A 43,455-nucleotide genomic window follows, 5' to 3' on the forward strand; every position below is an offset into this window, starting at 1 on the left:
CTTCTGGCTGTCTATCGGACCAGCATCCAGAGCATGCAGAATGGTACTGCTCCCTTTGCCGCCTGTATGATAGAGCTCGTCATGCGTCTGGCCGCCACCATCGGCCTTACGGAAGCTATCGGCTATATGGGCGTCTGTCTGGCCAGTCCTCTGGCCTGGGCCGGAGCCTGCGGACTGCTGATTCCGGTGTATTACCGCATGATCCGAAATCTGAATTTCAACAAGACATAGCGTGGATATCCTCCCCTATGTCTCCCAGATGTCTTCTGTCTCCCGGCTGTCCCGCTCCTGCTCCACACGCTCAGCCGTCTTGCGGATAGCTGCCTCATGACCGGTCAGGGCGGCAAAGGGAGAAAACTGAGCTGCCCGATCCCCCCGGGACATTCTTGGATGTACCGTAGACTGATGGTGCGGCAGATTTATAATATCTTCATAAGAATCCTTTTTCTGGCTCATTCCGTTCTCCTGTTCTGACCTCGCTATGCCCTATGGCCGCCGATCTGGCTGTTCCGTCCCCGGGCTGTAGCTCCCTCCTGCAGATTGGAACCCTTCAGAATCGCGTTCTTCCCATACTTTTTCTTAATTTTCAGCATAGCCTTCTGCAGGCGCTTTTCTTTTTCCAATGCTTCTTCCTGCTGTTCTTTTTCTTTCTTTATGGCTTCATAATCTGTAAACAAATTCAGCTGCTCATAGGTTTCCTTTTTCTTCACCAGTTCTTCCCGAACCAGATGATTGGCCGTCACTGTAATCCGGCGCACCAGAAGCTTCGGATCTACAATCCGAGCATACAATTCCGACACTGCCCTCACCAGAAGCTCTGCGGAAGCTGTCTGGCGCTCCAGACGGCTCGATCCGTGAGCATGCTTAGGAACCCGGCGTCCATATCGGTCCACGGTAATTTCCCCATGATAATTCTTTCTGCGCTCCGGATCCGTCAGATTCTCTATGTCGTATCCCACCGTCAGCACCAGCTGATCGGTTACCAGTCCTTTATCCACCAGATCCAGCGCCAGCAAATCGGTCATCTCCCGGACCACCATCCGGGCTTTTTCATATTCATAAGGATACTGCAGCACCTGACCGGAGACTATACTGTTGTTCTCCGGCTTATACGCCTTGATCTCCGGGATCGTACAGGGCTCCCAGCCCCAGGCGTGATCGATCAGAAGCTCTGCATTGACGCCGAACATTTTATAAAGAAGCTCTTCGTTGTAGTAATCTTCTGGCTTACCTATAGAACAGCGGGCGACATCGCCCATAGTATACATCCCCTGCTCCTGAAGCTTTCTGGCATAGCCGGGACCCACCCGCCAGAAATCCGTCAGCGGCCGGTGTGTCCAGAGCTTCTGCCGATAGGACATTTCATCCAACTCCGCAATCCGGATTCCGTCTGCATCCGGTATGGCATGCTTAGCCAGGATATCCATGGCTATCTTGCACAGATACAGATTCGTTCCGATCCCGGCTGTAGCTGTAATACCTGTCTCCCGGTAAACGGAACGAATCATCTCTGTGGCCAGCTCCCGGGGCGTCTTCCGGTAGGTATGCAGATAAGTGCTCACATCCATAAATACCTCGTCGATGGAATAGACATGCATATCCTCCGGCGCAATATAGTTCAGATATATCTCGTATATCTGCGAGCTGTATTCCAGATAATACGCCATACGTGGCGTCGCTACAATGTAATCCAGCGCGTATTCCGGATGTGCCGCCAGCTCTGCCGCATCGGAGGACGATCCTGTAAACCTTCTTCCCGGCGCCCGCCGAAGCCGTTCCGCATTGACCGCACGCACTCTCTCTACTACCTCAAAAAGCCTGGCCCGTCCGGAGATCCCATATGCCTTCAGCGCAGGCGTCACTGCCAGACAGATGGTTTTTTCCGTCCGCTCCGGATCTGCCACCACCAGATTCGTCATCAGCGGATCCAGTCCCCGTTCCCGACATTCCACAGAGGCATAGAAGGATTTTAAATCAATCGCCACATAGCAATGTTCTTTTTCCATTTTTCCAAACACCTCCAACCGCTTCCGGTGTCGCTCTTCTTATTATGCTTATTATTCTTGTCCTTATTATAAAACAACCGCATTTTATTTTCAAGAACAAATGTTCGATTTTCTTATCTGTTTTTTTGTCCCACCTGCCAGAACGCCACCGCGCTGGCCGCCGCCACATTCAGGGAATCTACTCCGTGGGACATGGGAATTTTTACCGTATAATCGCAGTCCGCAATGGTAGAAGCAGCCAGGCCGTCCCCCTCGGTTCCCAGAATCAGCGCCAGCTTTTCCTCACTCATAAGATCCGGATCATCGATACTGACCGAATCGTCCTTCAAAGCCAGGGCTGCGGTTTTAAAGCCAAGCTCCCGCAACATTCCAATTCCTTTTTCCGGCCACTCCTCTTTGTCGAAAAAGGTCCAGGGAATCTGAAACACCGTTCCCATACTGACCCGTACCGCCCGGCGGTAAAGGGGATTGCTGCAATCGAAGGTCAGGAGCACCGCATCCATATGAAGGGCAGCCGCGGAACGGAAAATAGCGCCCACATTCGTAGGGTTTACCACATTTTCCAGAATGGCAATACGCCGGGCGTTCCCGCACACCTCCCGCACAGACGGAAGGGCTTTCCGATACATGGCACAGAGCATTCCCCTGGTCAGCTTAAAGCCCGTAAGCCGCGCCAGAACCTCCATTTCCGCCGTGTATACAGGAATGTCGCCCAACCGCTTAAGGATTTCTTTTGCTTCGCCCTCAAGCTGGCGCTTTTCCACCAGACAGGACACCGGCTCATACCCTGTATCCAGTGCCCGTTCGATGACTCTGGGGCTTTCCGCGATAAACATCCCTTCCTTCGGGTTTGCCCGGTTGACTAACTGATTTTCGCTGGTACGCGCGTAGATATCCAGCTCCGCCGCGTCAAAATTACTGATTTCTATGATATGAGACATATTCATTTCCTTTTCTTATCCATAAAACCTGAAAAATTCGATAAAAACGGACTGAATTTTATTACCCATTCAGTCCGTTTTACTTTTATGCTATCTCTCGTTTTCTGTTAATTGTGGTAGGTCACATCGCCCTGCATCCACACCACGCCTTTAAAGCGACGGCCAACTGCCGGTTCTCCCAGCAGATCCTTTTTATTGATACATACCTCAAAGATCAAATCGTGGCTCTCCAGCGTCAGTACGTAGATCCATTCCCGGGTCAGACTGTTCTGTACCAGATTACAGTCCAGAATCTCTCCCAGCACATTGTAATGATCACACTCCACACCATAGGGCATAAAATATGTGGACACAATGGAAAATACGTCCTCATGAGCAATACGTCGGGAAATCATGGAATACGTATCCATATCCTCGATGCTCAGATTTTCGATGGCTTCCTCGTCGCCCTCCCGGGCAGCCTTGATTAACTTGGTTCTCTGCAGAACCGCCTCCGTGTTCTCTTCCGGCGTCAGACTCTGGGCCACAGGAAGAAGTATCTTTCCCTCTGTGGACAACCCTGCGAACTTCAGTGTCACAGTGCTGGATGAGAAATGACTTCTCTGCCTCTCGCTCAGATAATCCGCCACATTCTGTACATAGAAAATAATAGTTACGCCCACGGTCAGGTCATCGCAGACGCCGGCATAGGACTCCTTCTCCGCATGACGCTCTATGGTAATATGCTCATAAAATTTTTCCTGTCTGCCTTGAAAATAGGGAAAATAATAATCCCACTGGTAATCGCCATGCTCATCATACTCGCCTCTGAGCATAATCCCCATTCCCGGCGCAAATTCCTTTCGCCGCTCGGAAAAATCATGACCGCCGTAATCTCCGGAGGTTCTCTCATACTGATAACTCTCCTGGGACATTCGCAGCAGATAATTCAGTTCTTCTTTGGTTTTCAGCTGGCTGAATCCGATTGCTCTCAGATATTCATGCACTGTAATCACCTCCTTCGGGATCAATTATCCACAATTCCACTGAATTATCCACTTTTGTGGATAACCTGTGGGATATGTGGATAGTTTATTTTTATCGAATCTCTTTCATACCGCCCATGTACGGCTGCAGTGCCTCCGGGATACGAACGCTTCCGTCTGCCTGTAGGTTGTTCTCCAGGAACGCGATCAGCATACGCGGCGGAGCAACTACGGTATTATTTAAGGTATGGGCAAAATACTTGCCCTTTTCCCCGTTGATACGGATTTTCAAACGGCGTGCCTGTGCGTCGCCCAGATTGGAGCAGCTTCCTACCTCGAAGTACTTCTTCTGACGCGGGGACCATGCCTCTACGTCCACAGATTTCACCTTCAGGTCAGCCAGATCGCCGGAGCAGCACTCCAGAGTACGTACCGGGATGTCCATGGAACGGAACAGGTCTACGGTATTCTGCCACAGACGATCAAACCACATCTTGCTGTCTTCCGGCTCGCAGACTACGATCATTTCCTGCTTTTCAAACTGATGGATGCGGTATACGCCTCTCTCCTCCAGGCCGTGAGCACCCTTCTCCTTACGGAAGCAGGGAGAATAGCTGGTCAGAGTCTTCGGAAGCTCATCTTTCTGAAGAATGCTGTCGATAAATTTGCCGATCATGGAATGCTCGCTGGTACCGATCAGATACAGATCCTCGCCCTCAATCTTATACATCATGGCGTCCATCTCTGCGAAGCTCATAACGCCGGTTACCACGTTGCTGCGGATCATGAAGGGCGGTACGCAGTAAGTAAAGCCTCTGTTAATCATAAAATCGCGGGCATAAGCCAGCACTGCGGAATGCAGTCTCGCGATATCGCCCATCAGATAATAGAATCCGTTTCCGGCTACCTTTCTTGCGCTGTCCAGGTCGATGCCGTTGAAACGCTCCATAATTTCTGTATGATACGGAATCTCAAAATCCGGAACCACCGGCTCGCCGTAACGCTGAACCTCAACGTTCTCGCTGTCGTCCTTACCGATCGGTACGCTCGGATCAATAATATTCGGAATGGTCATCATATCCTTCAGGATCTTCTCATCCAGCTCTTTCTCCTTCTCTGAAAGCTCTGCCAGACGATCAGCCTCCGCTGCAACCTGCTTCTTTACCTCTTCTGCTTCTTCCTTTTTGCCCTGGCCCATCAGCGCGCCGATCTGCTTGGAAAGCTTGTTACGCTCTGCGCGAAGATTATCTGCTTCCTGCTGAGCTGCCCGCTTCTGCGCGTCCAGTTCGATAACCTCGTCTACCAGTCCCAGCTTCTGATCCTGGAATTTATTACGGATGTTCTGTTTTACGATTTCCGGGTTTTCTCTTAAAAATTTTATATCCAGCATGATTTTTCTCCTTTACTGCTTTTTTTATGGATTATTTCATTTACATTCACTTTATCATATAATACTCCCGGCTTTTTTTCAAGCCTGGCTTTTGGCTTTCTCCAGCGCCTTCTGCTCATCCTCAGACAGAAGAATCTCAGATTCTCCGTTTTTGATTTCCTTAATATAAGAGTAGCCGCCTTCATTTCCGTAAACGGAGTTGATCAGGAAACCATTGTTCTCCTGATCCAGCAGTGCCAGCGCGTAACTTAAGTCGCCGCTCATTTCACGGAAGGCATTATACTTTACCATACCCATTTTCTGAAAGGTGATCTTCTGATTTTTCCGAAGGCCAATGATGTCCTCTCGCAGAATCTGGTTCATCTGGTCTACCTTATCTGCCTTTTCAATACAGGATAAAATCGTATCCTCCAGACTTTCCGCATCCTTTCCCCTCATATAGAGATCCAGCTTGCGACGAAGCTTTTTTAGTTTACATAATGCTGTTATCACTAGGATAAGCAATACCACCAGCAACAGCAGCATCCCGGCCAGAATATATGCCGTATCGATTCCAGTTACCTGATATACATATTCTAAAATTGGGCTCATGATATCTCCTTCTCCTTAGTTTTTAGTAATGGCTTCAAAGATTCTCTCCAGATCCTCCCGGGAATAATATTCAATCTCGATTTTTCCTTTTCCCCTGGCCTTCTGTTTGATCGATACCTTGGTTCCCATGGCTGCTTTCATTTTTTCTTCCAGATCTGTGTAAATGAAATCGTCCACCGGATCTGATTTTGGCTGTTCCGGTTTTTTCTCCTGGATTTTTCTTACAAGCTTTTCCACTTCCCGGACACTGAGCTTTTCATCAAACACCCGGGTAGCCACATTTACCTGCAGCTCCGGATCCTCGATTCCCAGAAGAGCTCTGGCGTGACCGGTAGTCAGCATATCGTCAATTATCATCTGCTGTACTCTCTCGTCCAGCTTCAGCAGACGCATGGAGTTCGTCACGGCGGCACGGCTCTTGGATACCCGCTCTGCCAGCTCATCCTGCTTTAAATGAAATTCGTTCAGCAGTCTTTTGTATGCCAACGCTTCTTCGATGGGATTCAGGTTTTCTCTCTGAATATTCTCAATCAGAGAAATTTCCATAATCTCCAGATCCGAATATTTTTTTACGATAACAGGTACCTCCTTGAGTCCCGCTATCTTAGCGGCACGCCAGCGGCGTTCGCCTGCGATAATTTCATAAAATCCATTTTTTTCCTGTACCACCAAAGGCTGGATAATTCCAACCTGCTTGATGGATTCTGCCAGCTCCGCAAGAGCGTCCTCGTCAAACTGCTTTCTTGGTTGATCCTCCCGCGGCCCTATCTTGGAAAGCTTCACCTTCATTTCGATCGGCTTTTCCACTATCTTCTCAACTACTTTTTCTACTACCTTCGTCTTTTCCTGGGGCGTCGGTTTGATCGTCTCCGGAATCAGACTGTCCAGACCCTTTCCGAGTCCTCCTCTTCTTGCAGCCATACTTGCTCCTCTCTATCTATGTTACTCCTCCGGCCGATTGATGACCTCTTCTGCCAGAGCGCGATAACTCTCTGCGCCGGTGGATTTGGGATCGTATACCGTAATCGGATATCCATGACTGGGCGCTTCGGCCAGGCGCACATTTCTCGGTATGATTGTGCTGTATACCTTCTGCTTTACATTCGCCCGGACATTTTCCACCACCTGCAGGGACAGATTTGTTCTGGCGTCAAACATGGTAAATACAATACCTTCGATATCCAGATACGGATTCAGACGCTCTCTTACCAGATTGATCGTGTGGATCAGCTGACTTAAACCCTCCAGCGCATAATACTCACACTGGATCGGCACCAGTACGGTATCTGCCGTAGTCATGGCATTGATCGTCAGCAGATTCAAAGACGGCGGACAATCAATGATGATAAAATCATATCTATCACGGATCGTTTCTACCGCCTTCTTAATAATGAATTCTTTTTCATTAATTCCAATCAGTTCAATCTCAGCGGCTGCCAGATCCACATTCGACGGAATCAAATGAAGATTTTCAAATTCCGTATATTCGATACAGTCCTGGATTTCTTTTTCTCCCAGAATCAGGTCATAGATGGTCGTTTCAACCTGATTTTTGTCAACTCCCACTCCACTGGTGGCATTTCCCTGGGGATCACTGTCTATCAAAAGTACTTTTTTTCCTTTTTCGGCCAGAGCCGCAGCCAGGTTAATCGATGTTGTAGTTTTGCCAACGCCACCTTTCTGATTGGCAACTGCTATGATTCTTCCCATTTTTTTCTCCTTCGATCAAAGGTAGGGCGCAGATTGCCTTGCCTTCGAGAGATGTTTCACGTGAAACATTTAAGCTATATTTTCGTTTTGTCGCGTTAAAATTTATTATAACACAGGATATTTTAGATTGCTATACAGAAACAAATTTTCCCTTATAATGCCTTCCGGGGACAAGCTTTGACACATTCCATGCAAAGAATACATTCTGTGCCGTTTTTTCTTTTTCTGGAATTGTCTGTAATATCCACATCCATCGGACATACTCTTATACACTTTCCACAGGAAATACATTTTTCCACATTACATTTGACACGAGCCAGAGAGAAATAACTTGCAGGCTTCAAAAATACTGTGATCGGACAGAGATACTTACAAAAGGCCCGGTTATCTTTGAAAAGAAAGGCAAGCGTAATTCCTATTACGTAATAAAAAACATTTCCAATCACAAAACTCCAAAACATGATGCGCTCCAACTGTCCTACCTGAAGCAAAAATAGGGAAGCTACAAAAATCAATGATATTCCAAACGTGACATAACGTAACTTTTCCCGTTTTTTATTACGGGAGGTCTGGGGAATTTTATAGGGAAGAAAATCCAGAACCATGGCAGTCCAACAAGCATATCCGCACCAGCCTCTTCCAAAAACAAGCGGCCCAAATATTTTTGCGACGGCATAATGTATCGTTGCCGCTTCAAATACACCGGTAAACAGATAATACCAAAATCCCTCGATCTGCATATTTTCTCCGCAAATCAAGCCCAAATACACAAGCATATAGAGACCAACCAATAGTTGTACCATATGTCTGGCATATCGATAGTTCATTTGAAAAAGTAGCAATCCAACTGTCAGCACGGTACCTATGTAAGAAAAATTAAACAAGTAAAATACCTGTTCCTTTGTCAGCCACAAAACCACCGCTATACTTTCAAATATCAGCCAAAATCCAACCGGAATATACCATCTTTGACGTTTCACCTTTGTTCCTTCTCTCTATTTATCTGATAAATGTGCCAATCAATGTTCCTCACTATTTTTGTAATCTGCATGTGTATGTCCATGTTTTTTTCCGATGTGATATGATGATGTTCATGGGCATGAGTAATGACATGGGTATGAACTCTTCCGTTATGAACATGGACAATAGTATGGGAATACTCATGTAAATGATATCTCACCATGGTGTCATACACAACCATAATGCTGCCGATCAGCATAAAGATAAGTCCTACAAAATAAGCGGTTGTGAGCTTTTCTCCATTTATAAGAAAGGCTAAAAACGTACCTACAAAGGGAGCTACCGCATAATATGCGCTTGTTTTTGCCGCTCCCAAATCCTTCTGAGCCCTGATATACATAAAGATACTCAGTCCATACGCTACAAATCCAAGCAACATGGCAAGCATCATATACTTCCATTCCGGAATGTGCTCTCTTAAAATTAAGGAAATCATCAGAGAACCACCGCCTGAGAAGATTCCCTTTAAAAACACGATTTCATAAGTACTCTTATCTGAAATCTTTCTGGTACAATTATTTTCAAGTCCCCAACAGCAGGTCGCCAGAATAACAAACAGAGAACCGAGAGAAAATTGAAAACTACCGCTTCCCTCAAAAGAAAGCACAATGCTGGATACCGTAATAAAGCCAATCGCTGCCCAGAGCCTGGCCGTTACCTTCTCCTTAAATACCAGCAGCGCAATCAGCGTTGTTGTTACAATTTCAAAATTTCCCAATAGCGAAGCATTTGACGCAGATCCAATACGGATTCCAATCATCAGAAATATTGGCGCTGCGATATCCAGCGCAATCATTCCTATGGTATACGGAAAGTCTTTTCTGGTCAGCCTTTCTGACTTATCCTCCCCTTTTACATGAAACAAATACAGAAATCCAACTCCGATTCCGGCACCAAGATATAAAAACGCAGCCATCAACGTAGGCGGTATCTGATTCAGAAGAATTTTGGAAAACGGGGTATTGATCGCATAGAAAATAGCTGCAAGTAACGCCAACACCACTGCCATTGCCTGTCTCTTTTTATTCATACTACCACCTTAACTTTTTTTCTTAAACCCTGAAACAAACATTGCTGTAATTCCCAGCAGGGAATAAATCAGAGCATATAAATTCATACCGGTCAATCCCACGTCATTCAACCCTTCTCATGCTTTTCAAAATATGCTTTTAAAATCACAAGACTTTCCTCGCGCAACACACCTGCCGTAACCTGTGGCTGCCAGAAAGAATTGTCAAATACCATTTTAGAACAATTACATCCTTCATTTCCAAGGATTTTTTCCAGTTCCATATTACTTGCAGCATAAACCAGACGCCCCAGCTTTACCCACACCATTGCGCCGCTGCACATAAAGCAAGGTTCACAGCTGGAATACATGGTATACTCCTGTAAATCCGTAATACCAGTCTGAGCGCAGAATTCACGAATCAGACCAGCTTCCCCATGGAACGTAGGATCGTGTCTGGTATAAATTTGATTTTCATTGGTAAAAACCATCTCATTGTTCTTAACTAGTACAGCGCCGAAAGGCTCATTGCCATGCTCTACCGCCAACCTGGAAAGCTCAATCGCTTTTTTCATAAAAACTTCATCTTGCATATCTCATTTGCTCCCCTCATCATTCATTTCTAATTCTATTCTAACACCGGAATATTCAAAAAGCCACCTGCATCTTTGCAATAGGAATTTGAATTTTCTTTTTCTATCCACACCATCTAACGTTTCACGTGAAACATTCCCACACATCATATAAATTGAAATAGGATCCCCCTATCCTACAAAAGCACCCCGATTGGTCATTTTCACCTTTTGTCCTCACAATCCAGAAATAAAAATCTCCTCCTCACCGGAAAATCGCACACTCCCGGTGGGGAGGAGATTTCTATTTCGTCCATTGTTTGTATATAGATCACATGTTTCACGTGAAACATCTCACACTCTTAATGCAGCGGCTCCTTGGTTGGCATTCCTGCCTTTCTCGGATATTTTTTTGCCGTCGCCTTCACTTTTTCAATATACAGTAGACAGCGATACATATCTGAACCCGGCAGCATGAATTCCTTCCGCTGTCCAATCCGTCCACCCAGGATCTCCACGGCCTTCCCGGCAGCTTCCATTTCCTCCTGTATCTTTCCGGATTTATAGGGTACGAATGCTCCACCCACCTTCACAAAGGGCAGGCAGTATTCCGAAAGCGACGCCAGGTTCGCCACAGCCCGGGATACACAACATTCAAACTGTTCCCGATACTCTGCCTTTTTTGCGTATTCCTCAGCTCTGCCATGCAATGTCTCGACCTGTTCCAGCTTCAGGGCATCCACAACCTCCTGCAAGAACTTTACTCTTTTATTCAGAGAATCCAGCAGTGTCATTCGAAGCTGCGGATAGACAATCTTCAACGGAATTCCTGGAAATCCTGCTCCGGTTCCCACATCAATCCATTTTTCTCCTTCGCCCGGCTCCTGCAATTCTTTGATCATCACACTGTCAATAAAATGCTTTTGCACCACTTCTTCAAACTCCGTGATGGCTGTCAGGTTCATCACCTCATTTTTTGCAATCAGCATTTCATAATACTGCTCAAACTGCTCTGCCTGTCGCTCTGTCAATTCCACCTGAATTTTGGAGAATTCCTGTTTTATATATGCTTTGCGATCCATCTTGCTTATTTTTCTCCCTTTTCGTTATCTCTGTCGCTGGTGCTCCAGCCATATCAGCAATACAGAGATATCTGCCGGCGACACACCGGAGATTCTCGACGCTTGTCCGATAGACAATGGATGTATAGCCGTCAGCTTCTGTCTCGCCTCTGTGCGAAGACTGGGCACCTCATTGTAATCCAGATTTTCCGGCAGCCTCTTATTCTCCAGTTTTTGGAATTGTTCAACCTGCCGCAGCTGTCTCTGGATATAACCGTCATATTTCATATGGATATTTACCTGCTCGGCTACGCCACGCATCAGCTGAGGACGCTTCGGGTCCAACGGAGCTACAATATCGTAGCTGAGCTCCGGACGTCGAATCAGTTCTGCCAGAGAAATACCGGAATTCAAAGGTGTGCTTCCATATTCTTCCAGTAACTTTTGTACCTGCTCCGAGGTTCCTACAAACACCTTCTCCACACGCTGGATTTCTTCCGCAATCTGACGTTCCTTCTCCAACAGGTTCTGATAGCGCTCTTCTGAAATCAGACCCATCTCATAACCGATTTTTGTCAGACGCAGATCCGCGTTATCCTGACGGAGAAGCAGACGGTATTCTGCCCGGGAGGTCATCATACGATAGGGCTCCCTGTTTTCCTTTGTAACCAGATCGTCAATGAGAACTCCGATATAAGCCTGGGATCGATCCAGAATTAAAGGTTCTTTTCCCAGTAATTTACGTCCCGCATTGATTCCCGCAATCAGTCCCTGGGCCGCAGCTTCCTCGTAACCGGAGCTTCCGTTAAACTGGCCGCCGCTGAAAAGTCCCGAAAGCTTCTTAAATTCCAGGGTCGGGTAAAGCTGCCGCGCGTCAATACAGTCATACTCAATGGCATAGGCGTTTCTCACGATCCGCACATGCTCCAGTCCGGCCACAGAGGAATACATGGCGTGCTGTACGTCCTCCGGAAGAGAACTGGACATACCGCCCACATACATTTCATTGGTGTACAGCCCCTCCGGCTCCAGAAATACCTGATGTCGGTTCTTATCCGCAAAACGGACCACCTTGTCTTCAATAGACGGACAATATCGGGGACCGGTTCCCTCGATCATTCCCGAATACAGCGGAGAACGATCCAGATTTTCCCGGATAATTTTGTGGGTTTCTTCGTTAGTATAGGTCAGCCAGCAGGATATCTGCGGCTTCTGGATTTCGTCCGGATCTGTAGTAAAGGAGAAGGGTACGATTCTCTCATCTCCCAGCTGCTCCTGCATTTTACTGAAATCAATAGACCGTTTATCCACTCTGGCCGGCGTTCCGGTCTTAAACCGATACATTTCAATTCCGAGATTTTTCAGGGAATCTGTCAAATGGGTAGCCGCCTGCAGTCCGTTTGGTCCTGTATAATTACTGATGTCGCCGTAAATACATCTGGCCCTCAGATAGGTTCCGGTACAGAGCACCACTGCTTCTGCCTCATAGACAGCTCCAGATGTGGTCTTTACTCCTTTTATAACGCCATTTTCTGCCAGAATTTCAGCCACCTCTGCCTGTACAATGGACAGGTGATCGGTATTTTCCAGTACCCGGCGCATGCTGCGGCTGTATTCAGCCTTGTCAGCCTGGGCCCGCAGCGAATGAACAGCCGGTCCTTTGGATACGTTCAGCATTTTAGACTGGATAAAGGTCCGATCAATATTTTTTCCCATTTCTCCACCCAGTGCGTCAATTTCGCGCACCAGATGTCCCTTGGAGCTGCCTCCGATATTCGGATTACAAGGCATTAGCGCGATACTGTCTACACTGACCGTAAAAATGACCGTTTCCAGTCCCATTCTCGCACAGGCAAGCGCTGCCTCACAGCCTGCATGACCTGCTCCTACCACCACTACCTGACAGGTTTCCTGATATATATTCTTCATCTTATCTATTTCCCCATACAGAATTTTCCAAATATTTCATTTGCCAAATCATCGCCGATTTCTTCACCGATAATAAAACCAAGCGACGTATAGGCATCCTTCAAATCAATCGTATAAAAATCCTCCGGCATGCCATCTTCGATACTCTGAATCACCATAGCCAGACTTCCGGCCGCTTCCTGCAAAGCCTGCTTCTGCCGCAGATTGGTAATCAGGACTTCATCGTTAAAGTCCACCTTGCCCTGGAAGAACAGTCCCCGGATCGTATCCTCCAGTTCCCGGATGCCTTCCCGTTCTCTGGCTGAAATAACAAGAATCGGATGCCGGGTCTTTGTTTTCATAAGCTCCGGTGTAATCACCGGCTCCAGATCGGATTTATTGAGCAGCACCAGCGCCTTCTTATCCTCCAGAAGCTTCAGTATCTCTTCGTCGCTTTCGTCCAGCGCCCGGGAGCTGTCCGCCACGTACAAGATCAGATCCGCATCCTCTGCCTGCTTTCTGGCCCGCTCTACGCCTATCTGCTCTACCACATCTTCGGTGGAACGGATCCCCGCCGTATCCAAAAGTTGCAGGGATACCTCGCCCAGCTGCAGCTGCTCCTCCAGTACGTCCCGGGTAGTTCCGGCTATTTCTGTTACAATGGCCCGCTCCTCTCCCAACAAAACATTCAAAAGAGAGGATTTTCCCGCATTGGGCTTACCCAGAATAACGGTTTTAATTCCTTCTTTCAGCATCCGCCCGTTTTCCGATCCCTTCAGGAGCTTTTCCACCTCATTCCGGATGTCTTTTACCTTCCCAAGAAGCTCTTCACTGTAGCCCTCCAGGCTGATATGCTCCGGATCGTCCAGCGCCGCCTCCACGTAGGCCATCTCATAAAGAATTGCCGCCCGCAGTTTTTCTATCTCCTGGCGCACCGTTCCCTTTAACTGAGCCAGAGATGATTTCAGCGCCATCTCATTTTTTGACTGGATCAGATCCATGACAGCCTCTGCCTGAGACAGATCCAGCCGTCCGTTCAGAAACGCCCGCTTGGTAAATTCCCCTGGCTCCGCAGCTCTGGCGCCATTTTTCAGAACAGTCTCCAGAATTTTCCGCATAACCAGACGGCCTCCGTGACAGTTTATTTCCACCGTATCCTCTGCCGTATAGCTGTGGGGCCCCCGCATCAGCATAACCAGTACCTCGTCCAGTACCTGTTCCCCGTCCACAGCCATACCGTAATGTACGGTGTAACCGGGCTGCTCACTCATGATCTTTGTTTCTTTTTTCGGTCGGAATACTTTTTTAAGCACCTGGAAGGCGTCCGGACCACTGATCCGGATAATCCCGATTCCTGCGCTTCCCATAGCTGTCGCTGTCGCTGCAATGGTATCTGTATGCTTCATACTTCTTAACTCCGTTTAGAGAAAAAGGAACGCCTTAGCGTTCCTTTTTCTTATTATAATTTCGATTATAACGTCCCTTGTTCCGGTTACCATAGTTGTTGTCCAGCTTTACGCCTTCCTTCAGGGTAACTACCACCCGGCGGTAAGGCTCCTCGCCCTCGCTGTGGGTGCATACAAACTTATCATTCTGAAGAGCGGAATGAATCACTCTTCTCTCATACGGATTCATCGGCTCCAGAGATACCGGTTTTCTGGTTCTCTTAACCTTCTGGGCAATATTCTTTGCCAGGTTTTCCAGGGTCGCTTTTCTGCGCTCCCGGTAATTCTCCGTATCAACCTTTACCCGGATATAATCCTCGGTATTCTTATTCACTACCAGACTGGAGAGATACTGCAGAGAATCCAGAGTCTGTCCTCTCTTACCGATCAGAACGCCCATATCTGCGCCGTCCAGAGTGATATTCATCTCTCTGTCCTGCGGATTCTGTGTGATACCGATCACAACCTCCATATCCATTGCCGCAAATACATCCTTCAGGAATTTCTCCACCGGCGCGGTATCTACCGGAACTGCCGGTTTTTCCGCCTTCGGCGCAGGAGCAGCCTCTTCCTTCTTCTCTGCCTTTATCTCCGGCTTTGCCTTCGGCGCTTCCGCCTTGGGTGCTGCCGGCTTCTCAGCCTTTTCTGTCTTAACGGCAGGCTTTTCCTGCTTCTTCGGAGCTTCTTCTTTCTTCTCCATTTCAACAGGCTTCTTTTCCTTAACCCGCTCCAGGAGCTTTTCCATCTCCTTGTCAGCCTTCAGCTCTGCTTCCATCTCCTCATCTGATTTCTGATGAGCGCGAATCACAGCCTTCTTTCCACCGATTCCGAGAAAACCGGATGTGGGCTGTGTAATTACTTCATAAGCAACCTTGTCTCTGGTGGTTCCAAGCTTAATTGCAGCTTCCAGAACCGCGTCCTCGACTGTTTTTGCGGAAACCTCAATACTTTCCATATCAGACACCCCCGTCTCTTACTTCTTCCTGTTGCCCTTCTCGTCAAACTTTTCTACCATTCTCGCCTTCGCCGCAATGCTTCCAGGCTTGGCTTCTGTATTCTTATAGAAATCAGTAGAATCCTGAATCTGCTTTGCGCGCTCTGCAGCGGACATCTCCGGCTTCTTATTGTCTACTGTCTTGGCGCTGGATCTTGCTACGTTATTCAGCTTCTCAGGCGGAAGACCGTCTTTTTCACGCTTACGGTTATATTTTTCAATGTTCTTCTTGATTTCTTCGTCAATATCCATCTTGGACAGATACTTGTTAATCACGAGCTGCTGAACCATACGAACCACGCCGCTCATAACCCAGTACAGACCCACACCTACGGGAAGTACTGCACAGAAGTATACAGACATCAGCGGCATGAAGTTGTTCATCATCTTCATGGACTGCATCATCTCGTTATTCGCGTCGTCGCCATTTCCGTTTGCAGCTGCCTGAGGCAGCAGACGGACGCTCACCCACTGGGTCAGACCGGCCAGTACCGGAATCGCAATAGCTACGAGCAGGAACAGATAATTATGCTCACCCAGATACTGCTTTGCGCTGTACCAGGGAGAGTTGGCAATATTCAGACCAAAGAAATTGTTGAAGCCATCCAGTGTGGTACGCGCTGTTTCAACGACAGAACCCAGATCCGGAAATGCGGATGCCACGCTGTCCCACTCTGCGGTAGAAGCCTTATTCAGTACGTCGATGATCGTGTTCTCCGTAAAGCCCTGCTTCTTAAACTGTGCCGCACTCTTCAGACCCATGATCATTTCCTGGGCTCCCTTGCTGTTCATCAGCTCTGTAACCAGCGGATAATATGCGGCTCTTACCTTATCTACGTAAGCCGGAATTGCGTATACCACCCGGTATACAGCCAGCAGTACCGGAAGCTGAATCAGAAGCGGCAGGCAGCTGCCTGTCTGGGAAGTACCGTACTTTGCGTAAACAGCCTTCATCTCATCCTGCATCTTGATCATAGAAACCTGATCCTGCTTGCCCTTATACTTTTTCTGAATCGCCTGAATCTCCGGATTCATGCGTACGGACATTCTGGCAAACTTCTGCTGCTTATAAGTCAGCGGAATCATCAGAGTATATACTACAATCGTAAATAAAATAATTGCCAGTCCTACGCTGGGTCTTCCCATGGAATACAGCAGATCAAAAATACGCTCAATCAACCATCCCAGAATCGCAGCGAACTGACTTAAAATCGGCGTAGTATTCCGGGTCAAAAATAAACCTGTCAATGAATAAATCCTCCTTAACTATGGTACGGGATCATATCCACCACTGGAAAACGGGTTGCATCTTAAAATTCTCCAGGCGGCAAGCATGCTTCCTTTGACAGCTCCGTATTTCTGAATGGCTTCCAAACCATACTGAGAGCAGCTGGGATAATAAGGACACTTTGTACGTTTCATCGGCGATAGATATTTCTGATAAAATTGAATCAATCTGATCAATACAATTTTCATTATTCTTTTATAACTCCCTGAAGCTTTCCCAAGTGAAGCAGCGCGCTCTCGATCTCCTTCATACTGCGATCCTTCGCGCTGACCCTTGCGATGACTACCATGTCCAAACCACTATTGAACATGTCTTCCTGTAGTCTGTAGCTTTCCCGAATCAATCTGGTGATTCTGTGCCGCACGATGCTGTTTCCAACCTTTTTGCTGACAGAAACACCTATTCGATTCGTTTCCAAGCCGTTCTCCTTCACATACATGACCAGATAACGGTTGGCTCGGGATTTTCCTTCCTTATATACAAGCTGAAAATCCCGGTTCTTTTTCAAAGATTCTGAATGCGGATATTTCATACACTCTCCAAAAGTCTCAAAAACTTAAAAGAGAAAAAAAGGCCACATATATGCGGCCTATGCGGATAATTTCTTTCTTCCCTTTAATCTTCTGGCAGCTAATACCTTTCTTCCGCCAGGAGTGCTCATTCTAGCTCTAAATCCGTGAACCTTTGCTCTGGATCTTTTCTTCGGTTGAAATGTCATTTTCATGGTGCCTACACCTCCTATCTACAAAATATCATTTCAATTATATTCGCTGATGCCCGTAAAGTCAAGCAATTTGGCACTAAAATTCATATTTCAAAAAATTTTTTTCTCTGTTTTATATATCTTGTGCCGCTCAAAAAGTTATCCACAAGATGTGGATAAAATGTGGATAATAAGTGGATAACCTATTTTTTTTGCTTGATCGCCGCCGGAATTTGGTATATTATTGATTATAGGATAAATTGCTCATTTTGCGTAATTATGCGAAAAACAGTTACCATTTGGGCACTGAGGAGATAAATGATGAATCTGATAAAAGAAAAATGGAGCGAAATCCTTGAACATGTCCGGAAGGAACACGAACTTTCGGATATTTCTTTTGAGACCTGGCTGCTCCCCCTGAAGGTCTCAAGCACCGATAATCACGTGGTTAAAATCATCGTCCCCATGGGGGAGCAGATGATTACCTATCTGAATTCCAAATTCAAGACGCCGATTTTCGTGGCTATCGCCGAGTTTACCGGTGAAAAATACGAGGTTGAATTCATTACGGAAAAAGAGGCGCTTGCGCAGAAATCCGCAGAACCTGCGGCTTCTTTGGCTGCGTCTGAAGACCGCCCGGTGGTCAGCCCGGATTTTGAAAAATCCAACATCAACCCGAAGTTTACCTTCGACACCTTCGTAGTCGGCAGCAACAATAAGTTTGCCCATGCCGCATCCCTGGCAGTAGCTGAGACGCCCGGTAAGGTGTACAACCCACTTTTCCTGCATGGAGGCGTAGGACTGGGAAAAACCCATCTGATGCACGCCATTGCCAACCATATTTTAAAAGAAAATCCCAGTATGAAGGTACTCTACGTAACCAGTGAGTACTTTACCAACGAACTGATTGAGACCCTGCGAATGGGTGATCCCTCCGGTATGACCCGCTTCCGCGAGAAATACCGCAACATCGACGTGCTTCTCATCGATGACGTTCAGTTTATCATCGGAAAAGAGAGTACCCAGGAAGAATTCTTCCATACCTTCAACGCCCTTCATACGGCTAATAAGCAGATTATTATCTCCAGTGATCGTCCGCCCAAGGATATCGAGACACTGGAGGAGCGTCTCCGCACCCGTTTTGAATGCGGCCTGATTGCCGACGTATCCTCTCCGGATTTTGAGACACGAATGGCGATCCTGCGTAAAAAAGAGGAACTGGAAGGATACCATATTGACGACGATATCATTACCTATATCGCCACCAATATCAAGTCCAACATCCGTGAGCTGGAGGGCGCCTTCAACCGGCTGATTGCCCTTTCCACCCTGGAAAAACGGCCCATCGATATGCTTCTTGCGGAAGAAGCGATTAAGGATATCATTTCTCCGGGAGAAAGCCGCAAGGTAACTCCGGAGCTGATTATCGAGATCGTAGCGGAGCATTTCCATATTACGCCCGCCGATATCTACAGCAACAAACGCACCGCCAATATCGCTTATCCCCGTCAGATTGCCATGTACCTCTGCAAGGAAAATGATACCACTCTGAAAAAGATCGGCGACATTATGGGCGGCCGGGACCATACCACCATCATGCACGGCGTGGAGAAGATCGAAAAAGAGCTGCAAAGCAACGATTCCACAATCCGCACCATCGGAACCATCCGCAAGAAAATCAATCCGAACTAGCTCCAAGGACTTATCAACATTCTCATGTGGACAACCATGTTGATATTGTGGGGAAAATTTTTTCCGGATTTAGGCCATGTGTATAACCTTCCTGGTTTCCGGTGGGTTATACCGTACTTTTTCACATAGTTATCCCTCGCGAAGATCCTGTATTTTCAGGGCTTCAGACCACTTATCAACATATTCACAGTCCCTACTACGAATACGACGGATTATTTTATATATTTATCTATATCCCCCTGCCGGGATTTTTCGAAAGGAGTTATACACATTATGAAGTTCGTCTGCAAAAAATCAGACCTTTTAAAAGGTGTTAACATTGTTTTGAAGGCCGTTCCTTCCAAGACCACCATGTCGATTCTGGAATGTATTCTGATCGATGTCTCTTCCGGACAGATTAAGATGACAGCCAACGATATGGAGCTTGGCATTGAGACGATTCTTGAAGGAGACATTCAGGAGAAGGGCGTTATTGCCATCGACGCTAAGATCTTTTCTGAGATTGTCAGAAAGCTTCCGGATAACGACGTTACCATTGAAACCGATTCGAATTTTCAGATGCTTATTAGCTGTGAAAAGGCCCGTTTCAACATTGCCGGAAAGTCCGGAGAAGATTTTTCATATCTTCCCTATATTGAAAAGACAGAACCGGTGGTTATTTCCCAGTTCAGTTTAAGAGAAGTGATCAAGCAGACGATCTTTTCCATTTCTGATAATGAAAGCAATAAAATCATGACCGGCGAACTCTTTGAGATCAGCGGAAACCATCTGAAGGTTGTTTCCCTGGACGGTCACAGGGTATCCATCCGCAATCTGGAGCTGAAGGAAAGCTATGAAGACAGAAAGGTGATTGTTCCCGGAAAAACGCTGATCGAGGTCAGCAAAATTCTGTCCGGCGAGCTGGACGCCCTTGTAAATCTGTTTTTTACCAAAAATCATATTGTATTTGAATTTGACGAGACTACGGTGGTATCCCGTCTGATCGAAGGAGAGTATTTCCGTATCGACCAGATGCTTTCCTCCGATTATGAGACAAAGGTAAAGGTCAACAAAAAGGAATTTTTAAATTGTATTGACCGTGCGACGCTTCTGATCCGCGAAAGCGATAAGAAGCCGATTATCATTCAGATTGGAGACGGAGAGATGCGGCTGAAGCTGACCTCCGGCATTGGCTCTATGAATGAGGAGATCGTCATCGAGAAAGAGGGAAAAGACATTCTGATTGGCTTCAATCCGAAGTTTCTGATCGACGCCCTGCGCGTGATCGATGACGAAATGGTAACGCTGTATCTGGTAAATCCCAAGGCGCCCTGCTTTATTCGGGATGAAAAAGAATCTTATATCTACCTGGTTCTTCCGGTGAATTTCAGCAGCGCCGCTGTATAAAAGGAGATAGGTATGGATTATATCGAAGTATCGATCAAAGATGAATTTATCCGTCTGGGCCAGGCCATGAAGCTGGCCGGTATTCTTTCCCTGGGATCGGATATCAAGTATGAAATCGTAGACGGCAAGGTAAAGGTAAATGGCGAGGTGGAGGAGCGCAGAGGCCGCAAGCTCTACAAAGACGATGTATTTACCTATCAGGGACAGGATTATAAAATCGTATGATAATCGAATCCATGGAACTGAAGAATTTCCGGAATTACCGGGAGCTACAGCTTCAGTTTGATGAAAAAACGAATATTTTCTATGGCGATAACGCCCAGGGAAAGACCAATATTCTGGAGGCCGTCTATCTGAGCGGTACCACCCGATCCCACAAGGGCAGCCGGGATCGGGATATGATTTTCTTCGGGGAAGAGGAATCCCATCTTCGCACCTTTGTAAAAAAGGGTACGATGGAGTATCAGATTGATATTCACCTGAAAAAGAATAAAACCAAGGGAATTGCCATAAACGGCGTACCGATCCGGAAGGCCAGTGAGCTTTTCGGTATCGCGAATTTTGTCTTTTTTTCTCCGGAGGATCTGAGCATTATTAAGCAGGGGCCCGGTGAGCGCCGGCGATTCCTGGACATGGAGTTATGTCAACTGGATAAGGTGTATCTGCACCATCTGGCCAACTATAACCGGATTGTAACCCAGCGGAATAAGCTTTTAAAGGACATCAGCTTTCGTCCTGAGCTGATCGAGACGCTGGACGTCTGGGATTTGCAGCTGGCAGAATATGGAAAGAAAATTATCCGCAGCCGGGAAGAATTTATTCACTCCCTGGGAGAAATGATTTACGGAATCCATCAGAAGCTTTCCGGAGGCCGGGAAAAGCTGCAGATTTCTTACGAGAAAAATGTGGGAGCAGAAGAACTCTATGATGCCATTAGCCGGAACCGGGATCGGGATATCCGCATGAAAACCACCTCTGTGGGGCCTCACCGGGATGATCTTTTGTTTGCAGCGGACGGTATCGATATCCGGAAATTCGGTTCCCAGGGACAGCAGAGGACAGCAGCCTTATCATTGAAATTAGCGGAAATCGAGCTGGTCAAGCAGCTGATTCACGATACGCCGGTGCTGCTTTTAGACGATGTATTGTCTGAACTGGATCATAACCGGCAAAACTATTTATTGAACAGCATCCATGACATTCAGACCATGATTACCTGTACGGGCCTGGATGAATTTGTAAATCACAGGTTTTCGATCAACCGGATTTTCAGGGTAGTCGAAGGCGCTGTATACAGTGAAAATTAGTTACAAAAATCAGTATAGGAGGATGGAACATGAGCGCAGAATACGGAGCAGATCAAATCCAGATTTTGGAAGGACTGGAAGCAGTCCGAAAAAGACCTGGTATGTACATCGGCAGCACCTCCGCCCGCGGTCTTCATCATCTGGTTTACGAGATCGTAGACAACGCAGTAGATGAGGCTTTGGCAGGCTTCTGTAAAAATATCGATGTGACGATTCATAAGGATAATTCCATTACAGTCATCGACGACGGCCGTGGTATTCCGGTGGGAATCAATCACAAGGCGGGCATCCCGGCGGTAGAGGTGGTATTTACCATACTGCACGCAGGCGGAAAGTTCGGCGGTGGAGGCTATAAGGTATCCGGCGGTCTGCACGGCGTAGGAGCATCCGTAGTTAACGCTCTGTCCGAGTGGCTGGAGGTCCGTATCTACAGCGAGGGAAAAATCTATTACCAGCGGTATGAGAGAGGACATTCGGTGGAGCCGCTGAAGGTGATTGGCGATTGTGATCTGGAGAAAACCGGAACCCAGGTTACCTTTTTACCGGATAAAGAGATTTTTGAAGAAACTGTTTATGATTACGATACCCTGAAAATCCGTCTGCGGGAGATGGCATTTCTGACAAAGGGGCTGAATATCGTTCTCAGGGACGATCGACAGGAGCCTCAGTTTAAGAAGGAATTCTGCTACGAGGGCGGTATCAAGGAGTTCGTAAGCTATCTGAACCGTTCCAAGACGGCTCTTTACGATCAGATTATCTACTGCGAGGGAATGGTAAATGATGTTTTCGTAGAGGTAGCCCTGCAGCACAATGATTCCTATACGGAAAACTGCTACAGCTTTGTAAATAACATCAATACACCGGAGGGTGGTACCCATCTGACCGGCTTTAAAAACGCACTGACCAAGACCTTTAATGATTACGCGCGGAAAAATAAGCTCCTGAAGGACAGCGATCCCAGTCTCAACGGCGATGATATCCGGGAGGGACTGACCGCTATCATCAGCATTAAGATTGGAGAGCCCCAGTTCGAGGGTCAGACCAAACAGAAGCTGGGCAACAGTGAAGCCCGCGGAGCCGTGGATAACGTAGTTTCTGAACAGCTGATGATTTTCCTGGAGCAGAATCCCATGGTTGCCAAGGTCATTCTGGAAAAATCCATTCTGGCCCAGCGTGCCCGAGAGGCTGCCAGAAAGGCAAGGGATCTGACACGGAGAAAGACTGCCCTGGACGGCATGGCGCTGCCCGGAAAGCTGGCAGATTGCTCCGATAAAAATCCGGAGAACTGCGAGATCTACATCGTAGAGGGAGATTCCGCAGGCGGCTCCGCCAAGACGGCCCGTTCCCGCGCGACTCAGGCGATCCTGCCCCTGCGCGGTAAGATTCTGAACGTGGAAAAGGCCCGTCTGGATAAGATTTACGCCAATGCGGAGATCAAGGCTATGATTACCGCCTTTGGTACCGGTATCCATGATGATTTTGATATCAGCAAGCTTCGGTATCACAAGATCATTCTGATGACCGATGCCGATGTGGACGGCGCGCATATCAGTACCCTGCTTCTTACATTTATTTACAGATTTATGCCGGATCTCATCAAGGAGGGTTATGTATATCTGGCCCAGCCGCCTCTCTATAAGCTGGAGCGGAACAAAAAGGTCTGGTATGCCTACAGTGATCAGCAGCTTGCCGATATTCTGAATGAGGTAGGCCGCGATACCAGCAACAAGATCCAGCGTTATAAAGGTCTGGGTGAGATGGACGCCGAGCAGCTCTGGGAGACCACCATGGATCCGGAGCGGCGTATTCTGAAGCGCGTAACCATGGAGGACGCGGATTCCGCGGAGATCGATCTGACCTTTAATACCCTGATGGGCGATAAGGTAGAGCCGAGACGGGAATTCATCGAAACCAACGCGAAATACGTGAAAAACTTAGACATTTAACAGTTCAGCCATGGGTCTGCGCGGCTGAACGTATGTAACCTATAACAAGGGAGAATAGAAAATGGAAGACAATATCTTTGACAAAATCCACGACGTGGATTTGAAAAAGACCATGGAGGATTGTTATATCGATTATGCCATGAGCGTAATCGCTGCCCGTGCCCTTCCGGACGTCCGGGACGGTTTAAAGCCGGTACAGCGGCGTGTGCTTTATTCCATGATCGAGCTGAATAACGGACCGGATAAGCCCCACAGAAAGTGCGCGCGTATCGTCGGTGATACCATGGGTAAATATCACCCCCATGGAGACAGCTCTATCTACGGAGCCCTGGTTAATATGGCCCAGGACTGGTCCACCCGTTATCCGCTGGTAGACGGACACGGAAATTTTGGTTCCGTGGATGGTGACGGCGCTGCGGCAATGCGATATACAGAGGCCCGCCTGAGTAAGATTTCCATGGAAATGCTGGCGGACATCAATAAAAATACCGTAGACTTTGTACCGAACTTCGATGAGACCGAGAAGGAGCCTTCTGTGCTGCCCTCCCGTTTTCCCAATCTGCTGGTCAACGGAACCACAGGTATCGCAGTCGGTATGGCCACCAACATTCCGCCCCACAACCTGCGCGAGGTGGTAAAGGCGGTGGTGAAGCTTATCGATAACCGGATCGAAGAGGATCGGGACACCACCATCGAAGAAATCTTAAAGATTGTCAAGGGACCGGATTTTCCCACAGGCGCGGAGATTCTCGGAACCCGCGGCATTGAGGAAGCATACCGTACCGGCCGGGGCAAGATCCGGGTGCGCGCGGTTACCAATATAGAGACCATGAGCAACGGCAAGAGCCGTATCGTGGTAACAGAGCTTCCCTATATGGTCAATAAGGCGCGGCTGATCGAGAAGATCGCCGAGCTGGTAAAAGAGAAGCGGATCGACGGTATCACCTACATTGGAGATGAATCCAGCCGGGAAGGCATGCGGATCAACATTGAGCTCCGCAAGGACGCCAACGCCAGTGTAATTTTAAATCAGCTGTATAAGCACACACAGCTTCAGGATACCTACGGCGTGATTATGCTGGCTCTGGTAAATAACGAGCCGAAGGTGCTGAATCTTCTGGATATGCTGAAGTATTATCTGCTTCACCAGGAAGACGTAGTGACCCGCCGTACCAGATACGATCTGAACAAGGCGGAGGAACGTGCCCATATCTTAAAGGGTCTGCTGATTGCCCTGGATCATATCGACGAAGTAATCCAGATTATCCGCGGTTCCCGGTCTACGCCGGAGGCGAAGCAGAAGCTGATGGATCGCTTTGAACTGGACGATGTACAGGCACAGGCTATCGTAGATATGCGTCTGCGTACACTGACCGGTCTGGAACGGGAGAAGCTGGAGGCAGAATATAAGGCGCTGATGGAGCAGATTGATTACCTGAAGGGAATTCTGGCAGATGAGAAAAAGCTGCTGGGCGTCATCAAGGAAGAGATTACCGTAATTGCGGACAAATACGGCGATGATCGCCGGACCAGCATCGGCTTTGACGAATTTGATCTGTCCATGGAGGACCTGATCCCGGAGGAGGACGTGGTTATTACCATGACCAATCTGGGTTATATCAAGCGTATGACCACGGATAATTTCAAAAGCCAGAACCGTGGCGGCAAGGGAATCAAGGGTATGCAGACCATCAATGAGGATTACATTGAGGATCTGATGATGACCACTACCCACCACTACATCATGTTCTTTACCAATACCGGTAAGGTTTACCGTCTGAAGGGCTACGAGATTCCGGAGGCCAGCCGGACCTCGAGAGGAACCGCGATTATCAACCTTCTGTCCCTGCAGCCGGGAGAGAAGATCACAGCGGTGATCCCCATCAAGGAGTACGAGGAAGGCAAGTATCTGTTCATGGCCACCAGAAATGGCCTGGTGAAGAAAACAGCTATCCGGGAATACTCCAATGTGAAGAAATCCGGACTGGTAGCGATCAACCTTCGTGATAATGACGAGTTGATCGAGGTAAAATATACCAACAATGAGCAGGACGTATTCCTGATCACCAAGTATGGTATGTGCATCCGTTTCCGCGAGACAGACGTGAGAGCCACCGGCCGTGCGTCCATGGGCGTCATCGGTATGAATCTGACCGATCAGGACGAAATCGTGGCTATGCAGGTGCGCAGCCAGGGCGAGTATCTTCTGGTAGTATCCGAAAAGGGTCTGGGCAAGCGTACCGGCATGGACGAGTTTACCGTACAGAACCGCGGCGGCAAGGGCGTGAAGTGCTATAAGATCACCGATAAGACCGGAAATGTGGTCGGCGCCAAGGCAGTCAACGAAGACAATGAGGTAATGCTGATTACCACAGAGGGAATCATTATCCGGATTCCCTGCGGCGGCATTTCCATCGTAGGCCGTATCGCATCCGGCGTGAAGCTTATGAACGTGGATTCTGAAAATGTATCGGTCGCAAGTATCGCGAAGGTGCGGGAGCAGATGAATAAGGACGATTCTGTAGAAGAGATTGAGAATTCTGAAACGGAAGAATAAAATATCGAAAATCAATAAAAATATATTGAAAAACGATAAATAAAGTAGTAAGATACAGGTATCTGAAAGGGATAGATGTATCTTACTATTTTTTTTAACGTAATTTCATTACAGGAGGTAATTATGAAAGTGACAAAATTTACAAAGGCTTTGTTGGATTTCATGCTCTGGGCGGGGATTCTGGCGGCTTTCAGTCTTCCGGTTTCCCTGAAAATCCTGGGAGACTATTTTCCGGAGTATCGGCGGTATTACCTGCCACTGCTGGTGTTCCTGTTTCTCTCCGGCATTTTCGCGGTGCTGATTATCCGGGAGCTCCGCTCTATGTTCCGGACGGTTCTTGCTTCGGACTGCTTCGTGGAGAAGAACGTAATCAGCCTGAAGAGAATGTCGGTTTACAGCTTCTGGATTGCGGGACTGACCGTGATTCGATTATTTCTGGCGACGACCCCGGCGGCTATGGTGGAGGTGCTGGTGTTCCTGATCGCGGGTCTGTTCAGCCGGGTGCTGGCAGACGTCTTCGATCAGGCTGTTACCTACAAGCTGGAAAATGATTTAACCATATAGGGGGATTTGAGATGTCAATTCGTATCAATCTGGACGTGATGATGGCCAGGCGGAAAATCGGCCTCACGGAGCTTTCCCAGGAGGTAGACGTGACCATGGCCAATCTGTCCATTTTAAAAAATAACAAGGCAAAGGCAGTACGGTTTTCAACGCTGAATGCCATCTGTAAGGCGCTGGACTGTCAGCCCGGCGATATTCTGGAATACGTTCCGGACGGAGACGGGGCAGAGGTCAGCGGAAAGGGGATCTGACATGAAACTATCGGACAGAGAAAAAAATGTAAGTGATTTGCAGCTGCTGTTGGGATTTTCGGCTTTTTATGTATGCTGTCTTTTTGAAAATGTTTCCGGAATCCTGTACCCGGTGTTTCTGCTCGGAATAATCTGGCTGTACGGTTTTCTGATGGAGCGGGCCGGCCGGAGGATCAAAAAGGAATCCCGGCGTTATCTGCTGGCGGTTCTGCTTCTGGGTATTTCTACATTCCTGACCGGCAATCCTGTAATCATCTGGCTGAACAGGCTGGCAGTGTGGCTGCTGTGGGGCATGGTGATCCTGCATGACGGCCGGGAGGATCAAAACTGGAGTGTATTCCGCTATATGGGAGACCTTTTGGATCTGGCGGTTACGGTTCTGACCCGTCTCTTTGCGGTATTTCCGGAGCTGGCGAGAAGCCGGAGAGAACGGCAGAGGGAGTCAGGTACGGAGAACAGGAAGCATGACAAGCTGATTTATGTGATTCTGGGACTCCTGTTGGGTGCAACCCTGCTCTGCCTGATTCTGCCGCTGCTGATTTCCGCTGACGCGGTCTTCGATCAGCTGCTGGGGGAGGCTTTTGATTTTGCGGTAAGAATTCTGGGAAATCTGATGATCCCCACGAAGCTTATCCGAATCCTGCTGATGTTTCTGTGGGGCGTGATGTTCTTCTATGGCGTATACAGCGCTGTAAAAAACCGGAAGGATCCGAGCGGAGAAAAGGATCTGCGCACCCAGGAGCCGGTTCTGGCCATTACGGTGCTGGCTGTGATTGGCGTCGTGTATCTGCTGTTCTGTATGGTACAGATATCCTATCTGTTCACCGGCGGCTTTGCGCTTCCGGAGGAGTATTCCTACGCGGGCTTTGCCAGACAGGGCTTTTTCCAGCTTTTGTTTGTCAGCGGGCTGAATCTGCTGCTGGTGCTGGTGATTCTGGGCTTTTTCCGGGAAAATAAGATCCTGAAAATCATGCTGACTGTCCTTTCCGCCTGCACCTACATCATGATGATCTCCTCCGCCTGCCGGATGATCCTGTATATTCAGGCTTATCAGCTGACGAGACTCCGGGTTCTGGTGTTGTTTGCGTTGCTGGTACTGGCAGTACTGTTCGCGGGCGTGATTCGCAATATTTACCGGGAGAACTTTCCTTTGTTCCGGTACAGCGTGGCGGTGGTGACGGTGATTTACCTGATGTTATCCTTCAGCCATATGGACGCCTGGATTGCTTCTTACAATATCGCTCACAATCAGACCAGCTATTTTTACGAGCTGTCCACAGACGCGTCGGGCCCGATGCTGAAAGCCGCAAAGGAAGGAACGGCGGAGACGGAGATGACGAGAGCATATTTTTCCATGAATGAGTATCGGCAGGAGGAGCATACGGGGATCCGGAAATTCAACGTGTCAGAGTTTTTGTTCAGGCTTCGGTGCAGAGAATACTTTCTAAGCTGAATACTTTCCTACTGAATTTAGGGTGACAAAAGAAAGGCTTTATACTATAATTACATTGAATTCTTATACCATTTCCGGGTAATGAGAATTCAATGTAATTTTTTTGTGGAAAATGGAGATTGTATGCAAAATAAATTATTACGGGCGGCCGGTGGAGTCGTTCTCTGGCTGTCCATCCTGCTTTTTGGATTTCTGACCGTAGCCAGTCTTGTCAGCACCACATATTTTACCCCGGATTCCTCCTATGGGGAGCGACCGGAATACAGAATGGATTGGATTCCCGTGAACCTGTTGTTTCTGGCGGCTATGGCAGGAATTCTGTATCTGGCATATAAAAAACAGATATTTGAGAAAATTTCAGTAAGGGCCCTGGCGGCTGTCGCAGTTCTTTTCGTGATCGGTATGAGCATCCTGTGGATTCAGGTGAGCCACACCTATCCGGAAGCGGATCAGATGGCGGTTTCCTGGGTGTCCTACCTGATGAGCCAGAATAATTTTCTGTTCTTTGAGCATGGAAAATACATGCAGATTTATCCGAACCAGCTGGGACTTTCCGCAATTCTGGAGGCCCTGTACCGGCTGACCGGAGGAGAAAACTGGAAAGCTTTTATGTACCTGACAGCCCTGGCAAATGGAGGCGTTGTATACCTGCTTTATAAAATTACGGACAGGCTTTATCAGGATCAGATAGCGGACAGGCTGGTATTGCTGGCGTCCATGGGATGCATCCAAATCATTCTGTACAGCACGTTCCTTTATGGAATCATGCTGGGACTGTTCTTCGCACTGGGCTCTTTTTACGCGCTGCTTCTTTTCCTGGAATATGGAACATGGCGCTATGCGGTGCTTTCCGGAATTTTGATCGGAATCTCCATTCTGGTGAAGAATAATTACAGTATCTTTCTGGTGGCGCTGGTGATTCTGCTTCTGTATGATGGGGTAAAAAAAAGAGGAAAAAGTCTGCCGGCAGTTCTGATTCTGCTCGGAATGACGCTGCTCTTAAGTAAAAGCCTGACTACTTTTTACGAGACCCGCTCAGGTCTTGCGATTGAAAGCGGTATGCCAAAATCCCTCTGGGTAGCCATGGGGATACAGGAGGGAGAGCGCGCCGAGGGCTGGTATAACGGATTTAATTATGATACGTACATAAACTCGGATTGTAATCCGGAGATCAGCGATGCCATAGCGAAGAAAAGCATTGGGGAGGCTCTGGATAAATTTCAAAGGGATCCGGTTTATGCCGGCCGGTTTTATCTGAAAAAAACCATATCCCAGTGGAACGAGCCCACCTATGAGGCTCTTTGGGTCAACCAGTTTCACAGCGGAGAATTTTCCACCATTGTCCAGAGTATTTATGAGGGCAAGCTGTACCGTGTGCTGAATGAATACATGAATTTCTTCCAGCTTCTGGTATTTGCTTCCGTTTTCGCAGGACTTCTGAATAGCAGAAACGGGAAAAAGAGGTGGCAGCTTTCAGAGCTTTTTCTGCCCATGGTGATTCTGGGAGGATTTCTGTTCCACACCATCTGGGAAGCCAAATCCCAGTATATCTTCCCGTATTTCGTCTGTATGCTTCCGGGCGCGGCCGCAGGACTGGCGGGAATGATGAGAAAATGGAACAGCCATAAGAAAGAAAAGTAAGTGAAACCAAAGGAATACCCTGGAAACATGGGCAAAAATAGGAAAGGTTTTAGACTATGAAAAAATATTTTTCACAGAAAATATGCGTCATTTCCGCCCTGCTGACGATCCCGTCCACCGCCCTCTTGTGCTGGCTGGTTATGCGGGTATTGTATCAGCGGATGCCGGAATATACGGAGTTTGTCACAGGCTATACCACCTGGACCGCCTACTATAAGCAGGGGGATATGACTCTGGCCAATCTGTTTATCGGAAGTCTGCTGGGCTTTTTTCTGCTGTACGCGGTGCTTCTGACTCTGCTTTCGAAGAAATGGAGCCGGCTTTGCGGCAGTTTTGATCGGACAAAAGAATATACGGCGAAGCAGCGTGAAAGCTATGGGTGGTTTGAGGACGCCTGCTTTCTGGTAATCTTTTCACAGTTTACCCTTGCTATATTCTGGGGCGGTCTGTTGAAAGAAATATTTGGGATGCAGTCCTGGCTGGAGAAACTTTTCCCCATAGTCCAGTGTATAACTCTGCTCGCTGTGGGTATCTTCCTGTTTTTTAACTACAAATGTGGAAAAGATCCGAAAAAACGGAAAAGCTGGATTGAATGGATGCAGTGTTTTTTGCCGCTTGCGTTCCTACTCTTCCATTCTTTTACCTATATCCGGAGCGGAGAAGTGATAGAGCTATACCGGGGAAAAAACATGGCGATGGTCTCCAATGTGGCCTTCTGGCTTGCAATTGGATACAATGGGCGTTTATTCCGTAAGCGCAAAGAAAATCTGCGGCCGACCATTTCCCTTATGACCTTCCTCTCCCTGGCGGTTTTCGCCTCCTGGACGCTGCCAAACGGAACGATTTCCGGCACGCCCCTGGAGATGTACCATTACGGAGAGATTTCAGAGCCGCTGCATGAGTTTCTGAATTACGGCATTGTGCCCTATATCAATACCATGCCGATCCACGGAGTCTGCGATTATTTCCAGGCGGCAGTGGGAAAGCTGTTATTTGACGGAACCTATGCGTCCATTGAACCGGCTATGACCGTGGGCTGCGTCCTCATCGCCATGGCGACGGCGGCGGTGTTCTACTATTTTATCGACAATCAGCTGCTGGGGCTTCTCTGCGTGCTGCTGTTCTCCCTGTTCGGAGACAAATACTATTACGTGCGCTGGGCCTTTGCGCTGCCCTTTATCGTGATCGTATTTTCAAAAAAAATGCGGAAGGATTTTTCCATGCAGCTTTGGAGCTGGACCTTTATCTCGATCCTGTCCATCGCCTGGAATTCCTCCATCGGCGGAGCCTGCGCCCTGGCGACCCTGCCTATGATTCTCTGGGAGTGCTTCCATGAGAAGGGCTGGAAAATCTTCTTCCGCCTGAATGAAAAAGAAGTGCGGCGGAAAATTCTGCCCTGGTATATTCCGCTTCTGATCTTGGGAATTTGCTTTATTCCCATGTTTTTCGCGATTCTTCGATATATTGTGGAAAATTCGGCGGCGATTCTCGAAACCACCGGGGATATTCTGCGGGAGGAGCTTGCAAGTCCCTTTGTCTGGTACGCCACCTTTGGCTTCGGACTTTCCCTTCTGGCAGCCCTGATTTTCCCGGCAGGAAAAGAAGGAGAAGAGAAAAAGCTTGCCCTGTACGCTCTGTTTTTCCTGATTATCTTCAATCTGGTGATCGTGCGTTATACCTTCGTGCGGACCCAGTTTGGCGAGCGGGGGATTATCGTAACCACCATCTGCAGCCTGTTTCTGATTTTGATGATTTTCCTGCCCTCTCTGGAAAAACGCTTTTCTCTGTGGACGGCGGGTATGATGGCCCTTCTGTTCCTGACGACGGTGGTAACCAGGGGAAGCAATCTTCTGACCATGCCCGCGAAGGTGTTCGAGCGGGATACGATCAGCGACGATTATACTTATGCCACCGTGGAGGAGACGGGCATCCCAGGCCTTGGCAACATTTACATTACGGAAAAGCAGAAGGAAGAGCTGATGAACCTGAATACCCTGGTCAATGATCTTTGCCGGGATAAGAAGGTTGTGGATATGACGAATCAGCTGTCCCATTACAATATCCTGAATAAGGAAAACCTGATGCCCTTCAGCAGTACCTACAACACCAACAACCGGGTGATGCAGACCCGGGCAATAGAGGTGCTGCAGGAAAAGCAGCCGGAAATCCTGATCGTGGCGCCTGCCTGGCAGCATGATTCCGGATCCCTAAGTACCCGAAATTACTACATGTACCAGTATCTGCAGAAGCACTATACGCCCTGCAAGTATAAGAATATCATTTTCCTGACCAATGACGACGAGGTGCGGGCCCGGTTTGAACCGGCCTACGAGGAGTTTGGAAAGCTCCAGCACATCGAGGATCTGAAAATGCTTCCGAAAGCCTGGGGCAATGAAGTTCTAAAGGAGCAGGAGACGGAGGCGCTGAAGATAGACTGGAGCCTGCTGGACACCAACGCCACGGAACTGGGCGATGATCGGTATATTCTGAATGCCGAGGAAAACTATTTTCTCTACGCCTTTCCAGAAAATCGGGACGGCTCGGAGATTCCCTTCCTGCGGATTACGGTCAGGGACGAAAGCGGATCCGGGGATCCTTTGAAATTCCAGGGCGTGGTGTACTTCATGAATGAGGGGAAGGGCGTGAAAGAAGCTCACCGCTTTACCTTTGACGGAAGTGAAGGAAGCTTTCTGATTCCATTGACTACCAGCCCCTACTGGAGCTATTCCGATAAGCTTCAGTCCATGATGCTGGATTTCATCAGCGGCAGCCTGGCAGGAAAGCAGGTTTCGATAAAGACAGAGTTTGAGACGCTGAAGCTTACAGAAAGATAAAGAGAAGAAAATAAAGATGAGAAGAATTATTTTGATGGTATTGTATAATCTGCCTTTTGTACCATACTGGTGGTGGCAGTTGTGTCATTTCGCAAAGCATACGGAGGAGATTCCGGAGCCGGAGAAATACGCGCTGCTGAAAAAAATCACCCTTCACGCCAATAAGGGAGGACGGGTGAAAATCGACGTACATGGAAGAGAGCATATTCCCACAGGGGAAAGCTTTGTCTTTTTCCCTAACCACCAGGGACTCTTCGATGTACTGGCGATTATTGAAGCCTGCGATCAGCCCTTTTCAGTGGTGGCAAAAAAAGAAGTAAAGGACGTGCCGTTTCTGAAGCAGGTGTTCCGGATCATGAAGGCGAAAATCATGGATCGGGAGGATGTACGTCAGTCCATGCAGGTGATTCTGGCTGTGACCGAGGAGGTCAAAAACGGGCGGAACTATCTGATTTTCCCGGAGGGAACCCGATCGAAACATGGAAATCAGGTGGGGGATTTCAAGGGCGGCAGCTTCAAATGCGCTGTGAAGGCCAGGGCTCCCATCGTTCCGGTGGCCCTTCTGAATGCCTTTGAGCCCTTTGATCGGAACAGTATCGCCCCGGTTACGGTTCAGGTTCATTTTCTGGAGCCGATTTTCTACGAGGAGTACAAGGATCTGAAGACCAATGCCATCGCCGAGCTGGTGCGGGATCGGATCGTAAAAACCATTGCGGAACAAGAAAACGAAGCGGCAATGAAATAAGGTTTCATTTATAAGCAAAGGAGGGTATGTCTATGAGCAAAGCACTGGAAAAATTGCAGAACTGTATGAGATGTATTCGGGAGAAAACAGATTTTCAACCGAAGGTGGCGCTGATTCTGGGATCCGGTCTGGGTGATTACGCGGAGAGCATTGATATCCGGGCTGAGGTCAGCTACCAGGAGATCGAAGGCTTCCCGGTGTCTACCGTACCCGGACATAAAGGACGTTTTGTTTTCGGTTACGTGAATCAGGTTCCGGTGGTAATCATGCAGGGTCGGGTTCATTACTACGAGGGTTATTCCATGGAAGAAGTGGTGCTGCCCACCCGTCTTATGGGTATGATGGGCGCTAAAAAGCTTTTGCTCACCAATGCGGCAGGCGGCATGAACTTTGATTTCGCGCCGGGAGATTTTATGCTGATTACCGATCACATTTCCTCCATGGTACCCAGTCCTCTGATCGGGGCGAATCTGGAGGAGCTGGGACCCCGGTTCCCGGACATGAGCGAGGTCTACAGCCACCGTATGGGTCAGGTGGTAAGAAAAGAGGCGGAAAAGCTGGGCATCCCCCTGAAGGAGGGCGTTTATATCCAGCTGACAGGACCGGCCTATGAGACCCCGGCTGAGATCCGCATGTTTCGGAGCCTGGGCGCGGACGCGGTCGGCATGAGTACCGTCTGTGAAGCAATCGCGGCCCGTCATATGGGAATGGAGATCTGCGGAATCTCCTGTATCACCAACCTGGCGGCCGGTATGTCGGCCAGGGAGCTGAATCATGCAGAGGTACAGGAAACGGCAGACCGGGTGGCGAAGCAGTTTAAGGAGCTGGTGACAGCTGTGGTGACCGGAATATGAGAAAAATAGCGCTGGTGGCCTGTTCAAATGGTCTGGAAGTACGGAAAAAGGGGAGCGTGGAGGAGCTTTGCGCATACCTGGAGGGGCTGGGCTTCACGCTCTGCGTAAGTCCCTGCCTCTATGAAAAAGATCCTGTTTTCTGTTCTGTCTTCAGCGGTACTGTGGAAGAACGGGCCGAAGCTCTGATGAGCTTTTACCGGGATCCGGAGGTACAGGCGATACTGGATCTGTCAGGCGGTGATCTGGCCAATGAGCTTCTGCCTTATCTGGATTACGAGGTGATCGGGAAAAGCCGGGCAGAATTCTGGGGCTACAGTGATCTGACCACGATTCTGAATGCCATCTATGCGAAGACCGGCAGGTCTTCCGTCCTTTATCAGGCCCGGAATCTTGTTTCGGACGGCGGATTCTTCCGCCGTCCGGCCTTTGAAAATACAATATTACAGAAACAATCGGATTTATTTCAAATTTCCTGCCAATATGTGCAAAAAGGACAGAAGCAGCAGGAGCTCTGCGGCACCCTGGTGGGCGGGAATATCCGCTGTCTCCTAAAGCTGGCGGGGACGGAATACTGGCCGGATATGCAGGACAAAATTCTTCTTCTGGAGTCCTGGAGCGGCGGCGTTCCGAAGATGGTTACGTATTTCAGCCAGCTAAGGCAGCTTAGCGTATTCCGGCAGATAAAAGCCCTGCTTCTCGGCACCTTTACGGAGATGGAGGACAGGAGTTGTTCCCCGACCATAGAGGAGCTGGCCTGCCATTACGCAGGAGCAGAGCTTCCGATTCTGAAAACCCGGCAGATTGGCCACGGAAAAGACGCGCTGGCCGTCCGTGTCGGAGAGCATTTTCATTTCTTATGACAATCCTTCTTAGAAAAAACGGGCGCAGGGCTTGACAACCCCCGTTCGGAAATGCTATGTTAAAGCTAACTTATACAACTGACGGAAGTGGAGTTTACCACAGGGAGTATAAGGGTTTGAGAGCCGACCGTCTGGGCAGAGAAGAAGCCTGGGATGGATCGGTTCCTTTTCGTTTCAGGCCTTATAGATCGCATTTCGCAGGAGGAAAAAGTAATGGAAATGATTTCACTGGCACAGGAGCTTCAGGAAAACGCATACCCCGGAAGAGGTATCGTACTGGGCCGTTCCGAGGACGGAACCAAAGCGGTAGCAGCTTATTTTATCATGGGAAGAAGTGAGAACAGCCGCAACCGTATCTTCGTGGAGGAGGGAGAGGGCATCCGCACCCAGGCCTATGATCCTTCCAAGCTGACGGATCCGAGCCTGATTATCTACGCTCCGGTCCGGGTACTGGGACACAGAACCATCGTTACCAACGGCGACCAGACAGACACCGTCTACGAGGGAATGGAGAAGGGCCTGACCTTTGAGCAGTCCTTAAGAAGCCGGGAATTTGAGCCGGACGCCCCCAACTATACCCCGCGGATCTCAGGCCTGATGGAGCTGGAAAACGGCGGATACAGCTACTCCCTGTCTATCTTAAAGAGCAACAACGGCGATCCCGCATGCTGCAACCGCTATACCTTCTCTTACGAGAACTGCGCTGCAGGCGAGGGTCACTTCATTCACACCTATCTGCATGACGGCAATCCGCTCCCCAGCTTTGAGGGCGAGCCCAAGCTGGTTGCCATTCCGGACGATATGGAAAAATTCACCAATATGCTCTGGAACAACCTGAACCCGGAGAACAAGGTATCCCTGTTTGTGCGCTACATCGACATTGCCACAGGAAAATACGAGACCGTCATCAAAAATAAAAATCAGGAGGACTAAGGAAATGAAAGAACTGGAACTGAAATATGGCTGTAACCCCAATCAGAAACCGTCCCGTATCTACGTGGCAGACGGATCTGACCTTCCTATTACCGTGCTCAGCGGCCGTCCCGGCTACATCAATTTCCTGGACGCCTTCAACGGCTGGCAGCTGGTCAGGGAGCTGAAGGCAGCCACCGGACTTCCGGCAGCCACCTCCTTTAAGCACGTATCCCCGGCAGGCGCAGCAGTGGGTCTTCCGCTGGACGATACCTTAAAGAAAATCTACTGGGTAGACGATATGGGAGACCTGTCTCCCCTGGCCTGCGCTTACGCAAGAGCCAGAGGTGCGGACCGTATGTCCTCCTTCGGCGACTTTATCGCCCTGTCTGACGTCTGCGACAAGGACACCGCTTCCATCATCAAGAGAGAGGTATCCGACGGCGTTATCGCTCCGGGCTTCACAGAGGAGGCGCTGGAGATCCTGAAGCAGAAGAAAAAAGGAAATTATGTGGTCATTCAGATTGACACCGACTACAAGCCGGCTCCCCTGGAGCACAAGGAGGTCTTTGGCGTGACCTTCGAGCAGGGCCGTCAGGAGCTTCCCATCAACGACGAGCTGATCGCCAATATCGTGACAAAAAATAAAGATCTTCCGGAAAACGCAAAGCGCGACATGAAGATCGCCCTGATTACCCTGAAATACACCCAGTCCAACTCCGTCTGCTTTGTAAAGGACGGACAGGCCATCGGTGTAGGCGCGGGCCAGCAGTCCCGTGTACACTGTACCCGTCTGGCAGGCCAGAAGGCGGACAACTGGTTCCTGCGTCAGAGCCCCAAGGTACTGGGACTTCAGTTCGCGGACGGAATCGGCCGGGCAGACCGGGACAATGCCATCGACGTCTATATCGGAAACGAGTACATGGACGTACTGGCAGACGGCGCCTGGGAGAGGGTCTTCAAGGTAAAGCCGGAGGTGTTCACCGAGGAAGAAAAGAAGGCATGGCTGTCCCAGATGAAGGACGTGACCGTTGGAAGCGACGCCTTCTTCCCCTTCAGCGACAACATTGAGCGGGCGAAAAAGAGCGGCGTAAAATATATCGCGGAGCCCGGCGGATCTGTCCGTGACGATCTGGTTATTGAGACCTGCGATAAGTATGATATGGTAATGGCATTTACCGGAATCCGTCTGTTCCACCACTAATTTCAGAAAAATACACAAGTGAGAAGCGCCTCCGACTTCAAATGAAGCCGGGGGCATTTTTACGGGCAAAAACGGCCACAGAAAAAATATGGAAATTCGATATTACTAAAAAAATTGTTTAAAACTATTGAATTTTTCGGGCGACTGTGTATAATGTAAAATGATTTTGCAATTTTAAATAAAAAGTTTAGTATAAGAAAACAGGAGGTGCGCCGTGGATATCGGCAAAAAGCTGAAAGAGCTGCGTCAGCAGAAGGAGCTGACCCTGGAGGATCTGGCATCCCGCAGCGAGCTGACCAAGGGGTTTCTGTCCCAAGTGGAGCGGAACCTGACGGCTCCCAGTATCGCTACCCTGGAGGATATCCTGGAAGCATTGGGAACCAATCTGTCTGAGTTTTTCCATGAGGAGCCGGAGAAGCAGGTGGTTTTTTCCACCCAGGAGTTTTTTGTGGACGAGCAGCCGGATTATTGTATCGAATGGGTGATTCCCAATGCCCAGAAGAATAAGATGGAGCCTATTCTCCTGACCCTCCATCCGGGAAAAAAGAGTCAGGAAATGCCCGCCTTTGACGGGGAGGAATTCGGCTATGTGCAGAAGGGCAGCGTAACGCTGGTCTGCGGCAGCAAAAAATACAAAATAAAGGCCCAGGAGACCTTCTATCTGGACGGTACCGAAAGTCATTATTTATACAATCATGGGAAGAGTGACGCAAAGATCTTGTGGATCACCACACCCCCCATGTTTTAGGAGGAGATGTGTTATGGAACAGAATACACTGATAAGCTTTCGAAATATTGTGAAAAGCTTTGACGGCCAGGTGATTCTGAAGGGAGTCAATCTGGACATCAATGAAAAGGAATTTGTCACTCTTTTAGGACCCAGCGGCTGCGGAAAGACGACTCTGCTCCGGATTCTGGGCGGTTTCCTGGACGCGGACGAGGGAAGCGTCATCTTCGACGGCGAGGAGATCAGCAAGAAACCCTCCTACGAGCGGGAGCTGAATACCGTATTTCAGAAATACGCCCTGTTTCCCCATTTGAGCGTATACGAAAATATCGCTTTCGGACTGAAGATCAAGAAGATGAGTAAAGATATCATCGATCAGAAGGTCATGAAAATGCTGAAGCTTATCGGCCTGGAGGGTTATGAGAATAAAAACACCACTCTGCTGTCCGGCGGACAGCAGCAGCGTGTGGCCATTGCCCGGGCGCTGGTCAACGAGCCGAAGGTGCTGCTTCTGGACGAGCCGCTGGCGGCCCTGGATCTGAAGCTCCGCAAGGAAATGCAGTACGAACTGAAGCGGATTCAGCAGGAGGTCGGAATTACCTTTATCTTCGTAACCCACGATCAGGAGGAGGCCCTGACCATGTCAGATAAGATCGTGGTCATGAACAACGGAGAAATCCAGCAGGTGGGAACGCCGGAGGAGATCTACAACGAGCCCACCAACCGCTTTGTAGCCAACTTCATCGGCGAGAGTAATATCATTCCCGGCGTGATGGAGGAGGATTATAAGGTCCGCTTTGACGATATTACCTTTGACTGCGTAGACTTTGGCTTTAAGCAGGGCGAGCCGGTGGAGGTGGTTATCCGTCCCGAGGATATCGATATCGTGCCGGTGGAAGATGGCAAAATGACCGGAGAGGTCTTAAGCGTACTGTTCAAGGGCGTGCACTATGAGATCATCGTGGAGACGGTGCCCGGTACCAGCGTCACGGTCAATATGCATGTGATCAGCAATCAGGACGTAACCAGCGCCGACGGCAGGGAGAAGATGAGCGCCAGCAACTTCTATGTGGACGTGGAGGACGTGAAGAATCTGGACGACAAAGAGGTGATCGCCCTTTCCAACGCCCAGGCGTGGAATCCGGAGACTGACGAATATATCTCCATTCATAAGGTGGAGTACGACGTAAAGGAGGAGCTGGGCGAGTATCCGGTGCGCTTTACGGCAGCAGGCGGAACCACCATCGAGCGTATGATTTACGTGGTAAATCAGCCCTTTGTAAAAAATGAGAAGGCAAACGAGGCGGTTATGGCCTTCAACTTTGCCAGAACCGTGGACGAGATCCAGGAGTCTCAGGCTCTGGATACGGATATCAAGACCTGGGCCAACGCGCAGGGCTGGAAATTAAGCGACGAAAACCAGAGCGTGGACGTCAGCGTAGACTACGATTTCGATCCGGAGCATATCCAGGAAGGCAGCTATCCGATTACCTTCTGGACCACCGGACGGGAGTTCAAGATTCACACCACCGATTATTCGGAAGTAGGTCAGGAGGTCGGCCTGACATTCTTCCCGGAGGATATTCATGTTATGGAGAGGATGCTGTTCTAAATGAAGAAATTTTCACAGCTTGCAGTCCCGTACATCGTATGGGCGGCACTGATGCTGGTTATGCCGATGTTTCTGATCGCTATGTATTCTGTGACAGAGCAGGGCAACAGCATTGTGTCCTTTAAGTTCACCTTGGATCATTACGTCAGATTTTTTACCGACCCGGATTTCCTGATAATCCTCTGGCGTTCCATCTGGATAGCAGTGAAGACGACGATCATCTGCCTGCTTCTGGGCTATCCGATTGCGTTTTTTATCGCCCGCAGCAGCGAGCGTGTCCAGAATATCCTGGTGCTGGGCATTACGATTCCCATGTGGATCAATATGCTGGTGCGTACCTATGCCTGGATTGGCCTTCTGAGCGAGGGCGGACTGATTTCCCGTATCCTCGGCATCTTCGGCCTGGGTCATACAGAACTTCTGTATACACAGGGCGCGGTGCTTCTGGGTATGGTATATAACTTCCTGCCCTTTATGGTGCTGCAGATCAACACCGCCCTCTGTAAGATGGATCCGTCTCTTCTGGAGGCCAGCGCGGATCTGGGAGCCAACCGGGTGCAGACCTTCCGGCGGGTAACCCTGCCCCTGTCCCTGCCCGGCGTCATCAATGGAATTACTCTGGTATTCCTGCCGGCAGTCAGTTCCTTCTTTATCCCGAAGCTTCTGGGCGGCGGACAGTATTTCCTCATCGGAAATATGATTGAGAACCAGTTTATTACCGTGGGAGAATGGAACTTCGGCAGCGCCATTTCCATGATTATGGCAGTCATTATGATGGTAATGATGATGGCGGTTCGTAAGGTGGAGAAACGTAATCGTGGCGGAAAGGAGGAAGAGTAAACCAATGAAAAAAGGAAAACGTACTTTTGGAAAAATCCTGATGGTTTTGACCCTTGCCTTCTTTTATTTGCCGATCCTGTATATGATTATTTTTTCCTTCAACGCAGGAAAATCCCTGACGGCCTTTACCGGCTTTTCCCTGCGCTGGTATCAGCATATGCTGGACTCCAAGGATATGATGGAGGCTCTGTACACCACCTTTACGGTGGCGATTATCGCCACATTGATTTCCACGGCAGTGGGAACCATTTCCGCCATCGGCCTGAGTAAATCAAAGAAAATCCTCCGGGACGTAATGGATCAGGTCAATAATTTCCCCATGATGAATCCGGAGATTGTGACGGCTATCGGCTTTATGCTGCTATTTATTACCTTTAAAATCGAAAAGGGCTACGCCACCATGCTGCTGGCCCATATCGCTTTTTGTATTCCCTATGTAATGCTCTCCGTCATGCCGAAGATCCGATCCCTGGATCCCAATCTGGCAGACGCGGCTATGGATCTGGGTGCTACGCCCTGGCAGGCATTGATCCGCGTCATCGTGCCGGAGATTACGCCGGGTATCATTTCCGGCGCGCTGATTGCGTTTACCATGTCGGTAGATGATTTTATCATTTCCTATTTTGTAACCGGAGGCGGCGTCAAGAACCTGAGTATCGTGGTCTACACCATGAGCAAGCGGATCAATCCCAGTATCAATGCGGTATCGACGCTGGTGGTTATCATTATCACCGTTGTGCTGGTGCTGATCAACGTGGTGTCCATGCTGATGGCGAAGAGGCAGAAGAAGGACGAAGTGGGCAGAAGGAGTTTTGTACTGCCAGGCTGCGCGGCAGCCGCTGTGATTCTCCTGATCTGTCTGGTGAAAATCGGTTCCGCCGGTCAGGATCTTCCCTATGCGGGACAGACCCTGTCGGTCTATATGCCCGGTGAATATATGGGAGAAAATGTAATTCCGGATTTTGAGAAGGCAACCGGAGCAACTGTCGCCATGGAATACTTCGATTCCAATGAGCAGATGTATATCAAGGTGGCAAATGAGGAAAACTATGATGTACTGATTCCCAGTGATTATATGATTCAGCGTCTGATGGACGAGGGTTATCTGCAGAAACTGAAGCCGGAGCTTTTGACCTGTATGGACGAGATCACCGATTCGGTGAAGCATCCGGCCTTCGATCCGGACGACGCGTATTCCGTATCCTATTTCTGGGGAACCGTAGGTATCGTATACGATAAAACCAAGGTAAGCGAGGAGGATCTGGAGCGGGAGGGCTTCAATATCTTCAAGGATACCAAGTACAGGGGAGATATCTATCTCTACGATTCCGAGCGGGATTCCTTCATGATGGCTCTGAAGGCTCTGGACTATTCCATGAATACAGAAAATGAGGCGGAGCTTCAGGAGGCTTATCAGTGGCTGGTGGAGTGCGTCCAGACCATGAAGCCGGAAATCGTAACTGACGAGGTTATCGACAACATGGCCCAGGGAAGAAAAGCCCTTGCCTTATGCTATTCCGGCGACGCTGCTTACATTATGGCAGAAAATGAGAACATGGGCTACTACCTGCCGGAGAGCGGAACCAACCTGTGGTACGATTCCATGGTAATTCCTGCCAACGCGAAAAACGTAGAGCTGGCCCACGAGTTTATCAATTTTGTCACTTCCTATGATTACGCCTATGACAATTCCAGCTATGTAGGTTATACCTCGCCGAATCAGGAGGTTCTGGACGTGTTGTCCGGAGAAGGCGGCGACTACGAAGGAATCAACGCGTACCTGCCCCGGGTGGGATATCCGAAGGACGAGGTATTCGTGTTTAACGACGCGACCCGGAAGCTCATCGGTAATCTCTGGAGCAAGGTGAAAATAGCAGCCAGCAACGCAAATTAGAAGTTCGTTTTTTCTTTCTATTATATATACGAAAAGAAATTTATAAGGTTCTGTAATAAAAGTGTAAAAACGTGTTGACAAACAGGAAACCATCAAGTATAATAACCTATGCGTCAGACTTGACGCGAAGTGAATATCGAAAGAAATGAACTTCAGGAGAAATACTCAAGAGGCTGAAGAGGCGCCCCTGCTAAGGGTGTAGGTCGGTAATCCCGGCGCGAGGGTTCAAATCCCTCTTTCTCCGTTTCTTATCAAAAAGAAATTAAAAATTCTTGAAAAAAGTTGTTGACAAACACTTTTGAGTATGATAAGATAAACAAGTTCCGCTTCAAGAGTGGCGGAAACGTTCTTCTTCAAGAGCTGAAAAAACTTCTTCAAAAAAGTTAAAAAAGTTCTTGACAAACGAGAACGAATGTGATAAAATAGTCAAGTCGCTTCGGTAAGGAACGACAAAGACAACAGAACGAACCTTGATAACTGAACAGTGTAAACCTTGAAAATTCTAAGAGAATGAATTCAAGAACAGTTCGATTCTTAGTAATAAGAACGAACACCTTTTAACAGTAATACGGG

The 43,455-nt window shown here is 48.6% G+C and carries 39 protein-coding genes, 1 tRNA gene, 1 pseudogene and 1 riboswitch (1 of these 42 only partly in view); of the genes and pseudogenes, 22 read left to right on the plus strand and 19 right to left on the minus strand.

What is annotated here, in order from left to right; all coding sequences use genetic code 11:
- Positions 1-231, plus strand: partial view of an MATE family efflux transporter gene (locus tag ACTNCH_RS04835; protein ID WP_441019108.1) — the 3' portion only. Its footprint begins 1,104 nt before the window's first position; only the last 231 of its 1,335 coding nucleotides appear in the window; its start codon lies off the left edge, out of view; its stop codon occupies positions 229-231.
- A gap of 15 nt (positions 232-246) precedes the next feature.
- Here ACTNCH_RS04835 and ACTNCH_RS04840 read toward each other — a convergent pair whose 3' ends face one another.
- The 19 genes from ACTNCH_RS04840 to rpmH form a co-directional block, all read right to left on the minus strand.
- Entirely contained in the window at positions 247-456 is a 210-nt protein-coding gene (locus ACTNCH_RS04840; protein ID WP_441019110.1) for a hypothetical protein, read from the minus strand.
- A gap of 23 nt (positions 457-479) precedes the next feature.
- Positions 480-2,006, minus strand: coding sequence for a Y-family DNA polymerase (locus tag ACTNCH_RS04845; RefSeq protein WP_441019112.1), 1,527 nt, complete (start codon positions 2,004-2,006; stop codon positions 480-482).
- A gap of 113 nt (positions 2,007-2,119) precedes the next feature.
- The gene (locus ACTNCH_RS04850) at positions 2,120-2,947 is read right to left on the minus strand and encodes a TrmH family RNA methyltransferase (protein ID WP_441019114.1); all 828 of its coding nucleotides are present in this window, start codon (positions 2,945-2,947) and stop codon (positions 2,120-2,122) included.
- A gap of 107 nt (positions 2,948-3,054) precedes the next feature.
- Positions 3,055-3,933 carry a DUF3881 family protein gene (locus ACTNCH_RS04855; protein WP_441019116.1) on the minus strand — a complete coding sequence of 293 codons (879 nt, stop codon included), beginning with the start codon at positions 3,931-3,933 and terminating at the stop codon, positions 3,055-3,057.
- A 91-nt stretch (positions 3,934-4,024) separates the two neighbouring features.
- Entirely contained in the window at positions 4,025-5,302 is a 1,278-nt protein-coding gene (gene serS / locus ACTNCH_RS04860) for a serine--tRNA ligase (RefSeq protein ID WP_158361314.1), read from the minus strand.
- Positions 5,303-5,380: 78 nt separating this feature from the next.
- Positions 5,381-5,893 (minus strand): DUF4446 family protein, encoded by a 513-nt coding sequence (locus tag ACTNCH_RS04865; RefSeq protein ID WP_441019118.1) that lies wholly within the window; start codon positions 5,891-5,893, stop codon positions 5,381-5,383.
- 15 nt (positions 5,894-5,908) lie between these two features.
- A complete protein-coding gene (locus ACTNCH_RS04870) occupies positions 5,909-6,814 on the minus strand; it encodes a ParB/RepB/Spo0J family partition protein (protein WP_441019120.1) in 906 nt (301 codons plus the stop codon).
- Positions 6,815-6,835: 21 nt separating this feature from the next.
- Positions 6,836-7,603, minus strand: a complete 768-nt coding sequence (locus ACTNCH_RS04875; RefSeq protein ID WP_158361308.1) for a ParA family protein — start codon at positions 7,601-7,603, stop codon at positions 6,836-6,838.
- Positions 7,604-7,755: 152 nt separating this feature from the next.
- Positions 7,756-8,583, minus strand: a complete 828-nt coding sequence (locus ACTNCH_RS04880; protein ID WP_441019123.1) for a 4Fe-4S binding protein — start codon at positions 8,581-8,583, stop codon at positions 7,756-7,758.
- On the minus strand, positions 8,580-9,653 hold the full coding sequence (locus tag ACTNCH_RS04885) for a DMT family transporter (protein WP_441019125.1): 1,074 nt from the start codon (positions 9,651-9,653) through the stop codon (positions 8,580-8,582). The genes ACTNCH_RS04880 and ACTNCH_RS04885 overlap by 4 nt, the downstream gene beginning before the upstream one ends.
- A gap of 107 nt (positions 9,654-9,760) precedes the next feature.
- Positions 9,761-10,225, minus strand: coding sequence for a nucleoside deaminase (locus ACTNCH_RS04890; protein ID WP_441019127.1), 465 nt, complete (start codon positions 10,223-10,225; stop codon positions 9,761-9,763).
- Positions 10,226-10,566: 341 nt separating this feature from the next.
- On the minus strand, positions 10,567-11,286 hold the full coding sequence (gene rsmG / locus ACTNCH_RS04895) for a 16S rRNA (guanine(527)-N(7))-methyltransferase RsmG (protein ID WP_441019129.1): 720 nt from the start codon (positions 11,284-11,286) through the stop codon (positions 10,567-10,569).
- A 24-nt stretch (positions 11,287-11,310) separates the two neighbouring features.
- Complete coding sequence (gene mnmG / locus ACTNCH_RS04900) at positions 11,311-13,194, minus strand: tRNA uridine-5-carboxymethylaminomethyl(34) synthesis enzyme MnmG (RefSeq protein ID WP_441019131.1); 1,884 nt, start codon at positions 13,192-13,194, stop codon at positions 11,311-11,313.
- A gap of 5 nt (positions 13,195-13,199) precedes the next feature.
- Positions 13,200-14,579 carry a tRNA uridine-5-carboxymethylaminomethyl(34) synthesis GTPase MnmE gene (gene mnmE / locus ACTNCH_RS04905; protein WP_441019133.1) on the minus strand — a complete coding sequence of 460 codons (1,380 nt, stop codon included), beginning with the start codon at positions 14,577-14,579 and terminating at the stop codon, positions 13,200-13,202.
- 34 nt (positions 14,580-14,613) lie between these two features.
- The gene (jag, locus tag ACTNCH_RS04910) at positions 14,614-15,573 is read right to left on the minus strand and encodes an RNA-binding cell elongation regulator Jag/EloR (RefSeq protein ID WP_441019135.1); all 960 of its coding nucleotides are present in this window, start codon (positions 15,571-15,573) and stop codon (positions 14,614-14,616) included.
- An 18-nt stretch (positions 15,574-15,591) separates the two neighbouring features.
- Entirely contained in the window at positions 15,592-16,860 is a 1,269-nt protein-coding gene (locus ACTNCH_RS04915; protein WP_441019137.1) for a YidC/Oxa1 family membrane protein insertase, read from the minus strand.
- Between the two features lie 18 nt (positions 16,861-16,878).
- Positions 16,879-17,088: a membrane protein insertion efficiency factor YidD gene (yidD, locus tag ACTNCH_RS04920; RefSeq protein WP_441019139.1), complete on the minus strand. Its 210-nt coding sequence runs from the start codon at positions 17,086-17,088 to the stop codon at positions 16,879-16,881.
- Positions 17,088-17,432 (minus strand): ribonuclease P protein component, encoded by a 345-nt coding sequence (rnpA, locus tag ACTNCH_RS04925; protein ID WP_441019141.1) that lies wholly within the window; start codon positions 17,430-17,432, stop codon positions 17,088-17,090. Before rnpA ends, yidD begins: the two co-directional genes overlap by 1 nt.
- 57 nt (positions 17,433-17,489) lie before the next feature.
- Positions 17,490-17,624 carry a 50S ribosomal protein L34 gene (gene rpmH, locus ACTNCH_RS04930; RefSeq protein ID WP_158361287.1) on the minus strand — a complete coding sequence of 45 codons (135 nt, stop codon included), beginning with the start codon at positions 17,622-17,624 and terminating at the stop codon, positions 17,490-17,492.
- A 300-nt stretch (positions 17,625-17,924) separates the two neighbouring features.
- On the opposite strand from rpmH, the gene dnaA reads away from it, so the two are divergent.
- The 21 genes and pseudogenes from dnaA to ACTNCH_RS05035 all read left to right on the plus strand — a co-directional run bounded on the left by dnaA (position 17,925) and on the right by ACTNCH_RS05035 (position 43,126).
- Complete coding sequence (dnaA, locus tag ACTNCH_RS04935) at positions 17,925-19,295, plus strand: chromosomal replication initiator protein DnaA (RefSeq protein WP_441019143.1); 1,371 nt, start codon at positions 17,925-17,927, stop codon at positions 19,293-19,295.
- 273 nt (positions 19,296-19,568) lie between these two features.
- The gene (gene dnaN, locus ACTNCH_RS04940; protein ID WP_441019145.1) at positions 19,569-20,681 is read left to right on the plus strand and encodes a DNA polymerase III subunit beta; all 1,113 of its coding nucleotides are present in this window, start codon (positions 19,569-19,571) and stop codon (positions 20,679-20,681) included.
- Between the two features lie 12 nt (positions 20,682-20,693).
- Positions 20,694-20,906: an RNA-binding S4 domain-containing protein gene (locus ACTNCH_RS04945; RefSeq protein ID WP_441019147.1), complete on the plus strand. Its 213-nt coding sequence runs from the start codon at positions 20,694-20,696 to the stop codon at positions 20,904-20,906.
- Positions 20,903-21,988, plus strand: a complete 1,086-nt coding sequence (gene recF / locus ACTNCH_RS04950; protein ID WP_441019149.1) for a DNA replication/repair protein RecF — start codon at positions 20,903-20,905, stop codon at positions 21,986-21,988. The genes ACTNCH_RS04945 and recF overlap by 4 nt, the downstream gene beginning before the upstream one ends.
- 29 nt (positions 21,989-22,017) lie before the next feature.
- Positions 22,018-23,934: a DNA topoisomerase (ATP-hydrolyzing) subunit B gene (gene gyrB / locus ACTNCH_RS04955; protein ID WP_441019151.1), complete on the plus strand. Its 1,917-nt coding sequence runs from the start codon at positions 22,018-22,020 to the stop codon at positions 23,932-23,934.
- A gap of 61 nt (positions 23,935-23,995) precedes the next feature.
- On the plus strand, positions 23,996-26,491 hold the full coding sequence (gene gyrA / locus ACTNCH_RS04960) for a DNA gyrase subunit A (RefSeq protein ID WP_441019153.1): 2,496 nt from the start codon (positions 23,996-23,998) through the stop codon (positions 26,489-26,491).
- A 123-nt stretch (positions 26,492-26,614) separates the two neighbouring features.
- Positions 26,615-27,055: a DUF2975 domain-containing protein gene (locus tag ACTNCH_RS04965; RefSeq protein WP_441019155.1), complete on the plus strand. Its 441-nt coding sequence runs from the start codon at positions 26,615-26,617 to the stop codon at positions 27,053-27,055.
- Between the two features lie 11 nt (positions 27,056-27,066).
- Positions 27,067-27,306 carry a helix-turn-helix domain-containing protein gene (locus ACTNCH_RS04970; protein ID WP_441019157.1) on the plus strand — a complete coding sequence of 80 codons (240 nt, stop codon included), beginning with the start codon at positions 27,067-27,069 and terminating at the stop codon, positions 27,304-27,306.
- A gap of 1 nt (position 27,307) precedes the next feature.
- Positions 27,308-28,759: a DUF4153 domain-containing protein gene (locus ACTNCH_RS04975; RefSeq protein ID WP_441019159.1), complete on the plus strand. Its 1,452-nt coding sequence runs from the start codon at positions 27,308-27,310 to the stop codon at positions 28,757-28,759.
- A 123-nt stretch (positions 28,760-28,882) separates the two neighbouring features.
- Positions 28,883-30,400, plus strand: coding sequence for a glycosyltransferase family 39 protein (locus tag ACTNCH_RS04980; RefSeq protein ID WP_441019161.1), 1,518 nt, complete (start codon positions 28,883-28,885; stop codon positions 30,398-30,400).
- A 56-nt stretch (positions 30,401-30,456) separates the two neighbouring features.
- Positions 30,457-33,234, plus strand: coding sequence for a hypothetical protein (locus ACTNCH_RS04985; RefSeq protein WP_441019163.1), 2,778 nt, complete (start codon positions 30,457-30,459; stop codon positions 33,232-33,234).
- A 16-nt stretch (positions 33,235-33,250) separates the two neighbouring features.
- Positions 33,251-33,979 (plus strand): lysophospholipid acyltransferase family protein, encoded by a 729-nt coding sequence (locus ACTNCH_RS04990; RefSeq protein ID WP_441019165.1) that lies wholly within the window; start codon positions 33,251-33,253, stop codon positions 33,977-33,979.
- A gap of 32 nt (positions 33,980-34,011) precedes the next feature.
- Positions 34,012-34,833 carry a purine-nucleoside phosphorylase gene (locus tag ACTNCH_RS04995; RefSeq protein WP_441019167.1) on the plus strand — a complete coding sequence of 274 codons (822 nt, stop codon included), beginning with the start codon at positions 34,012-34,014 and terminating at the stop codon, positions 34,831-34,833.
- Entirely contained in the window at positions 34,830-35,693 is an 864-nt protein-coding gene (locus ACTNCH_RS05000; RefSeq protein ID WP_441019169.1) for a S66 family peptidase, read from the plus strand. Before ACTNCH_RS04995 ends, ACTNCH_RS05000 begins: the two co-directional genes overlap by 4 nt.
- Positions 35,694-35,757: 64 nt before the next feature.
- A riboswitch (ZMP/ZTP riboswitch) is annotated at positions 35,758-35,837 on the plus strand.
- A gap of 69 nt (positions 35,838-35,906) precedes the next feature.
- On the plus strand, positions 35,907-36,626 hold the full coding sequence (locus ACTNCH_RS05005; protein WP_441019171.1) for an IMP cyclohydrolase: 720 nt from the start codon (positions 35,907-35,909) through the stop codon (positions 36,624-36,626).
- Positions 36,627-36,630: 4 nt separating this feature from the next.
- Positions 36,631-37,809 (plus strand): phosphoribosylaminoimidazolecarboxamide formyltransferase, encoded by a 1,179-nt coding sequence (locus tag ACTNCH_RS05010; RefSeq protein ID WP_441019173.1) that lies wholly within the window; start codon positions 36,631-36,633, stop codon positions 37,807-37,809.
- A 214-nt stretch (positions 37,810-38,023) separates the two neighbouring features.
- Positions 38,024-38,557 carry a helix-turn-helix domain-containing protein gene (locus ACTNCH_RS05015; protein WP_440322843.1) on the plus strand — a complete coding sequence of 178 codons (534 nt, stop codon included), beginning with the start codon at positions 38,024-38,026 and terminating at the stop codon, positions 38,555-38,557.
- Positions 38,558-38,570: 13 nt separating this feature from the next.
- Positions 38,571-39,659 (plus strand): annotated as a pseudogene (locus tag ACTNCH_RS05020) (ABC transporter ATP-binding protein); the annotation flags it as partial.
- A gap of 489 nt (positions 39,660-40,148) precedes the next feature.
- Positions 40,149-40,988 (plus strand): ABC transporter permease, encoded by an 840-nt coding sequence (locus tag ACTNCH_RS05025; protein WP_441019176.1) that lies wholly within the window; start codon positions 40,149-40,151, stop codon positions 40,986-40,988.
- A 4-nt stretch (positions 40,989-40,992) separates the two neighbouring features.
- A complete protein-coding gene (locus ACTNCH_RS05030; RefSeq protein WP_441019178.1) occupies positions 40,993-42,882 on the plus strand; it encodes an extracellular solute-binding protein in 1,890 nt (629 codons plus the stop codon).
- 155 nt (positions 42,883-43,037) lie between these two features.
- Positions 43,038-43,126 (plus strand) — tRNA-Ser (locus ACTNCH_RS05035).
- The last annotated feature ends 329 nt before the right edge of the window (positions 43,127-43,455 follow it).

Source organism: Candidatus Merdisoma sp. HCP28S3_D10 (genome assembly GCF_052065835.1).
Lineage (GTDB): Bacteria > Bacillota > Clostridia > Lachnospirales > Lachnospiraceae > Laedolimicola.

Coding starts and splice junctions, on each gene's coding strand:
- ACTNCH_RS05005 (WP_441019171.1), top strand. CDS start 35,907: ATGGAAATGATTTCACTGGCACAGGAGCTTCAGGAAAACGCATACCCC.
- ACTNCH_RS04945 (WP_441019147.1), top strand. CDS start 20,694: ATGGATTATATCGAAGTATCGATCAAAGATGAATTTATCCGTCTGGGC.
- ACTNCH_RS04890 (WP_441019127.1), bottom strand. CDS start 10,225: ATGCAAGATGAAGTTTTTATGAAAAAAGCGATTGAGCTTTCCAGGTTG.
- ACTNCH_RS04970 (WP_441019157.1), top strand. CDS start 27,067: ATGTCAATTCGTATCAATCTGGACGTGATGATGGCCAGGCGGAAAATC.
- rnpA (WP_441019141.1), bottom strand. CDS start 17,432: ATGAAATATCCGCATTCAGAATCTTTGAAAAAGAACCGGGATTTTCAG.
- ACTNCH_RS04995 (WP_441019167.1), top strand. CDS start 34,012: ATGAGCAAAGCACTGGAAAAATTGCAGAACTGTATGAGATGTATTCGG.
- ACTNCH_RS04865 (WP_441019118.1), bottom strand. CDS start 5,893: ATGAGCCCAATTTTAGAATATGTATATCAGGTAACTGGAATCGATACG.
- serS (WP_158361314.1), bottom strand. CDS start 5,302: ATGCTGGATATAAAATTTTTAAGAGAAAACCCGGAAATCGTAAAACAG.
- ACTNCH_RS04870 (WP_441019120.1), bottom strand. CDS start 6,814: ATGGCTGCAAGAAGAGGAGGACTCGGAAAGGGTCTGGACAGTCTGATT.
- ACTNCH_RS05030 (WP_441019178.1), top strand. CDS start 40,993: ATGAAAAAAGGAAAACGTACTTTTGGAAAAATCCTGATGGTTTTGACC.
- dnaN (WP_441019145.1), top strand. CDS start 19,569: ATGAAGTTCGTCTGCAAAAAATCAGACCTTTTAAAAGGTGTTAACATT.
- mnmG (WP_441019131.1), bottom strand. CDS start 13,194: ATGAAGAATATATATCAGGAAACCTGTCAGGTAGTGGTGGTAGGAGCA.
- ACTNCH_RS05000 (WP_441019169.1), top strand. CDS start 34,830: ATGAGAAAAATAGCGCTGGTGGCCTGTTCAAATGGTCTGGAAGTACGG.
- ACTNCH_RS04985 (WP_441019163.1), top strand. CDS start 30,457: ATGAAAAAATATTTTTCACAGAAAATATGCGTCATTTCCGCCCTGCTG.
- yidD (WP_441019139.1), bottom strand. CDS start 17,088: ATGAAAATTGTATTGATCAGATTGATTCAATTTTATCAGAAATATCTA.
- ACTNCH_RS04845 (WP_441019112.1), bottom strand. CDS start 2,006: ATGGAAAAAGAACATTGCTATGTGGCGATTGATTTAAAATCCTTCTAT.
- ACTNCH_RS04975 (WP_441019159.1), top strand. CDS start 27,308: ATGAAACTATCGGACAGAGAAAAAAATGTAAGTGATTTGCAGCTGCTG.
- jag (WP_441019135.1), bottom strand. CDS start 15,573: ATGGAAAGTATTGAGGTTTCCGCAAAAACAGTCGAGGACGCGGTTCTG.
- ACTNCH_RS04875 (WP_158361308.1), bottom strand. CDS start 7,603: ATGGGAAGAATCATAGCAGTTGCCAATCAGAAAGGTGGCGTTGGCAAA.
- rsmG (WP_441019129.1), bottom strand. CDS start 11,286: ATGGATCGCAAAGCATATATAAAACAGGAATTCTCCAAAATTCAGGTG.
- ACTNCH_RS04965 (WP_441019155.1), top strand. CDS start 26,615: ATGAAAGTGACAAAATTTACAAAGGCTTTGTTGGATTTCATGCTCTGG.
- ACTNCH_RS04990 (WP_441019165.1), top strand. CDS start 33,251: ATGAGAAGAATTATTTTGATGGTATTGTATAATCTGCCTTTTGTACCA.
- gyrB (WP_441019151.1), top strand. CDS start 22,018: ATGAGCGCAGAATACGGAGCAGATCAAATCCAGATTTTGGAAGGACTG.
- ACTNCH_RS04980 (WP_441019161.1), top strand. CDS start 28,883: ATGCAAAATAAATTATTACGGGCGGCCGGTGGAGTCGTTCTCTGGCTG.
- ACTNCH_RS04850 (WP_441019114.1), bottom strand. CDS start 2,947: ATGTCTCATATCATAGAAATCAGTAATTTTGACGCGGCGGAGCTGGAT.
- mnmE (WP_441019133.1), bottom strand. CDS start 14,579: ATGAAGCATACAGATACCATTGCAGCGACAGCGACAGCTATGGGAAGC.
- ACTNCH_RS04885 (WP_441019125.1), bottom strand. CDS start 9,653: ATGAATAAAAAGAGACAGGCAATGGCAGTGGTGTTGGCGTTACTTGCA.
- ACTNCH_RS05025 (WP_441019176.1), top strand. CDS start 40,149: ATGAAGAAATTTTCACAGCTTGCAGTCCCGTACATCGTATGGGCGGCA.
- ACTNCH_RS04840 (WP_441019110.1), bottom strand. CDS start 456: ATGAGCCAGAAAAAGGATTCTTATGAAGATATTATAAATCTGCCGCAC.
- ACTNCH_RS05010 (WP_441019173.1), top strand. CDS start 36,631: ATGAAAGAACTGGAACTGAAATATGGCTGTAACCCCAATCAGAAACCG.
- dnaA (WP_441019143.1), top strand. CDS start 17,925: ATGAATCTGATAAAAGAAAAATGGAGCGAAATCCTTGAACATGTCCGG.
- rpmH (WP_158361287.1), bottom strand. CDS start 17,624: ATGAAAATGACATTTCAACCGAAGAAAAGATCCAGAGCAAAGGTTCAC.
- recF (WP_441019149.1), top strand. CDS start 20,903: ATGATAATCGAATCCATGGAACTGAAGAATTTCCGGAATTACCGGGAG.
- gyrA (WP_441019153.1), top strand. CDS start 23,996: ATGGAAGACAATATCTTTGACAAAATCCACGACGTGGATTTGAAAAAG.